This is a genomic window from Synechococcus sp. MIT S9504, from assembly GCF_047497135.1.
In the GTDB taxonomy this organism is placed as follows: domain Bacteria; phylum Cyanobacteriota; class Cyanobacteriia; order PCC-6307; family Cyanobiaceae; genus Synechococcus_C.
On record NZ_CP138942.1, the window covers coordinates 715,318 to 766,432 of the forward strand.

At 52.1% G+C, this 51,115-nt stretch carries 70 protein-coding genes (2 of these 70 running past the window's edge); 28 read left to right on the top strand and 42 right to left on the bottom strand.

The annotated features are described in order from the left end of the window. The 3 genes in view from SIB58_RS04110 to SIB58_RS04120 are tightly spaced (at most 6 nt apart) and all read right to left on the bottom strand, a layout consistent with a single transcriptional unit that may run on beyond the window. Positions 1-156, bottom strand: the start of a protein-coding gene (locus SIB58_RS04110) for a metal ABC transporter permease (RefSeq protein ID WP_066908022.1). It extends 714 nt beyond the left edge of the window; only the first 156 of its 870 coding nucleotides appear in the window; it begins with the start codon at positions 154-156; its stop codon lies beyond the left edge, outside the window. Further along, on the bottom strand, positions 149-919 hold the full coding sequence (locus SIB58_RS04115) for a metal ABC transporter ATP-binding protein (protein WP_066908019.1): 771 nt from the start codon (positions 917-919) through the stop codon (positions 149-151). The genes SIB58_RS04110 and SIB58_RS04115 overlap by 8 nt, the downstream gene beginning before the upstream one ends. Before the next feature lie 6 nt (positions 920-925). Continuing rightward, entirely contained in the window at positions 926-1,975 is a 1,050-nt protein-coding gene (locus SIB58_RS04120) for a metal ABC transporter solute-binding protein, Zn/Mn family (protein ID WP_066908016.1), read from the bottom strand. Between the two features lie 128 nt (positions 1,976-2,103). Between SIB58_RS04120 and SIB58_RS04125 the strand changes: the two genes are divergently transcribed. From SIB58_RS04125 to SIB58_RS04140, 4 genes are all read left to right on the top strand, one after another. After that, the gene (locus tag SIB58_RS04125; protein ID WP_066908012.1) at positions 2,104-3,441 is read left to right on the top strand and encodes a CobW family GTP-binding protein; all 1,338 of its coding nucleotides are present in this window, start codon (positions 2,104-2,106) and stop codon (positions 3,439-3,441) included. After that, on the top strand, positions 3,429-4,478 hold the full coding sequence (locus tag SIB58_RS04130) for a WD40 repeat domain-containing protein (RefSeq protein WP_066908007.1): 1,050 nt from the start codon (positions 3,429-3,431) through the stop codon (positions 4,476-4,478). Before SIB58_RS04125 ends, SIB58_RS04130 begins: the two co-directional genes overlap by 13 nt. 25 nt (positions 4,479-4,503) lie before the next feature. Continuing rightward, positions 4,504-5,313 (top strand): VanW family protein, encoded by an 810-nt coding sequence (locus tag SIB58_RS04135; RefSeq protein WP_066908004.1) that lies wholly within the window; start codon positions 4,504-4,506, stop codon positions 5,311-5,313. 148 nt (positions 5,314-5,461) lie between these two features. Then, positions 5,462-5,605, top strand: coding sequence for a hypothetical protein (locus SIB58_RS04140; RefSeq protein ID WP_231857084.1), 144 nt, complete (start codon positions 5,462-5,464; stop codon positions 5,603-5,605). A gap of 131 nt (positions 5,606-5,736) precedes the next feature. On the opposite strand, the gene SIB58_RS04145 is transcribed toward SIB58_RS04140, so the two are convergent. Next, positions 5,737-6,015 carry a hypothetical protein gene (locus tag SIB58_RS04145; RefSeq protein ID WP_066908000.1) on the bottom strand — a complete coding sequence of 93 codons (279 nt, stop codon included), beginning with the start codon at positions 6,013-6,015 and terminating at the stop codon, positions 5,737-5,739. Positions 6,016-6,260: 245 nt separating this feature from the next. On the opposite strand from SIB58_RS04145, the gene SIB58_RS04150 reads away from it, so the two are divergent. Continuing rightward, on the top strand, positions 6,261-6,716 hold the full coding sequence (locus tag SIB58_RS04150; protein WP_066907997.1) for a hypothetical protein: 456 nt from the start codon (positions 6,261-6,263) through the stop codon (positions 6,714-6,716). Positions 6,717-6,777: 61 nt separating this feature from the next. Here SIB58_RS04150 and SIB58_RS04155 read toward each other — a convergent pair whose 3' ends face one another. Next, entirely contained in the window at positions 6,778-6,921 is a 144-nt protein-coding gene (locus tag SIB58_RS04155) for a hypothetical protein (protein ID WP_414494701.1), read from the bottom strand. A gap of 400 nt (positions 6,922-7,321) precedes the next feature. On the opposite strand from SIB58_RS04155, the gene SIB58_RS04160 reads away from it, so the two are divergent. Both SIB58_RS04160 and SIB58_RS04165 read left to right on the top strand, forming a co-directional pair. Then, positions 7,322-7,459, top strand: coding sequence for a hypothetical protein (locus tag SIB58_RS04160; RefSeq protein ID WP_156487688.1), 138 nt, complete (start codon positions 7,322-7,324; stop codon positions 7,457-7,459). 65 nt (positions 7,460-7,524) lie between these two features. Then, positions 7,525-8,751 carry a glycosyltransferase gene (locus SIB58_RS04165; protein WP_369813430.1) on the top strand — a complete coding sequence of 409 codons (1,227 nt, stop codon included), beginning with the start codon at positions 7,525-7,527 and terminating at the stop codon, positions 8,749-8,751. A 47-nt stretch (positions 8,752-8,798) separates the two neighbouring features. Here the strand turns inward: SIB58_RS04165 and SIB58_RS04170 are convergent, their stop codons facing one another. Continuing rightward, positions 8,799-10,229, bottom strand: a complete 1,431-nt coding sequence (locus tag SIB58_RS04170; protein WP_067326239.1) for a radical SAM family RiPP maturation amino acid epimerase — start codon at positions 10,227-10,229, stop codon at positions 8,799-8,801. Between the two features lie 5 nt (positions 10,230-10,234). Continuing rightward, positions 10,235-10,777, bottom strand: coding sequence for a hypothetical protein (locus SIB58_RS04175; protein WP_066907984.1), 543 nt, complete (start codon positions 10,775-10,777; stop codon positions 10,235-10,237). A gap of 255 nt (positions 10,778-11,032) precedes the next feature. Here SIB58_RS04175 and SIB58_RS04180 point away from each other — a divergent pair, with 255 nt between their 5' ends. From SIB58_RS04180 to SIB58_RS04190, 3 genes are all read left to right on the top strand, one after another. Further along, positions 11,033-11,491: a hypothetical protein gene (locus tag SIB58_RS04180; RefSeq protein ID WP_156486626.1), complete on the top strand. Its 459-nt coding sequence runs from the start codon at positions 11,033-11,035 to the stop codon at positions 11,489-11,491. A gap of 706 nt (positions 11,492-12,197) precedes the next feature. Beyond that, positions 12,198-12,392 (top strand): hypothetical protein, encoded by a 195-nt coding sequence (locus tag SIB58_RS04185; RefSeq protein ID WP_369813429.1) that lies wholly within the window; start codon positions 12,198-12,200, stop codon positions 12,390-12,392. Beyond that, the gene (locus SIB58_RS04190) at positions 12,322-12,519 is read left to right on the top strand and encodes a hypothetical protein (RefSeq protein WP_067326230.1); all 198 of its coding nucleotides are present in this window, start codon (positions 12,322-12,324) and stop codon (positions 12,517-12,519) included. Before SIB58_RS04185 ends, SIB58_RS04190 begins: the two co-directional genes overlap by 71 nt. On the opposite strand, the gene SIB58_RS04195 is transcribed toward SIB58_RS04190, so the two are convergent. Continuing rightward, positions 12,520-13,284: a GAF domain-containing protein gene (locus SIB58_RS04195; protein ID WP_066907969.1), complete on the bottom strand. Its 765-nt coding sequence runs from the start codon at positions 13,282-13,284 to the stop codon at positions 12,520-12,522. Between the two features lie 490 nt (positions 13,285-13,774). Continuing rightward, positions 13,775-14,164 carry a putative quinol monooxygenase gene (locus SIB58_RS04200; RefSeq protein ID WP_066907966.1) on the bottom strand — a complete coding sequence of 130 codons (390 nt, stop codon included), beginning with the start codon at positions 14,162-14,164 and terminating at the stop codon, positions 13,775-13,777. A gap of 96 nt (positions 14,165-14,260) precedes the next feature. Between SIB58_RS04200 and SIB58_RS04205 the strand changes: the two genes are divergently transcribed. Beyond that, a complete protein-coding gene (locus SIB58_RS04205) occupies positions 14,261-14,779 on the top strand; it encodes a cupin domain-containing protein (RefSeq protein WP_067326228.1) in 519 nt (172 codons plus the stop codon). A gap of 51 nt (positions 14,780-14,830) precedes the next feature. On the opposite strand, the gene SIB58_RS04210 is transcribed toward SIB58_RS04205, so the two are convergent. The 3 genes from SIB58_RS04210 to SIB58_RS04220 are packed head-to-tail and all read right to left on the bottom strand — an operon-like array spanning position 14,831 to position 15,795. Then, positions 14,831-14,971: a hypothetical protein gene (locus tag SIB58_RS04210; protein WP_156486625.1), complete on the bottom strand. Its 141-nt coding sequence runs from the start codon at positions 14,969-14,971 to the stop codon at positions 14,831-14,833. 15 nt (positions 14,972-14,986) lie between these two features. After that, the gene (locus tag SIB58_RS04215) at positions 14,987-15,211 is read right to left on the bottom strand and encodes a hypothetical protein (protein WP_067326225.1); all 225 of its coding nucleotides are present in this window, start codon (positions 15,209-15,211) and stop codon (positions 14,987-14,989) included. A 50-nt stretch (positions 15,212-15,261) separates the two neighbouring features. Continuing rightward, complete coding sequence (locus SIB58_RS04220; RefSeq protein ID WP_067326222.1) at positions 15,262-15,795, bottom strand: cupin domain-containing protein; 534 nt, start codon at positions 15,793-15,795, stop codon at positions 15,262-15,264. Between the two features lie 12 nt (positions 15,796-15,807). On the opposite strand from SIB58_RS04220, the gene SIB58_RS04225 reads away from it, so the two are divergent. Beyond that, positions 15,808-16,230 (top strand): DoxX family protein, encoded by a 423-nt coding sequence (locus tag SIB58_RS04225; protein ID WP_066907957.1) that lies wholly within the window; start codon positions 15,808-15,810, stop codon positions 16,228-16,230. A gap of 70 nt (positions 16,231-16,300) precedes the next feature. Here SIB58_RS04225 and SIB58_RS04230 read toward each other — a convergent pair whose 3' ends face one another. Together SIB58_RS04230 and SIB58_RS04235 are read right to left on the bottom strand one after the other, a co-directional pair. Beyond that, positions 16,301-16,495: a hypothetical protein gene (locus SIB58_RS04230; RefSeq protein WP_066907954.1), complete on the bottom strand. Its 195-nt coding sequence runs from the start codon at positions 16,493-16,495 to the stop codon at positions 16,301-16,303. 94 nt (positions 16,496-16,589) lie between these two features. Further along, positions 16,590-16,727, bottom strand: coding sequence for a hypothetical protein (locus SIB58_RS04235; protein WP_197461538.1), 138 nt, complete (start codon positions 16,725-16,727; stop codon positions 16,590-16,592). 168 nt (positions 16,728-16,895) lie between these two features. Here SIB58_RS04235 and SIB58_RS04240 point away from each other — a divergent pair, with 168 nt between their 5' ends. The 3 genes from SIB58_RS04240 to SIB58_RS04250 are packed head-to-tail and all read left to right on the top strand — an operon-like array spanning position 16,896 to position 20,334. Continuing rightward, positions 16,896-17,696, top strand: coding sequence for an SdiA-regulated domain-containing protein (locus tag SIB58_RS04240; protein ID WP_067326350.1), 801 nt, complete (start codon positions 16,896-16,898; stop codon positions 17,694-17,696). Next, positions 17,689-18,654 carry an SDR family NAD(P)-dependent oxidoreductase gene (locus SIB58_RS04245; protein WP_067326220.1) on the top strand — a complete coding sequence of 322 codons (966 nt, stop codon included), beginning with the start codon at positions 17,689-17,691 and terminating at the stop codon, positions 18,652-18,654. The genes SIB58_RS04240 and SIB58_RS04245 overlap by 8 nt, the downstream gene beginning before the upstream one ends. A gap of 45 nt (positions 18,655-18,699) precedes the next feature. Beyond that, positions 18,700-20,334, top strand: coding sequence for an FAD-dependent oxidoreductase (locus SIB58_RS04250; RefSeq protein ID WP_067326347.1), 1,635 nt, complete (start codon positions 18,700-18,702; stop codon positions 20,332-20,334). A gap of 15 nt (positions 20,335-20,349) precedes the next feature. Here the strand turns inward: SIB58_RS04250 and SIB58_RS04255 are convergent, their stop codons facing one another. Continuing rightward, positions 20,350-22,110, bottom strand: a complete 1,761-nt coding sequence (locus SIB58_RS04255; RefSeq protein ID WP_414494702.1) for a gamma-glutamyltransferase family protein — start codon at positions 22,108-22,110, stop codon at positions 20,350-20,352. Positions 22,111-22,907: 797 nt separating this feature from the next. Here SIB58_RS04255 and SIB58_RS04260 point away from each other — a divergent pair. Continuing rightward, entirely contained in the window at positions 22,908-24,947 is a 2,040-nt protein-coding gene (locus SIB58_RS04260; RefSeq protein ID WP_197461217.1) for a tetratricopeptide repeat-containing sulfotransferase family protein, read from the top strand. A gap of 966 nt (positions 24,948-25,913) precedes the next feature. On the opposite strand, the gene SIB58_RS04265 is transcribed toward SIB58_RS04260, so the two are convergent. From SIB58_RS04265 to SIB58_RS04315, 11 genes are all read right to left on the bottom strand, one after another. Further along, positions 25,914-26,150 (bottom strand): Nif11-like leader peptide family natural product precursor, encoded by a 237-nt coding sequence (locus SIB58_RS04265; protein WP_067327542.1) that lies wholly within the window; start codon positions 26,148-26,150, stop codon positions 25,914-25,916. A gap of 252 nt (positions 26,151-26,402) precedes the next feature. Beyond that, complete coding sequence (locus SIB58_RS04270) at positions 26,403-27,899, bottom strand: hypothetical protein (protein ID WP_156486809.1); 1,497 nt, start codon at positions 27,897-27,899, stop codon at positions 26,403-26,405. A 327-nt stretch (positions 27,900-28,226) separates the two neighbouring features. Beyond that, complete coding sequence (locus SIB58_RS04275; RefSeq protein WP_067327549.1) at positions 28,227-29,207, bottom strand: C-terminal binding protein; 981 nt, start codon at positions 29,205-29,207, stop codon at positions 28,227-28,229. Then, positions 29,204-29,872, bottom strand: coding sequence for a cytidylyltransferase domain-containing protein (locus SIB58_RS04280; protein WP_255359979.1), 669 nt, complete (start codon positions 29,870-29,872; stop codon positions 29,204-29,206). Before SIB58_RS04280 ends, SIB58_RS04275 begins: the two co-directional genes overlap by 4 nt. A gap of 515 nt (positions 29,873-30,387) precedes the next feature. Beyond that, entirely contained in the window at positions 30,388-31,440 is a 1,053-nt protein-coding gene (locus SIB58_RS04285; RefSeq protein WP_074162617.1) for an LLM class flavin-dependent oxidoreductase, read from the bottom strand. Continuing rightward, positions 31,412-32,167 carry an SDR family NAD(P)-dependent oxidoreductase gene (locus SIB58_RS04290; protein ID WP_067327555.1) on the bottom strand — a complete coding sequence of 252 codons (756 nt, stop codon included), beginning with the start codon at positions 32,165-32,167 and terminating at the stop codon, positions 31,412-31,414. The genes SIB58_RS04285 and SIB58_RS04290 overlap by 29 nt, the downstream gene beginning before the upstream one ends. Positions 32,168-33,447: 1,280 nt before the next feature. Next, the gene (locus SIB58_RS04295; RefSeq protein WP_067327558.1) at positions 33,448-33,774 is read right to left on the bottom strand and encodes a hypothetical protein; all 327 of its coding nucleotides are present in this window, start codon (positions 33,772-33,774) and stop codon (positions 33,448-33,450) included. A gap of 709 nt (positions 33,775-34,483) precedes the next feature. Beyond that, entirely contained in the window at positions 34,484-35,023 is a 540-nt protein-coding gene (locus SIB58_RS04300; RefSeq protein ID WP_082823461.1) for a hypothetical protein, read from the bottom strand. Then, positions 35,020-35,265 carry a hypothetical protein gene (locus SIB58_RS04305; RefSeq protein WP_414494895.1) on the bottom strand — a complete coding sequence of 82 codons (246 nt, stop codon included), beginning with the start codon at positions 35,263-35,265 and terminating at the stop codon, positions 35,020-35,022. Before SIB58_RS04305 ends, SIB58_RS04300 begins: the two co-directional genes overlap by 4 nt. Further along, positions 35,168-35,785 (bottom strand): gamma-glutamyltransferase, encoded by a 618-nt coding sequence (locus tag SIB58_RS04310; RefSeq protein WP_414494703.1) that lies wholly within the window; start codon positions 35,783-35,785, stop codon positions 35,168-35,170. Before SIB58_RS04310 ends, SIB58_RS04305 begins: the two co-directional genes overlap by 98 nt. Next, the gene (locus SIB58_RS04315; protein ID WP_414494704.1) at positions 35,782-36,324 is read right to left on the bottom strand and encodes a DUF3828 domain-containing protein; all 543 of its coding nucleotides are present in this window, start codon (positions 36,322-36,324) and stop codon (positions 35,782-35,784) included. Before SIB58_RS04315 ends, SIB58_RS04310 begins: the two co-directional genes overlap by 4 nt. 284 nt (positions 36,325-36,608) lie before the next feature. On the opposite strand from SIB58_RS04315, the gene SIB58_RS04320 reads away from it, so the two are divergent. Beyond that, the gene (locus SIB58_RS04320; protein ID WP_414494705.1) at positions 36,609-36,746 is read left to right on the top strand and encodes a hypothetical protein; all 138 of its coding nucleotides are present in this window, start codon (positions 36,609-36,611) and stop codon (positions 36,744-36,746) included. Between the two features lie 201 nt (positions 36,747-36,947). On the opposite strand, the gene SIB58_RS04325 is transcribed toward SIB58_RS04320, so the two are convergent. Next, entirely contained in the window at positions 36,948-37,196 is a 249-nt protein-coding gene (locus tag SIB58_RS04325) for a hypothetical protein (protein WP_067327566.1), read from the bottom strand. 10 nt (positions 37,197-37,206) lie between these two features. On the opposite strand from SIB58_RS04325, the gene SIB58_RS04330 reads away from it, so the two are divergent. Then, positions 37,207-37,470 (top strand): hypothetical protein, encoded by a 264-nt coding sequence (locus SIB58_RS04330; RefSeq protein ID WP_067327569.1) that lies wholly within the window; start codon positions 37,207-37,209, stop codon positions 37,468-37,470. 149 nt (positions 37,471-37,619) lie between these two features. On the opposite strand, the gene SIB58_RS04335 is transcribed toward SIB58_RS04330, so the two are convergent. From SIB58_RS04335 to SIB58_RS04345, 3 genes are read right to left on the bottom strand one after another with little or no spacing between them, the layout of a single operon-like run. Beyond that, positions 37,620-38,264 (bottom strand): HD domain-containing protein, encoded by a 645-nt coding sequence (locus SIB58_RS04335; RefSeq protein ID WP_067327572.1) that lies wholly within the window; start codon positions 38,262-38,264, stop codon positions 37,620-37,622. Next, positions 38,261-38,638, bottom strand: a complete 378-nt coding sequence (locus SIB58_RS04340; RefSeq protein WP_067327575.1) for a Rho termination factor N-terminal domain-containing protein — start codon at positions 38,636-38,638, stop codon at positions 38,261-38,263. Before SIB58_RS04340 ends, SIB58_RS04335 begins: the two co-directional genes overlap by 4 nt. After that, positions 38,622-39,107: a hypothetical protein gene (locus tag SIB58_RS04345; RefSeq protein WP_067327578.1), complete on the bottom strand. Its 486-nt coding sequence runs from the start codon at positions 39,105-39,107 to the stop codon at positions 38,622-38,624. The genes SIB58_RS04340 and SIB58_RS04345 overlap by 17 nt, the downstream gene beginning before the upstream one ends. A 136-nt stretch (positions 39,108-39,243) precedes the next feature. Here SIB58_RS04345 and SIB58_RS04350 point away from each other — a divergent pair, with 136 nt between their 5' ends. After that, the gene (locus SIB58_RS04350; RefSeq protein WP_414494706.1) at positions 39,244-39,543 is read left to right on the top strand and encodes a hypothetical protein; all 300 of its coding nucleotides are present in this window, start codon (positions 39,244-39,246) and stop codon (positions 39,541-39,543) included. 202 nt (positions 39,544-39,745) lie between these two features. Here SIB58_RS04350 and SIB58_RS04355 read toward each other — a convergent pair whose 3' ends face one another. Further along, positions 39,746-40,627 (bottom strand): alpha/beta hydrolase, encoded by an 882-nt coding sequence (locus tag SIB58_RS04355; RefSeq protein ID WP_067327584.1) that lies wholly within the window; start codon positions 40,625-40,627, stop codon positions 39,746-39,748. 35 nt (positions 40,628-40,662) lie between these two features. Further along, entirely contained in the window at positions 40,663-40,833 is a 171-nt protein-coding gene (locus tag SIB58_RS04360; protein ID WP_156486810.1) for a hypothetical protein, read from the bottom strand. Between the two features lie 117 nt (positions 40,834-40,950). On the opposite strand from SIB58_RS04360, the gene SIB58_RS04365 reads away from it, so the two are divergent. After that, entirely contained in the window at positions 40,951-41,508 is a 558-nt protein-coding gene (locus SIB58_RS04365) for a hypothetical protein (protein WP_067327589.1), read from the top strand. A 41-nt stretch (positions 41,509-41,549) separates the two neighbouring features. Here SIB58_RS04365 and SIB58_RS04370 read toward each other — a convergent pair whose 3' ends face one another. Beyond that, positions 41,550-42,491, bottom strand: a complete 942-nt coding sequence (locus SIB58_RS04370) for a M28 family peptidase (protein WP_231884233.1) — start codon at positions 42,489-42,491, stop codon at positions 41,550-41,552. Positions 42,492-42,902: 411 nt separating this feature from the next. On the opposite strand from SIB58_RS04370, the gene SIB58_RS04375 reads away from it, so the two are divergent. The 3 genes from SIB58_RS04375 (at position 42,903) to SIB58_RS04385 (ending at position 44,018) form a co-directional block, all read left to right on the top strand. Next, positions 42,903-43,175: a DUF1651 domain-containing protein gene (locus SIB58_RS04375; RefSeq protein WP_066907897.1), complete on the top strand. Its 273-nt coding sequence runs from the start codon at positions 42,903-42,905 to the stop codon at positions 43,173-43,175. Between the two features lie 286 nt (positions 43,176-43,461). Further along, the gene (locus tag SIB58_RS04380; RefSeq protein ID WP_067327592.1) at positions 43,462-43,683 is read left to right on the top strand and encodes a hypothetical protein; all 222 of its coding nucleotides are present in this window, start codon (positions 43,462-43,464) and stop codon (positions 43,681-43,683) included. Between the two features lie 149 nt (positions 43,684-43,832). Then, a complete protein-coding gene (locus SIB58_RS04385) occupies positions 43,833-44,018 on the top strand; it encodes a hypothetical protein (protein WP_066907891.1) in 186 nt (61 codons plus the stop codon). Between the two features lie 29 nt (positions 44,019-44,047). Here the strand turns inward: SIB58_RS04385 and SIB58_RS04390 are convergent, their stop codons facing one another. Next, positions 44,048-44,293: a hypothetical protein gene (locus tag SIB58_RS04390; protein ID WP_156486811.1), complete on the bottom strand. Its 246-nt coding sequence runs from the start codon at positions 44,291-44,293 to the stop codon at positions 44,048-44,050. A 234-nt stretch (positions 44,294-44,527) separates the two neighbouring features. Here SIB58_RS04390 and SIB58_RS04395 point away from each other — a divergent pair, with 234 nt between their 5' ends. Further along, on the top strand, positions 44,528-44,896 hold the full coding sequence (locus SIB58_RS04395; RefSeq protein ID WP_414494963.1) for a hypothetical protein: 369 nt from the start codon (positions 44,528-44,530) through the stop codon (positions 44,894-44,896). Beyond that, the gene (locus tag SIB58_RS04400) at positions 44,842-45,138 is read left to right on the top strand and encodes a hypothetical protein (RefSeq protein ID WP_231884234.1); all 297 of its coding nucleotides are present in this window, start codon (positions 44,842-44,844) and stop codon (positions 45,136-45,138) included. The genes SIB58_RS04395 and SIB58_RS04400 overlap by 55 nt, the downstream gene beginning before the upstream one ends. Before the next feature lie 185 nt (positions 45,139-45,323). Here SIB58_RS04400 and SIB58_RS04405 read toward each other — a convergent pair whose 3' ends face one another. Further along, positions 45,324-45,647 (bottom strand): hypothetical protein, encoded by a 324-nt coding sequence (locus tag SIB58_RS04405; RefSeq protein ID WP_066907879.1) that lies wholly within the window; start codon positions 45,645-45,647, stop codon positions 45,324-45,326. Between SIB58_RS04405 and SIB58_RS04410 the strand changes: the two genes are divergently transcribed. Beyond that, the gene (locus SIB58_RS04410) at positions 45,646-45,831 is read left to right on the top strand and encodes a chlorophyll a/b-binding protein (protein WP_066907876.1); all 186 of its coding nucleotides are present in this window, start codon (positions 45,646-45,648) and stop codon (positions 45,829-45,831) included. The two genes, SIB58_RS04405 and SIB58_RS04410, sit on opposite strands and share 2 nt — an antisense overlap. A 112-nt stretch (positions 45,832-45,943) precedes the next feature. Here the strand turns inward: SIB58_RS04410 and SIB58_RS04415 are convergent, their stop codons facing one another. Together SIB58_RS04415 and SIB58_RS04420 are read right to left on the bottom strand one after the other, a co-directional pair. Then, positions 45,944-46,828, bottom strand: a complete 885-nt coding sequence (locus SIB58_RS04415; protein WP_067327626.1) for a GNAT family N-acetyltransferase — start codon at positions 46,826-46,828, stop codon at positions 45,944-45,946. A gap of 209 nt (positions 46,829-47,037) precedes the next feature. Continuing rightward, complete coding sequence (locus SIB58_RS04420) at positions 47,038-47,373, bottom strand: hypothetical protein (RefSeq protein WP_231857080.1); 336 nt, start codon at positions 47,371-47,373, stop codon at positions 47,038-47,040. A gap of 736 nt (positions 47,374-48,109) precedes the next feature. Between SIB58_RS04420 and SIB58_RS04425 the strand changes: the two genes are divergently transcribed. After that, entirely contained in the window at positions 48,110-48,328 is a 219-nt protein-coding gene (locus SIB58_RS04425) for a hypothetical protein (protein ID WP_067327599.1), read from the top strand. A gap of 13 nt (positions 48,329-48,341) precedes the next feature. Here SIB58_RS04425 and SIB58_RS04430 read toward each other — a convergent pair whose 3' ends face one another. Continuing rightward, positions 48,342-48,575 (bottom strand): Nif11-like leader peptide family natural product precursor, encoded by a 234-nt coding sequence (locus tag SIB58_RS04430; protein ID WP_066907868.1) that lies wholly within the window; start codon positions 48,573-48,575, stop codon positions 48,342-48,344. Positions 48,576-48,845: 270 nt separating this feature from the next. Between SIB58_RS04430 and SIB58_RS04435 the strand changes: the two genes are divergently transcribed. After that, entirely contained in the window at positions 48,846-49,916 is a 1,071-nt protein-coding gene (locus SIB58_RS04435; protein ID WP_067327604.1) for a J domain-containing protein, read from the top strand. Between the two features lie 28 nt (positions 49,917-49,944). On the opposite strand, the gene SIB58_RS04440 is transcribed toward SIB58_RS04435, so the two are convergent. The 4 genes from SIB58_RS04440 to SIB58_RS04455 all read right to left on the bottom strand — a co-directional run. Next, positions 49,945-50,370, bottom strand: a complete 426-nt coding sequence (locus SIB58_RS04440; protein ID WP_066907859.1) for a DUF3750 domain-containing protein — start codon at positions 50,368-50,370, stop codon at positions 49,945-49,947. 26 nt (positions 50,371-50,396) lie between these two features. Further along, positions 50,397-50,564, bottom strand: coding sequence for a hypothetical protein (locus tag SIB58_RS04445; protein ID WP_156486813.1), 168 nt, complete (start codon positions 50,562-50,564; stop codon positions 50,397-50,399). Positions 50,565-50,616: 52 nt separating this feature from the next. Further along, positions 50,617-50,853 (bottom strand): hypothetical protein, encoded by a 237-nt coding sequence (locus tag SIB58_RS04450; RefSeq protein WP_066907856.1) that lies wholly within the window; start codon positions 50,851-50,853, stop codon positions 50,617-50,619. A 114-nt stretch (positions 50,854-50,967) separates the two neighbouring features. Beyond that, positions 50,968-51,115 carry the final stretch of an AbrB family transcriptional regulator gene (locus tag SIB58_RS04455; RefSeq protein ID WP_066907853.1) on the bottom strand. It continues 221 nt past the right edge of the window, so only the last 148 of its 369 coding nucleotides appear in the window; its start codon lies beyond the right edge, outside the window — the gene reads right to left on this strand; its stop codon occupies positions 50,968-50,970.

A 51,115-nucleotide genomic window follows, 5' to 3' on the forward strand; every position in this document is an offset into this window, starting at 1 on the left:
GGAGTGCCCAAGAGCATCGCTGAAAAAGGACAGTTCCCTGAGCACGGCAACACTGCCCAGCAACCCCCCAAGCGCCCCGGTGAGCAGGCCGCCGATCAGCGCGCGCTGCATGAAGGGTTCGGCGAGGACAAGCGCCAGTGCCTGAGTGTCAACCATGACACTGGTGTCTGTAAGGCACCATGTTGGGCCCGTACAGATCAAGGAGTCGCTCAGGCGTCAGGGTGTGATCGGGTGACCCACTGCAGCAGAGGCGGCGATTGAGTCCGAGCACCAGGTCGCTGCTGCGACGCACCATGTCGAGATCGTGAGAGACGTGCAGAACGGTCCATCCCTCCTGACGTCGCAGCTCCAGCAGCAGTTGCTGAAAGCGTTCGTTGGACGGCACATCAAGGCCTGCCTGGGCTTCATCGAGCACCAGCAGCTGACGGGCCCGCACGACGCAGAAGGAAAGCATCACGCGTTTGATCTGTCCTCCGGACAGTTCACTGAGAAGACGGTTCCTCAGGTCGATGCAACCGGTGCGATCCAGTGCCCTCTCAACGGCGGCCTTGCGTTTGCGGTAGTGATGCCAGGGCCAGCGTGGTCCTGGAGGATCAAATCCGAAACCGACGAATTCGGCCACCGTCAGGGGAAAACGTCCCTGCAGGGCCAGACTCTGCGGAACGTAGGCAATCTGAGATCGGATGGCACCGGGGAGGTCGCCGTTGGCGGAAAGCTTTTCTCCCAGAATCTGAACCGTTCCTTGCTTTCTTGGCAGCAGCCCGAGCAAGGCGGCCACCAGAGTGCTCTTGCCGGCGCCGTTGGGTCCAACCACGGCGGTCTCGCTCTCACTCGGGAGTTCGAACGAGACCTGTTCAACGGCGAGGCGCCCTGACCGTTCAACCGACAGATCGCTCACCACCACCACCGGGTTGGGCATCAAACGTCAGTCCCCAATGGCTTGAGTCAGATTGTTGACGTTGGAGCGCATCACCTCAAAGTAAGTTCCAGGCTTCTTGGCGGACTCTGCTGAGCCGGTCTCGAGAGGGTTGAACTCAACGATATTCACTCCAAGATCTTTCGCCAAGGCATTGAAGGAACGGTTGCCTTCCTGAGGTTCAGTGAGCAGGGCTTTCAGACCTGATTCCTTGACCTGAGTGGCGACCCTTTGCAGATCGGCCGGGCTGGGATTCATCTCCGGCAGGTCAACCAGAAATTCCGCTTTAAGGGAATAACGGTTGGCGAAATAGGTGGCGAAGTCGTGGAAGGCCACGAAAGTCTTGCCGCTGTAAGGCTTGAGCTTGGCAGTGAACTCCGTGTTCAGCTCCTTGAGCTTGGCGGTGTATTGGTCGGCATTCTTCCTGTATCCCTCTGCGCAACTGGGATCGGCTTTGACCAGGCCGTCTCTGATGTTCTCAACCTGCTGGGCAGCGCGAACCGGGTCGAGCCAGATGTGGGGGTCATATTCACCATGGCTGTGTCCATGGCCGTGATTGTGGTCATCATCATCGTCATGGTGTTCACCCTCATGGTGTTCACCGTCGTGATGGTCATCGTCGTGGTGCTCACCGTCGTGATGATCATCACCGTGCTCGTCATGATCATCGTGGCCGCCACCGGCCGCTTTGATCGTTTCCACACCCTTGCTGGAATCGATCACAACCAGATCCTTGTTGTCAGCGGAGTCGATGAGGTCGTCGAGGAATTCCTCCATCTCCAGTCCATTTTTGACCAGAACATTCGCTCCGCTGAGATCCGTCAGGTCGGAGGGTGTGGCCTGAAAATCATGGGGCCCCAGATTGGGCGGGATCAATGATGTGACCTCCGCGCAGTCGCCGGCCACCGCTTCCGTGAACAGTGTGATCGGCAGGAAAGTGCTGACCACCTTCACTTCTTTGCCCTGGCTTGTCTCGTTGTTGGTTGCATTTGGTGTCCCGCAGGCCACCAGGCCGATCAGGAGAGGGATGGCGCTCAGGCGCGAAAAAACAGAAGCCATTCAGTTGTGAAAGCCGGAACGAGAGGGATGGTCCTGAGCTCGGTGAAACTCAGTCCCCAGGAATGATAATCATTATCGCAGCAGTTGATCAACTTCATTAGTGTGTGGATGCGCGCTGCTCAGTACTGATGTATCAAAAAGTACCCGTCACGATTTTGACCGGCTATCTGGGTTCTGGAAAGACAACATTGTTGAACAAAATATTAAGTGAAGAACATGGCAAACGTATTGCCGTGATTGAGAATGAGTACGGGGAGGTAGGCATTGATCAAGGGCTTGTGATCAATGCTGATGAAGAGGTTTTTGAGATGTCCAATGGGTGTATCTGTTGCACAGTTAGAGGGGATTTGATCCGGGTTCTGGGGAACCTGATGAAGCGACGCGACAAATTTGATTACGTCCTCGTTGAAACCACCGGACTTGCGGATCCTGGCCCGGTTGCCCAGACCTTTTTCATGGATGATGAAATCCGGGACGAATTCACCCTTGATGGAATTGTCACGCTCATTGATGCTGCCCATATTGACCAACAACTTAAGCGGAGCAATGAGAGCTCTGAACAAGTGGCATTTGCTGATGTGCTGATTCTCAACAAGTCTGATCTTGTGCCTGAAGAATCACTGGTGAAGCTGGAGTCCCGCCTCCGTGACATGAACACGATGGCCCGTGTGGTGCGCAGCACCCAGGCTGAAGTACCGATCGAGACTGTTCTGAACCTGAGTGCCTTTGACCTTGATCAGATCCTGGCGCGTCGTCCCACATTCCTGGAGCCGGAATACCCCTTTGAATGGACCGGTGTTTACCAACTTGAGCCAGGTCACTACGAGATGACTCTCGAAGAGGGCCCTGATCCTGAGATGTCTTTGGTTGCCATCCCAGGGCAGAAAGCTGATGAAGATGCCCTGAAGCAGAGTGCAGAGCAGTGCGTTCGCTTGTTCGCCCAGTCAGCTCAATCCCTCAGGCCAGGTGATTCGATTGCTCCCAATCAGCATCTCAGTCTTGAGCTGGATTCAAAAGGCACGAAATCTTTTCTGTTCGATGTCAAGAGCGAAGAAACGATTGGTTTCTATGCCCAGCACACGGCCGAGGAGTTTGACCTGCGGATCGTCAAGGCGGGGCAATCAGTGAGCCCGGTCAAAGAGCGCATCTGGGTTGCAGAGCATGAGCATGATGATGAGGTCGGCTCAATTGCCATTGAGCGTGAGGGCAATGTTGACCCTGAAAAGCTCAACCAGTGGATTGGAACACTGCTGGCGGAAAAAGGGGTGGACATTTTCAGAACCAAGGGCTTCATCAGCTATCAGAACGAATCACGGAGGGTTGTGTTTCAGGGCGTCCATATGCTGTTCACCGCCCAGCCTGGGGAGGAGTGGGGAGAAGCACCGCGCTGTAATCAGCTCGTGTTCATCGGCCGTAATCTTGATGAGGCTCAGATGCGCAAGGACTTTGACGAATGCCTGATCTGAAGGCGTTTGCCCCCCAGGGCATGCTTCATGAGGGTTGGACTGCCCAGGTTGATGACTATGCCCTGGCCTGTGGATGGACTGGCGATGGAGACAACCTCCTTGTCGGTGATGTTGCCGGTGGCCTGTCTCTGTTTGCAGGCAAGACAGGTGAACTGATCTGGAGCAAAAACAACATTCACCAGGGCGGTTTATTGGCTCTGGCGATACATCCGAAAGGAGACCTGTTCGCCACATCCGGTCAAGATGGATGCGTTCTGATCTGGGATAGTCAGCGAGGAGAAATCCTGCATTCGATCATGCCTGGGAAGGGCTGGGTCGAACATCTCGCCTGGTCAGTCAGCGGCGACATGCTCGCTGTTGCCGCATCAAAAAACGTTCACATCTATCACCCTGATGGAGTTGAAAGATGGCGTACTGAGGAACACCCCAGCACGGTCAGTGCGATCTCCTGGTCGAAGCCTGATGAGCTCGCCACAGCCTGCTACGGAAAGGTCAGCTTCTTTGACATCACCAGGCAACAAGTGGCTCAGGAGCTGAAATGGCAGGGATCGCTGGTCTCCATGGTGCTGAGTCCCGACGGAGACATCGTGGCCTGCGGCAGCCAGGACAATTCCGTGCATTTCTGGCGTCGTTCAACCGGGCTGGATGCTGAGATGACGGGATATCCGGGCAAGCCCAGTCAACTGGCGTTCGATCAGAGCGGTCAGTTTCTGGCCACCGGTGGCAGTGATCAGATCATTGTCTGGAATTTTCAGGGTGATGGACCTGAAGGATCATTGCCTGGGCAGCTTGTGCTCCATCCCGAGCCGATTTCGACGCTGGCTTTTGCGCATGATGGACTGATCTTGGCCTCAGGTGCGCGAGATGGTTCGGTGTTCGTCTGGCTGCTTGATCACAATGGTGATGGCAATCCACTGGGAGGTGCCTTCACCGCTGAGAAGATCAGTGCGGTGTGCTGGAAGCCGGACGACACCGCATTGGCGGCAATCGATTCCGATGGACGAGTCTCTGTGTGGCCGTTCAAAATTCGTGGCTGACCTCTGATCGAGCCCTCTGCTTGGAATGTTTGAACTGTCCCCAACCATTCAGCGCAACAGGATCCGGCAATTGCTGGGGCGTGAGTTCCATATCGCCAAAAGAAAGATCCACTGGTTCATCGGTGGCCAGTCCTGGGCTGCTCGCTCGGACTCCCTGGTGATCCGTCATCGGAAGTTCCACCATCAGTCGTTGATTCTCCGCCCTTTGCGTGGGGTTGCTCTGCAGCTTCAGCAGAACAAACGCAGGAATCTCGAGCTGGCCATTGCCCGATTGGACCGTGTTGTTTTGCGCCCTGGCGACACTTTTTCAGTGTGGAAGCTGGTTGGTCGTCCCTCCAGAAGCAAGGGTTATCTGGATGGATTGGTTTTAAAACAGGGCAAGATCGCTCAAGGTCCGGGAGGGGGACTTTGTCAGCTGGGTAATCTCCTGTTCTGGATTGCAGGGCACAGTCCTCTCACGCTCACCGAGCGTTGGCGGCATGGATTTGATGTTTTCCCTGATGTGAATCGATCGATTCCTTTCGGGGCAGGAGCAACACTGGCTTACAACTATGTTGACCTTCAGTTGACCAATCACACGCCCTATTGCTTTCGCTTGCATTTATGGCTGGATGAGACGCATCTGCACGGTGAGCTCTTCTGTGACACCAACTATTCCTCGACTTACGTCCTGGAAGAGCGTCATCACCAGATCAAGCAACAGGTCTGGGGTGGCTATTCCAGGCACAATCAGATCTTCCAGATTCAACAGAACATGGATGGCTCCAGCTCGGAAAAGTTGCTGGTGGAGAACCATGCTCTGATGCTGTATGAGCCTTTGTTGACAGCGGCTTAAGCCGTGGATGGTGGTTATGGCTATCGAGGTGGAGTGACGTGTGTCTCTGCCCATGGACTGGATGCTGCTGCTGTTGATTGCTGCTTCACATCTGGCCAGCGCCTTCCTGGCTGCAACGATTGCGCAGTAGAAGGCTCGTAACAGCCGGATGTGGTTTTGCGCGGGCCTGCTGTTCGGGCTGCTGGGACTGATCGCTGCTGCTGGTCTTCCCGATCGTCACCAGATTGTTTATCTGCGCCATCTGGCTGAAGCCCAGGGCTACAGAAACAAAAGGGGATCCGGGAAGAAATGAGGCTGTAAAACTCAGATGTCTAGGCGTGACAAAGCGAATGCAGTGGCCGAATGGTTGCCAAATGTCACCATGGCAAGCCCAGTGCGGAGGAGGATTGGAGCATCGGCTTCACCGGCTGTCGCTTTTGCTGATCAATGCGATTCGTCAGGTTCGGCGGTGAAGTTGCTGCTGATATCGGCGTGCCAGTCCCAGGCTGCAGCTTCGCCATGCTTGATCTCCAACTCTTGTGCCCGACTGGCTGCGAAAGCCAGTCGTTGTGAAAGGTATTGAATATTTCGCAACCAATGAGAATTTTCCCCTTGAAGTTTTCTTATCTCACGCTCAAGCAACTCAACATAATCCCTGACTGCAGGATGGGCTTCGCCGAGGTTGTCCATCGCAATCCTCAGGAAGTCTTTGTCAATGTTCATGAAACCTCATCCAGTTTGATCTCCCTTAGGATGAATCCACATGTGAACGATGGCCATAATCCGTTGATTGGATGCCTGGGGTGGGCAGTTCTTTGCGCATCTTGCATGCTTAACAGTTCCTGGAGCGTTGTCGGGACGACTCCTGAACGATACAAAGTGCGGTTTGTCTGGTCGCCCGCCATCAGTTTTGGCAATGCAGTGGGTTGCGCTCACTGCTAGAAAGTTGATGTGATTGACTTCTGAATATGGACGATTCGAACAAAAATAAGCAGCTTGAGGTCTTTGAAGCGCAACTGCTGGATCTCCTCCCTGAAGAGCAGCGCCAACACGTTCTGCAAGTGGAAGAGCTGATGGAGCTGGCCGGCAGTGCATCGACTGAGCGTGAGCTGGAGCGATATTTAGATGCTGAAGTCATCATCGAAAGCTTGGAAGAATCAAGCAGTGAACTTCATGGCTTTCTGCGTGGGATTGAAGCGGCGATACATGCCAGAAAAGATCAACTTGATGAGCCCTTTCGTGATGAATTTTTGATTCGACAGTTCATGAAACTACCTTTGACAGTCCAGCACTCAGTGGCTGACAGCTTTTGGCAGGTGGATGCAAGCATTGCTCAGATATTAAGTCGTGTTATGAGCCTTACGGAGCAGGAAAAAAGTGCCTTGACTATCTGGCTTGATAATGCTGAAAAATTGTCCGATTAACATTCGAGTGGTCTTGAATCACATGTTTGTAGGCTTGTGATCCATGGCATGTGCGACCATTTCAAGTGGTGGCGATGTTGTCTGCCAGTCGTGGTGTTGAGTGTTTCGGCAGGTTGAATCGCTGGCCAAGCGCTGCCGGCCTAAGTTCTCGTTGCACTTGCCACTCAACACTGGCCGCTGCTTTTGCCCCGAGATGTGCAGTCACTTTGATGGATGACCTGTTGGCCCAGTGAGTCTTCCGTTTGATTTCACTTCGTTGTCGTGACACCAGCTGCCAGATGTCGTGACGATGGCTGGTTCTGTTGAGTTGGCGTGGCCTGGCTTTGTAGAAGATCAGGTCAAAACGGGCGAAATCCTTTCACAGAAAAAATCATCAATCCCGTTCACGTTGTGCAGCCTTGACAGCTTGCTGAATCCACTGGCGGCCTGGACAACATCTGTGATTCGTGGCAGTTCATACCAGCGATTCACGGCCATTGGTTCTTCGTCTCTGATCTGTGATCGATCACACATCAGCTTGTGTTCAGTTGCGGTGTCATGCCACCACCTGCAGCCGATTCATGGGTTCAGTCCCCAGACCTCAAAGCTCCTCCTCCGGCTCATCCATGAACAGCGCTGCGGAGGAGTCGGTTTGCGTCCGGTTCTGGATGAATGGCTGCTCTCAGGTCGCCCATGTGAGTCGCTCCAGCCTCGGTCGCTACCGCCGTGATCTGCTGGCGACAGGTGCAGTGCTGTTGAACTGAATCATTGGATGGCGCTGCCTGTGGACTCGCGTCGGTCGTCCAGAAGCACAGGGTGATTTCCTGGAGTGACCGATCCGGATCTTGTCTTGGACCCTCTGCTGATCGCAGCTCTGTTGCTGGTGGCCATCGCTTTTGCTTCCTGCTCTGGTCTGTTGATTGCCCTGCTCGGATTGCAGCGGGTCTTTTCGATCGCCCCTTGCCTCGAGGCAGCTCCGGAGATTGATCCGCCGGACACTTCGCTGTGCGTGGTCATCCCCGCCTACAACGAAGCCGAGAACATCGCTCCTTGCTTGAGCAGTGTGCTCAACAGTGATCCTCCTTGCAATGAGTGGCAGGTGCTGGTGGTGGATGACGACTCCACGGATGTCACCGCTGAAAGCGCCATGCTCGAAGCGTCCGGTCGCAACGCTGACGATCCTTCGTTTGAGCTGCTCCGGGCCGGTCCGCGCCCTGTCGGTGAGCGCTGGGTCGGTAAGAACTGGGCCTGCAGTCAAGCCATGGAACAGGTGCGCAGCCACTGGGTGCTGTTCATCGATGCCGATGTACGTCTGCAGCCGCAAGCCTTGCGCCGAGCTCTCGCTCAGGCGATCCGGGAGGAGGCGGATCTGTTCAGCCTTGCGCCGCGGCTCGACTGCGGCTGCCTGGCGGAATGGATGGTGCAGCCGATCATGGCCAGCCTGCTGGGTCTGGGCTTTCCGATCGAGGCCACCAATGACCCTGATTCGGCGGTGGCTTTCGCGGCAGGGCCGTTCATGCTTTTCCGCCGCAGTGCCTACGAGGCCATCGGCGGACATCGCGCTCTCGCTTCCGAGGTGGTGGAGGATCTGGCCCTGGCCAGGGGCATCAAGGCCGGTGGCTTCCGCTTGCGTTACCTGCTTGGTCTGGATGCTGTTGATCTGCGTATGTATGCCGATCTGCCATCACTCTGGGAGGGGTGGACCAAAAACTGGTTGATCGGACTTGATCGCAATGTGGGCAAGGCTCTCGGTGCCGCAGGCGTGGTTGTGCTGATGTTCAGTGTTCCCTGGCTGCTGCTGCCCTCGGCGCTAGTGCTGCTCTGGGTGTTGCCGCAGTTGTCGGTCTGGTGGCTGCTGTTGCTGGGGTTGTCGTTGCTGGGGATCGGGCAGCAGCTGGCCCTGCGTTTCTGGCAGCGAAGGCGCTTTGATGTGCCGCTCACCTACTGGTGGCTGATGGGTGCCGGCGGCCTGCTGCTGGGAGCGATCGGACCGGTGTCGGTGTGGCGTACGCTCACCGGCCGCGGCTGGACCTGGAAAGGTCGTCAGCTGGCTTGATCAGTGCAGTCAGTCTCTTTTGTTAGGGTTTGTCGTTCAGCTTGGTTTTAAATAAATTGTGCATCATCAATAATTCCCGATCGAAATAGTACGTCAATAATATTAAACGTTTCAGCCATTGAAAGATCATTCTTGAGTTTGATAAGTGCTTCGGATACCGTCATAGACGAATCACGCAATAGTTCCACCAGCCTGATGAATGCCTCGGGATTCTTGATCCCGCCTAGTTTGCAGGTGAGTTTGTTGTGAGTAATAAAGAGGTCATCTTTTTCAACGTAAGGTGATGTTGATGGCTTCAATTGAATGGGATCATCAACTTTTAAATCCAGCTTCATTTTGCCCATTAAACGATCAATTGCTTTGACAAAATCATCAAATTGATCAAATGTTTCCTCGCCATAAATTCGATAGCCAAGAGGCCACTGGTCGCTTGCCGGGCAGGGACTGATCAGTTTGATTGAACCTGCTGGCATGTTGATCAAAAAACCGGAAACACATGCAATCGTTGAGCTTCCAACATCATCTTGATGTTCTTTCTCCATAGACGACATCTTGATACGGGCACGCCCAGCTGTCGCCTTGATCGAGAGACCTTCTGAATTTTGTGCAATCAATTCCACATGCAACAAGTCTTCAGGGCTGTAATTCTCAAACACCTTTTTCATAATATTCTTTGACAAAACAGAAAAACGATTGATGGTTTTCTCCTTGCCAGAGGAAGCTTTTAAAAATGCTTTGATCCTTTCAATATTGTTCAATGGTTGAGCCGTTGTCGTTTGAGGGTATCTGCCAAACTCATTTTTAAAATCAGACATGAACTTTTCATAGTCGGGGTTGTCGAACGGATCTGTTGCCCAATAGCAAAATCCACCTTTGGACCCTTCGCCAATTCTTTGATGAAGATGATGCAAAATCTGCCTCCAGAGTACAGCGTTGGAGGCATTATATTCAAATATTTTGGTTAATTTAGGCGCATCAACACCGCAGAACCAACATCCAACAGAGCAACCTTGATTCAGTTCAATTGCAAAAGGTGCATGAACAACTGCCGCTGATTGTGCTCTGCCAACCTGCCACATAAATCGATTCATCTGTCTTTGACGCCATTGCTTAAAGGCAGGATTGTCGGGGGTGCACTCCTGGTTGCGTAACCGCTCTTTGATTAACTCTTTTTCTCGAAGGAAGAGAATATAGCGTCGTACATCTTCGGTTAAATCACCTTCCTTGCTGTTGATATCCCAGAGTGGACGTAAAGCCTGTGGATCAATGTTCAGCTCCTGGCAGAATTGATTTTTATGGCCGGCAAGAATGCCTTCGCGAAAATCGCTATCTGATGAATAGGCTTCAAGGAAGCGTTTTGTGGTTGCAATTGATCTTAAGTATTCTGGGTTTAATTCACTGGACTCTGAATAAACGCACAGCTCTGGAGGGACAGATGCTGCGTTCGCACATGCTTTCAATTCGTTGATGGTTGTCATTGTGTTCAGCCCAGATCGATCTTTTTGTTGATTTCTTGACTGCGAAGACCGTGATCATTAAAGGGATAAAGAATAGCTACTAGACCTGCCATTACAATTGTTAAAATAGCGACAACATTGACCACACACGTCTCGTTGACCATTGTTAATTCACCGGCTGTTGCAGCTTCAAGCATCTGATCCTCTGTTAATGACAGATCGATTTGATCAGGTTGTTTAGGTATAATAATGTAATTTGTGGTATCAGTGTTTTGCAAGATTGTCAGGCTTTGACCATCTTGCAATGGATGCGACTTGATGTAGTCATCTAGCACTGGCAAGGCGCTTTCAATGTCTTTGCCCGGGAGGACAATGTTCTTGATCTTATCTGTGTCTTGTTTGGCGATAAACTTGACTCCTTCTGGCATAGAAAGCCCAGCTTCTCTGCATAAAGTCAGAGGATCTTCAAGAAATCGCGAGCAGTAATCTGAATCCTTCCAACAGCGTACAATGAGAGTTGATATGATCGCTAAATTCTTGTCTGAATCTTGAGAGGGCATTGAAACCATTCAAGAACTATATTGGATCTAGCCAGACAGATGAGCTCGGATCCAAAATCACAGAATCAATGCATAATCTTTACTTGTCTTGACCTGATCTAGATAGAAGTTGAGTCAAGGTTGGCACTTATCTCCCCGAGACATGCAGAGGTAACGGAAAAGATGAGCTCACTGGTCTTTCACCCGTCAACACTCTGCTGACTGTTGTTGCCAGATATATAGTGATAATGGATTCGTCTACTTGAAGATCGATGTGATTGTTTTTTGAATATGTACGATTCGAAAGAAAAGCATCTTGAGGGCTTTGAAGCGCGACTTTTGGAACTTCTCCCTGTCGAGCAGTGCCAGCATGTTCTTCAAGTGGAAGAGCTGATGGAGCTGGCAGGCAGTGCATCGACTGAGCGTGAGCTGGAGCGATATTTAGATTCAGAAGTCATCATGGAAGCCTTGGACGAATCAAACAGTGAACTTCATGGCTTCCTGCGTGGGATTGAAGCGGCGATGCATGGCCGAAAAGATCAACTTGATGAGCCCTTTCGTGATGGTTTTTTGATTCGACAGTCCATGAAACCACCTTTGACAGTTCAGCACTCACTGGCTGACAGCTTCTGGCAGGTGGATGCAAGCATTGCTGAGATATTAAGTGGTGTCGTGAGCCTTGCGGAGCAGGTCAAAAGTGCCTTGATGATCTGGTTAGATCATGCTGAGAAATTGTCCGATTAACATTCGAGTGCTTTTGAATCACGTGTATAGAGGCTTGTGATCCATGGCATGTGCGACAACTTCAAGCATTGACGACGTTGTCTGTCAGTCGTGGTGTTGAGTGTTCCTGCAGGGTGAATCGTTGCCCGAACGCTGCTGGCTCAGGGGCTCGTTTCACTTTGCCTGTCAATCCTGACCGCTGCTTCTGAGCCGATATGAGCAAGCACGTTGGTTGCTGACCCATTGGCACAATGGTTGTTGCGTTTGATTGCACTTTGATGTCGTGACACCAGCTGCCGGATGTCGTGACGATGGCTGGCTCTGTTGAGTTTGCTTCGCGTGCTCTCGGAGAAAACCAGGTCAAAACGGGCGATAACCTTTCAAGGAAAAAATCATCAACGCCGTTCACGTTGTGCAGCCTTTTTAGCTTATGGAATCCACTGATGGCCTCGACAACATCTGTGATTCGCTGCAGTTGATACCAGCGATTCACGGCCCTTGGTTCTTGGTCTCTGATCTGTGATCGATCACACATCCGCTTGGGTTCAGCTGCGGTGTCATGCGACCACCTGCGGCCAATTCAAGGGTGCTGTCCCCAGACCTCAAAGCTCCTCCACCGGTTCATCCATCAACAGCATTGCGGAGGAGTCGGTTTGCGTGCAGTTCTGGATGAATGGCTGCTCCCAGGTCGTGCATGTGAGTCGTTCCTGTCTCGGTCGCTACCGCCGTGATCCCCGCTTACAACGAGGCCGACAACATCGGTCCTTGCCTGAGCAGTGTGCTCACCAGTGATCCTGCTTCGGCGGTGGCCTTCGCGGCAGGGCCGTTCATGCTGTTCCGCCGCAGTGCTTATGAGGCCATCGGCGGACATCGCGCCCTCGCAGCAGCTGGCCCTGCGTCTCTGGCAGCGCCGGCGCTTTGATGAGCCGCTCACCTACGGGTGGCTGATGGGTGCCGGCGGCCTGCTGCTGGGAGCGATTGGACCGGTGTCGGTGTGGCGCACGCTCACCGGCCGCGGCTGGACCTGGAAAGGTCGTCAGCTGGCTTGATCAGACCTCATCACTGAGCACCTGCGCTGGTTTCTGAACCGGTTGTCCGGACTCGCGGCTCTCTGCCTGCCAGGCTTCCAGGACTTCAGGGAAGTGCTCTTCGATGCAGCTGTCGCAGATGCCATGGGAGAAGCTCAGGGTGCTGCGTTTGGCCAGATACTGATCGAGATGCACCCAGTCGCCCCGCTCGTCCTTGGCTTTGCGGCAGTAGCTGCACGTCGAGATGATTCCTGAAGGCTTGCTTTCCAGGCAGAACGAATCAAGCAGATTCATCGACCGTTTTCTCAGATCCAGGAACGCCACCACCTGGCGGGAGAGGGCTTCCATGATCTGCAGCTGATTGGCTGAAAGCTGGTTGGGCGTGCGGTCAATCACGCACAAGGTACCGATTCGGTGCTCTGTTTCGTTGTTGAGCGGAAAGCCGGCATAGAACCTGATCTTGGGATCACCACAGACGAGCGGGTTATCGACGAACCGCTCATCCTGAAGCGCATCGTTCACGATCAGGGGCTGGTTGGTGTGGATGGCATGGGCGCAGAACGACCAGTCTCTGGGGGTCTCCTCGGCCTCGATGCCCACCTTCGACTTGAACCACTGCCTGTCACTGTCCACCAGGCTCAGCAGTGCAATCGGTGTTTCACACACCAGTGAGGCGATGTGTGTGATGTCGTCGTACGACTGCTCAGGGCGCGTACCGAGAATCCTGTATTCACTCAGGGCTTTGAGGCGCTCCTGTTCGAATTCAGGGATGAGAGCGGTTTTCATCGCCTGGTCCAGTTGGCCCCCAAGGTATGTGTTGTTCCGAAATCGTGCTGATGCAGCAATGGAAGTTCACGCCTTTGCAATGCATCTGTGAAGTTTCAATATGAATGATTGATTGATGAGCTTTCTCGCCTAACTCCGAATTCCTGATGGCGAGAAAGCGTTGTATGGCGACGTTGAAATCGTTCGGGTTTTTGTGGATTGATTCAGCCTCTGTTCGGCAGCACCCGATGTTTTTCCAGCACTCAATCTTCAGAATTTCACTCAGCCTTCTGGCCTTTTGATGCGACGGTTAATCCGTTCTTGCTGCATCCCCTGATCAGTGTCAGGTTCTGAGGGTTGTTCGGTCGCAGTTTTCAATTGCATCTCTGAAAGCGGACGAAAACAATCCATCATGCACTCACTCATGGAGGTGTGAAAACATCTCGATTTCAGAGAATCTGCGACCTCAGCTCTGCAGCTGTTGAAGGTCTGAACGGTTTGAAGGTGGTGGTCAGAAACGGCTGTAGCCCAGTCGGCTTTCAAAGATCTTCAACGGCAGTCCGAACGACTCCATCAGGGTGCGGCATTCGTCTTCGACGGTGCCGTAGACCTCAACGCTGAAGCCATCCCCCAGTTCGGCATGTTTCTGCAGGTACTCCTGAACCGTTGGGTTGCTCACATGCGCTGCGAAGGCTGCATCGTTGGCATAGACCTCGGACCAGACGAAGGCCAGGGGATCATCTGGATCCTGATCAAAGGTGTGATGAAGCATGCCCGGCTCACTGGCCTGAACTGCCGCATCGGTGGCTTCGGCGAGCTTCAGATAGTCATCCACGCAGCCCGGTTTCACATGAATGCGCCCCAGCAACATGAACGGGGTGGATGCATCGAATTTTGCCATCGCTTTCCGGAGAGGAGGCTGATTCTGGCCTGAATCAAGACTTGCGGCTGAAGCAAGGTCACACTGACCGAGGTGTCTGATTTGGCTTCCGTATCCATGCGCAAGATTGTTTTCCCCGCCCTGGCGGCAGCCTCCGTTCTGATGGCGGGTGTTGTCGGTTGCACGAACCGCGACAGCGAAACCACCAAGGCCGCCGCACCTGCCTCCGCCGAGGCCGCTTCAACGGAAGTCAAGACAGAGAACAAGACGGAGGTCAAGGTTGAAGAGGTGTTCAGCGGTTCGAAGACCCTCAACGGCACCGCTCTGAGCTATCCGGAGGGCAATCCGGAACTGCGCCTCTACAGGGTAGAGATTCCCGTGGGCGGCAAGATCCCCATGCACACCCACCCCGCTCCGATGCTGGTGCATGTGCAGGACTTCGAGTCCGGGGATTTGCTCAACACCCGGGTTCAGGCGGATGGCACCGAGGTGAGCAGCGTGTTCAAGCCCGGTGAAAGCTTCATCGAGGGCTCTTCCGAGCCCCATTTCGTGCAGAACAACAGCGACAAGCCCACGATCGTGTGGGTGATGGTGGCCTCGGTGGAGGGCATGCCCACCACGGAGTGGGGTCAATGATGCGCTGACACCACTTGGTGTGTTCGCCACATGCTGTTCGCCACGTGGCGTTCAGGCCCGGGTGGCTTCGATCAGGCAGAACGGAGGTGTGGCCATGATGGCTGTCCAGCAGACGGTTCCCAGCGCCTCCACCCCTTCTGCAGCCAGAACCGGCTGCGGCCAGCGCACCTGTTGCAGGCCGCAGTCCTGCATCAGCTCGCGGCTGATTTAGCAGTCGGTGAGTTCGAAGACGCCGCCGTCCTCCAGCGCGAAGCGGTCATGGATCGCCGCTCGCTCCAGCAGAAGGCCATCGATGCTCTTGCTGTCTCCGTAGGGGCGACCTGCCTCGAAGTTCGAGGGGCGATCGTCCGGTTTGTTGTTGAAGGCCACCAACCAACCTCCCGGTCGCTTGGCTGTCTGACAGTCGGCGGCATGTCCCTGATCGTCGCTCACGCTGCCGAATCGGCGGGCTTACAGCCAATGAATGCTGTGATCAAGGGCATTCATGGTTGGGTTTGCGGCACCAGATCGATCACCACGGCGGTGGCGGGTTGATCCGAGTCGTTTCTCCAGCCATGCAGCACACCGCTGGATTCGAACACGGCATCTCCGGCCTCGCGCCGGAGAGCACGTGGCCCGGATCCGTCATCGCGAATCTCGATCAGGGAGCCGTTGATCAGGTAGGCGACACCGGGCCGTTGCTGATGCTGATGCCAGGCCACCGACCCACCGGGGGCAATGGTGATCCGTCGGGTGCGCAGCACTCGACCTTGCAGTGCTGCGAATTCCCTGGAGAGATCGAGGCTGCCCAGCGGTTCCACGCTCACCTTCTCTGTTCTGGACGGTGCATCACGGGGAGCGCTGCGCTGTTCGCTGGCGGGTGTCACGGTCTGGGGGCTGTGGCTCCCGTGCGCCAGAGCCGCTGCGCCCGGAAACAGCAGGTTGGCGAGAGTGATCAGCGACAGGACAGGAGCTCGCATGGCCGCACCGGAATTGGTCACTATTGTTCCAACCACTTCCAAAGCGGTGTCTGTCACCGCTTGATTGTTATGAGTACCCCCGTCAAGCCCTGCTGGGTTCTGGATTTTCTGGGCCGCGTTTGTCTTGCGGCCGTGTTTGTGAATGCAGCGCCGGGCAAGATCACCGATTTCGCCGGCAACGCCGCACGCATTGCCTCCAAAGGCATTCCCGAGCCGCTGGCGAACATCCTGCTGCTCGCTGCGATCCTGGTGCTGATCGCCGGCTCGATCCTGCTGGTGTTCGGTACTGACACGATTCTCGGGGCGTCGCTGCTTCTGGTGTTCCTGGTGCCCACCACCCTGATCTTCCACGCCTTCCCGTTTGAGACGATCCCGTTTCTGATGAATCTTGCGCTGATCGGCGCTCTGATCCTGGCGATCACCCGCTCAACGGCCAATGCCGCGCCCAACTTCCGCAGGGTGCGCGCCAGGGCCTTCGACAGCATCCGCTGAATTTGTTCTGAGCTCCAGGCCATAAAAAACCCCCACCCGAGGGTGGGGGTCGCCATGCGTGTTCAGATGCTCACTCGTCGAAGACTTTGCACATCGGTGAGCCGGGATGGGTGTCGCAGATCTCGTCGAGCACCTTGTCGCGGTGGCGGCTGTCGGGGTTGTTCACACCCGCATCCTTTTTGGGGTCGAACTCTTCGGATGAGTGCTTCTCGTTGGTGCCGTAAGGGAGCTCATACTCCTCGAACTTGTGCTTGCCATCAGACATCGCGCAATTCCTCCTGAAGAACGAATTCCTGATATCCAGACCTTAGAGAGCCTGGGGGAGGAACTGAGCAACTTTGGCAATTCTTCCGTTGAGCTCAGCTTCCGGATGAGCGCACCGGCCTGGGCTGGATGCGCAGGCGCTGAGGGATTTCGCTTGCACCTGGCAGTTGCAGCTGGGCCTCAGCCCAGTCCTGCATCAGTGCTTCCAGCAGGGATTGACGATCGCCGAACAACCGAAGCATTGTCCTTGCATCTGAGATTCAGTCTCAACAAAGCATGGCCGTTCTGCTTGGAGCAAGTGATTCTCATTAGCGTTCACATTGTGTTGCGCCCTGTGCTGCAACGCCCATGGCCGGCCTGCGCTGGATTCACAATCAGCTCAGTTGTTCACCCGGGCGCTGATGGGGGCATTTCGCCTCGAGTTGATCAACAGACACAACATCGCTGATCCAGGCATCGGTCTGAATGAGCCCTCGGGCCTCACCCTGAATGCTGATGGCACGGCCCTTTACACGGTCAGTGACGACACCAGGGCCATCTTCTGCATGGATCTCGAGGGTCGGGTGTTGACCAGCGAGTCGTTCTTCGTGAGCGTGCTGGACCTGGAAGGTCTCGCCTTGAGTGCTGATGGCCGCCGGCTGTTCGCGGTGCAGGAAGACGCCAACGCCGTGATCAGCGTTGATCTCGCCAGTCGCCGCGAGCTGCAGCATCGTCCCCTGGCTGAGATGTCCAACTACGCCAGTGTTGAAATGCACTTCCCGGCCGAGCCTGACAACAAGGGGCTGGAAGGGATCACAGTGAACACCCGCAACGGGCATGTGTTCGTGGTCAAGGAATGTCGACCGGGGCTGCTGATTGAACTCGATGCCGAGTGCCGAACGATCCTGTCGTCGAGATTGCTGACCCAGGCGAATGGTTTTTCCCATCCCAGGGTGGGGCCGCGCAGGCTGGATTTCTCCGGACTGAGTTACGACTGTCAGCGCGACACTCTCTGGATCGCCAGCGACCAGGGGCAGTGTCTGTTCCATTACGACCTGAAGGGTGATCTGGTGCTGCAGCGCCTGGATCTGCTGCTCAAGCCGGAGGGCAAATCCAAGCGCGTGCGCAAAGCCGAAGGCATCGCCGTGGATTCAGAACGTGGCAGGGTCTATGTGGTGAGCGATCGTGACGCCGAGCTCTACGTGTTCCAGCTCCATGGCTGATCCTGCATCCCAACGCGTGCTGCTCACAGGGGGAAGCTCCGGTGTGGGTTTTGAAGCGGCGAAAGTTCTCAGCGTCCAGGGGCATGAGCTCACCATCCTTTGCCGCAACCAGGCCACGGCTGATCAGACCCTCAGCCAGCTCACCGGATCGTCTCGCGCTCTGATCTGTGACCTTGCTGATCTCGATGCCGTCGATGCCGTCTGCGCCCAGCTGTTGGGGAGCGGCACGGCCCTGGATGCGCTGGTGCTCAATGCCGGTCTGCAATACGCCGGTGCCTCCGAAGCGCAGTTTTCGGCGCAGGGTATTGAACTCACCTTTGCGGTGAACCAGCTGGCTCATCAGCTGATGGCGATGCGACTGTTGCCGCTGCTGCGGAAGGCAGCCCGCCCGCGGGTGGTGATCACCGCCTCGGAGGTGCACAACCCCTCAAGCGGTGCCGGCAAGGTGGGCAAGTCTGCGGACCTGGGTGAGCTGGAGGGGCTGCGTGCCGGGGCCGGCTTCGCGATGCTGAATGGCAGCCCCGGCTTTGATGGCAACAAGGCTTACAAAGACAGCAAGCTCTGCAATGTGCTGATGGCGCGGGAGCTGGTTCGGCAGCTGGACGGCGTGATGCCCGTGATTGCCTGGAGCCCTGGCCTGGTGATCACCCGTAACAGTGGCGGTTTCTTCCGGTACAACAAGCGCGGCAATCCGCTGGGCATGGGTGTCTTCGCATTTGTGGCCCGCGATCTGCTGCGCATCACTGAATCACCTGAAAATGCAGGCCGGTTGCTGGCCCAGCTGGTGAATGATCCCGAGATCACGCCTGGATTCAGCTATTTCACCAACAAGGTGGTGAGCTTCGGTGGGCATCGGCTGGAGCCGACCGACACCAGTGTTGAGGGCGCCGACCTGCGCAAGGCCGAAGAGCTTTGGCAGCTGTCGGAGCAGTTGATCGGGCACAGCCTCAGCCGCTGAAGCATCTGCTGATCTCCCTAGCTTGTGCCCACGCACAGCAGCTTCATGGCCGAGAACGGTTTTTCAGCGGACAGGAAGTCCCACGTTGTGGTGGTGGGCGCCGGCTGGGCTGGCTGGGGCGCGACCAAGGCGCTCTGCGAAGCCGGGGTCCGCGTGACCCTGATCGACGGGATGGCCGATCCCAGCGGCAGTGAGCCGATCACCACCGAGAGCGGCAAGCCATTCGAGGCCGGCACCCGCGGCTTCTGGAAGGACTACCCCAACATCAATGCCCTCACCGATCAGCTCGGTCTGGGCTCGATCTACACCGACTTCACCACCAGTGCCTTCTGGTCGCCGGATGGCCTGGAGGCCACGGCACCCGTGTTTGGTGATGCTCCGCAGCTGCCCAGCCCGCTGGGGCAGGTGCTGGCCACGGTGAAGAACTTCAGGCGGCTGCCGCTGCCGGACCGGCTCAGCATCGCCGGGCTGCTCTACGCCATGCTTGATCTCAACCGCAGCGATGCGGTGTACCGGAGCTACGACGCGATTGATGCGCTGACGCTGTTCAGACAGCTCCGCATCAGTGATCGCATGATCGACGACTTCCTGCGGCCCACGCTGCTGGTGGGATTGTTCAAGCCGCCTGAAGAGCTCTCGGCGGCGGTGACGATGGAGCTGCTCTACTACTACGCCCTGGCCCATCAGGATTCCTTTGATGTGCGCTGGATCCGCAGCAAGAGTATCGCTGAACAGCTGATCGCACCGCTGAGTGCCCGGCTGCAGGCTCAGCATCAACTGGAGGTGCTGGGCGGCACGCTGGCCACCAGGCTGAACATGTCAGCCGACGGCCAGAGCATCCGCTCGCTGGAGACCCGCAATGTGATGACGGGGAGCAGCGCTGTGCTGGATGACGTGGATGCGCTGGTGCTGGCCGTGGGTGCCAAGGGCATGGGTGCCCTGATGGCGCAGTCGCCGCAGTGCGGCGTGCTGGCGCCTGAGCTGGTTCAGGCCGGCACGCTTGGAACGATCGACGTGGTGTCGGTGCGGCTGTGGCTGGATCGCTACGTGCCGGTTGCCGATCCCGTCAATGTGTTCTCTCGCTTCAGTGCACTGCAAGGCTCCGGTGCCACCTTCTTCATGCTTGATCAGCTGCAGAAAGAATCCGAGCCTGCGCTCTGGGGCGGTCAGACACCACAGGGGTCGGTGATTGCCAGCGACTTTTACAACGCGTCGGTGATCGCGGAGCTCAGTGATCAGCAGATCGTCGACTGCCTGATGCAGGACCTGCTCCCCATGGCGCAGCCTGCCTTCGGCGAGGCCCGGGTGCTGGATCAGGAGGTGCGGCGCTATCCGGGCTCGGTGTCGTTGTTCTCGCCGGGGAGTTTCAGCAAGCGACCCCCGCTGGAGACCTCCCTGGCGCCGGTGGTCTGCGCCGGCGACTGGGTGCGGATGGGCGAGAGGGAACATGGCGCCAAGGGGCTGTGCCAGGAACGTGCCTACGTGTGCGGTCTCGAGGCGGGTAACTCACTGCTGCGTCGTGGCATCGTGTTCGGTGAGGGCGTGCCCCGAACAAAACAGCATCCCGTGATCCCGATCCGCTCCGATGAGCCTCAGGTGTTGCTGGGCCGAGCGCTCAACAAGCTGGTGATGGAACCGCTGGAGACGCTGGGCATCGACTGGCCCTGGCTGGAGAAATAGCCAGCTTCTCGAGGTTCAGGGCAGAGCCAGGGCGGTGCCTTCCCGGCGTGGGTCGGCCGCCCCATGCCAGCGTCCGTTGATCCTTTGCACCAGAGCAGTGCCGCTGCCAACCCGCTGCTGGCGTGCGGGTTGATCGCTGGTTTGCAGCTGGTCCAGTGGCAGCGGCCAGGGGATCGGTGGATCCTGTTCCAGCACGAGCCGTTGGCCGCGGCTGGAGAGATGGGGCAGGCCAACGCTCTGCTGCGGCGATTCGTTCCAGATCAATGAGGCCAGCAGCACCCTGCTGAGCAGGTGGGGGATGCTGCGTCCACCCGGGCTGCCGAGTGCGAGCACCGGCCTGCCGTTGCTGAACACCAGCGTGGGCGCCATCGATGACATCGGCCGGCGACCGGGCAGACGGCGATTGGCGACCGGTCGTCCGCCAATCGTGGGCTCAAAGGCGAAGTCGGTGAGCTGATTGTTCATCACCATGCCGGCCACCAGGTGCCGACTGCCGAAGACCGTCTCCACCGAGGAGGTGCAGCTGGCGATGTTGCCGAACTCATCGACAATCGTGATGTGGGTTGTGCCCTGTTCGCGGCTGTGGTCCGGACGGCCGTAGGGGTAACGATCCATCCCCGGGGGAAGCCCCGGTGTTGGGGGTGTTGCAGGAGTGGTCCGCATGGTTCTTGCGCGGCTGCGGATGTAGGCCGGATCCAGCAGAGCCGCGGCTGGGACGGTTGAATCAAGCGGGTCATGCACCCAGTAGAGGCGGTCGGCATCGGCCCAGATCTGGGCTCTGGCCAGATGGCGCCAGGTCTGCGCGTCAGCGGCGCTGGCGAGCGACAGATCCGTGGCCTGGTTCAGCAGGGCCAGGGTCTGCAGCAGGGCCAGTCCGCCGCTGCTTGGTGGTGGCATCGTGCAGATCCGGTGCTTCAGTTGCAGGCTGCAGAGCGGTTGGCGGCGCAGCACGGCATAGGAGGCCAGATCGGTTTCGCTCCAGCCGCGGAATTCAGGTTCGCCGGTCTGCAGCGCGGCCATCTCCCGCAGGATCTGCCGGGCCAAAGCGCCTCGATAAAAATCAGGCCCCCCGTCTCGCGCCAGGGCCACCAGCGTGCGGGCCAGCGCAGGATTGCGGAAGAGCTGATCAGCCTGCGGTGGTTTGCCGCCGGGCAGATAGAGCGCCTGAAACGCTTTGCTGTGACTCACTCCGATGCGCCGGGCCAGGCTGATGGAGCGCAGCAGTCGCGGGCTGGGCCTGAAGCCATCGCTGGCCAGCCTGATCGCCGGTTGCAGCGTGCTGGCCCAGCTCAGGCGCCCGTACTGCTGATGCATGTCCCAGAGCAGCGCGACCGTTCCGGGGATGCCGATCGCATCGAGCCGTGCTGTGGCCTCGCGCCATGGCAGCGGTTCTCCGGATGGCGTCAGCAGGTCACCGGGCCGGCTGCGTTCGGGTGCGACTTCGCGGCCATCCAGCACCTCCAGGCTTTGTTGCTGCGCATCCCAGTAGAGAAGAAAGCCACCACCGGCGAGGCCGGAGCTCTGCGGTTCAACCACTGCCAGCACCGCCTGAGCTGTGACCAGAGCATCGGCTGCGGTACCACCCTCTTTGAGAACTCGTAGGGCTGCTGAACTGGCCAGCGGATTGGCGGTGACGACGACCGCAGAACCAGCGGCTGTGGAGATGGGCCTGCGGCCTGGGTCGGATGATTCCGGGTCGTCGCGGCTGACCGGTGCTGCCGAAGCGACGGCAGCCCAACTGCAGAGACCCAGGACCAGAAGCAGGGAACGGCGCATTCGCTGGAGGCAAGCAGGTTGGGCAAACGTGCTGCGGGGTTTGGACGGCTGGGTGGCTGCAGACCTCTCCCAAGCTTTTATCTGGTGCTCGCTGTTGTTGTTCATTCTTAGCTCTCGCCAAAAGCGCGCTTGGATTGAATCCGCAAAAAGTGATGAATTGATTGAGTTTCGATGGGACTTTGTGAATGCGTTAGATGTTGAATGCTGATGTTAAAATCAAACGACAATTCAGAACTTTCATCGTGGTGTTTTGATTCGGGTTTCTGAGATCCAATGTTTTGATTTCTGATTGCTTCTGCGTAGAATGAACTGAACTGATCGGCTGTTTGGTTCAGACCAGCGGTCTGTTCTGAAGGTTTCCGGAGTGAGGCAGGGCAAGTGGATTATCGCTTTCTGGCCGGACTTCTGTATGTTTTCCTGGCATCAGCTACTCCCCCGATCGTCAGCCCGCAGATTCAGGGGCATCAACCACTTGCTCGTCGCTAGGAGAGCTCGCTCCTTGGCATCCGCCTAGAGGATCAACTGTTTTATCAGGAACTGGTGCGGCGTGCTGACTCTTTCAACCAAAAATGCCAATATCCCTTGTAGACTCGTATGGAAACGATTCCACGGATTACAAAAGTCAGAGAAGTTTTGATGATGATTCAAGGGATGTTTGGAACTGGTAAGCCGCATCAATAGTGATGGTGAGCCCAAAGAGCTGATCTCTTTATTGCACTATTACTTCATGCCACTGGATCGATCGGAAGTGTTTTATCACCAGGACGCGAAAAATGTCTGAGAGATGTTCCGCCTCGTTGGATGACAGCTCAAAAAATCAGTACAATCCTGTTAATACGATGATTGACTTGATGACAAATTTGGTCACAATCCAAGAACTCTCAGCAGGAGGTTGTCATCAGGAATGTCTACAGGCTTGCCAAAATGCCTTGCAGGTCAATCCAGATGAGGCCTATGCCTATAAATACTCAGGCAAGTCCTTACTCGCGTTGGGGCAATTCGAAAAAGCACAGCAATGCTTAGTAAAAGCTCATCAACTCGATGGGAGCGATCCAGAAACCATTAAAGATATTGGCAATATTTTCAATGCTCTCCAAAACGACGCTGAAGCGATAAGGCTTTATAAGGCTGCTTTATCAATCGACCAAAATTACGCACCAGCAGTCAATAACCTCGGTCTGATCGCTCAGCGACAGGGGAACCTAGAAGAAGCAGAAAAATTAGTCAAAAAAGCTAGTAATTTAGATCAATCATGCTCCCTATATTATATCAATCTGGGCGTAATCTACAAGGATCTTGGTCAGCTCGATCAAGCCCTTGCAGTAATTCTGAAGTCTCTAGAGCTCAAGCCTGATAACCCCTATGCCCACATGAGCCTGGGCGTGATCTACAAAGATCTTGGTCAGCTCGATCAAGCCCTTGCAGCAATCCTGAAGTCTCTCGAGCTCAAGCCTGATAACCCCGATGCCCACGTGAGCCTGGGCATGATCTATAAAGATCTTGGTCAGCTCAATCAATCCCTTGCAGCAACGCTGAAGTCCCTTGAGCTCAATCCTGATAACCCCGATGCACACTTGAACATGAGTGGGATCTTTAAAGAACTTGGTAACTTTAAAGAGGCTAATAAAGCAATTAAGAGAAGCTTTGACTCCAAAAAGCTAACATTGCCCATTGCAATTCAAGGTTTTGAGTATTACGATTCAACCAATCAGAAAGAAGAGCTTAATCAAGCTATAGAAAGCGTCAACAAATTGCTTGGGAGTGATAATTCTGCATCTTCTATTTATAATGCAAGATCATTGTTTCATGAAAAAGAATACAGATCTAGTTTGGAGGCTCTTGAAGCGATCGACGTAAAAAGCCTTTTTAACACTTTTTCATCAATCAAATATTATTTCTTTAGAGGCTTGGCGGAAGAAAAGCTTGGTTTATATGAACAAGCTTTCAATCATTTTATGCTTGCACAAAAAGTCGAAAGCTACAGGAATATAACTCCTGCAAGTTCCTGGGTCAGCATTAAGTCCTACACAACCTTGGCAGAAAAAATAAAACCCATTACGGCAGTTGGCCCTGATCCGATCCATAGCCCAGTGTTTTTAGTGGGCTTTCCTCGATCAGGAACTACGCTTTTGGATACAGTGTTGAGGAGTCACCCCTTAGTAGAGGTTGTAGAAGAGAAAGTTCAACTTGACGTTGCCGAACAGATGGCAATAAAAAAGTTCGGAAAAAAAATAGAAGACTTTGCTGATCTACAGAAGATGCATCTAGACAGACTTAGGCTGGAATACTTTAAAAGATTATATTCCCACGTCAGAGACCCAGGAAAAATAATCATCGATAAACTTCCTCTAAATATCGTGAAGATTCCTTTGATTAATGTTCTATTCCCCAATGCAAAGGTGATTCTTGCAATTAGGCATCCTTGCGACTCAGTATTGTCTTGCTTTCAACAAACATTTAAGCCTAATTCTTCAATGGCAAATTTCACTTCTCTAGCAGGATCAATTACTTTCTACAGCAAAGTTATGACCGCATGGAACAAGTATTGTGAAAGCTTCCCTTTTGATCACTGCACAACAAAGTACGAGGATTTGATAATAGATTTCGATGGGTCGATGGCTAAGATATTAAGTTTCCTAGGCATTGAGTGGAATGAATCAATAAAAAACTATAGAAAAACAGCACTGAAAAGAGGAGCCATTAATACGCCGTCAGCAACACAAGTTTCACAGCCGCTCTATAAGACATCAATAGGAAAGTGGAGAAATTACGAAAGACATTTTGAAGAGCATCTCCCATTGCTTAATCCATGGATTAAGCAATGGGGATATAGCTAAAGTGGCATGGAATTCATCTCACGAAGCTTTTTATATTCTGATTTTTGATTGTTTATGCAGAAGTCACGCCATAACTTTTTAAATACGAGTTATTAGCGATTTTGCTTTGATTGGCGAGTTTGCCGATTACGCGGTGGCTGTGGCTGCGACAACGGCCAGAGGCGTTTGTCTTGGGAGGCCGGCAAGGAGCGGCTTAGAAAACTTCGGACTACAATCAGAAGCCAATGGCTGAGGTCCTGTATGGAGACCTTGAGCCAATCGTTTGTTCAGGCTTGGAGTTACTGAGCCATGGTTGATGCGTCTGCAGATGTTGGCAAGTTCAGCTGTACGGAAAGTCCTCTCTCCGATGGTCAGATTGATCGGATGCTCCGGAGTTTCGGGCTAATCGGAAAGCCTCTGGGCAGTGGCCAGGATTGGCCCGCGCCTTGATGGAGCAACAAGGACGTGTCCGAAGAGTTTGCGTTCAGATTTGCCATAAAGCGATTCCCAGTGCTCTGCGCCAAATTGGCATCTCTTTGTTGAGAATGCTTTACAGGGCCCTCCAGGCCCCATGAGTCATTTGGGTGATAAGGCTGACTAACCTCTTACCCATAAAGGGTCAGGTAGCAACAGGGGCAGCGTGACGGAAGAAACGAACGATGTTGTTCGCAGTTATGGGTTTCTTTTCACTGAGCAGGATTCAGTCACCCTTCTCATGCCCCCCTTCGAAATCGTTGCAGTCCGGAGAACGGGGAATGAAGCTGATTGAAATCGAACCGCTGTCCGAAACATTGGTTTGAATCACCAAGTCCGATCAAGATCGGACCTTGTCATATTGACAGCAGTGATGGCGTGAGGCACTGTTCGTATATAGGCATCACTGACACAGATAATTTAATGAGCATAATAATACAGTAAAAAACCCAGCGTAGCTGGGTTGAATGTATCTATCCAGAAACGAATAGCTTATTGTGCATAATGTTGTTATCAAAGAGGCTTATTCAAATCATGACCGTAAGAGGCAAATGAGCCACCCGAAATGCTTGCTAGTTCATCTTCCGAAAGTGATGAAAGCTGCTTTAAATCATCCAAGCTGAGTGAATAACCAGCTTTCTTAGCAATTTCAATGACGGCATCAGGAGTTGATGCTGATGAAACCTGACTCTGCAAGCTACTATCAGCTTTCATCGCAGATGCAAAGGCATTCAATTGTTCCTGAGACATTGATAAAAAACGCTGTTCTTTGATATCTTAGCCACGGAGAACAGACGGCATGTATTATTTGTAATGATTTAAGAACTAATTTGCAGGCAATGTTTGCAATTACATACCGGTTTTTATTCATTTGCAAGCTTGAATGAAATGCAAACAGGATTTACAAATCTCTTATAATCAAAATTAATCAATATGATTGTTTTGACGACCGAAAAATTAATAAGTGAATCCATCTCTCACAAATTCGTATAATTGGAAATCTTACTTAGGGACTCTAGGGTTTGCGAAACTTTTTTTTATGGCTTCATTTAATATATCAAAAACTATATGCTCATAATGATCAACCTTATAATTAAATTTATTATGGTTGTCGGCATTGAAAAATGACGGAACAGGGTGATTTTTAAATTCACTACTTGCATAAGATGTTAAGCAGATGCTCGAATCGGCCATGTATTGACAGTTACTTGGCTTTGAATATACACTCAACAGCTCCAACGGCGAGGGACCTGTGCTGAAACCTTTAACATCACAAACCTTACTCAAAAACACTGAAAATGTACCGAACTGCCCAATGAAAAAATCTGCGCACTGTGAATAGATTGAGTATTTGTCAATTAAATTCAGCGGTATGACAGGTATGATGATGAGTGAAAAACCTTCGATGAAACTTTTGCACTTGGACTGAATCTCTTTGATAAAGTTAAAATACTCCTCAAAGAATATCGAAGAGTAATTATCACAATTTTCATACATTGACGTATATCCATCAACATAAATAATTAATTTTGAGTTTGTCATTAATTGATCTTCTAGTAATTTCTTGATCGCTAATATAATCTTGTTCTGTTCAATATTTTTTCTGCTCTCAAATGCATAATCCAAAGCAAGATGGAAACATCTTTCACTCTCATTATCGAATGGTTTGTTGGTTGAATTTTGAATATACCTAGTTAAGAAATCTAAGATTTTACCTGATTGCTCTTCACCAAGAAGCTTGTTCATCAGTGATTCACATTTATTGAGGGCTAGGTTGTATTCGTAAGTAATTTCATTGGATCTGATCGATTGATATAATTTCTGGAATGAAATAAATTCGTCGTACTTATTTATATTTGGTTTTGGTTTCGGGGAATGGTGCGTAAATAATTCTAGAAGTAAGCCAGGAGATATGAACAAACGATCATCTAGCTTGACGTTACTGTAAGGACCTTTGGACAAGATATCATTACCGATAAACGCAATTATTGAAATGTCAATTTCTAATTTAAACTCAAAAGCAAGCTTAAGCATAGAAATGCTATCGTATGGTCGACTACTTGACCCGATCAGTAATTTTTTTCCTTGATATCTTGCAAACCTCTCTCGATTCGATGAAATTACACTTATCAGGTTGATACATTGCTCTGCCGATTTAAGAATATTTTGTGAAAAACAGCTGAAGTTTGCATTGCATTGATTATTGCTTAGCTTGCAAATAGTTTTATTTGATACATTAATAATATATATTTCGTTTCGATTACACATGCAAGCATAAATCGCCCCCGAGAGTTCAAACACTAAAGCGAATAAGCTTCGTGTAGATAGTGGCTTTTCAATATCATTGCTGACTTGATCCAGATTTCCAACTATAATTGATCCTTTAAAGCATTCGAGTAATTCGCCACTATACAATCGAGCAATTTTATTTAGACACAAATATGCATTTTTTTCGTCATTTTTTGTAAGTGGCCTAATAATATCACTAGATGAGCCCAAGGAGGATATAAAAACTAAATTATACTATTAGACAGCTGTAATATTCTCTTGATTTCCATTTTTCTTCCAAATACAATTCAGATCACTTTCATTCATTTTATCCTAAATTCAAATTAATAATAAGCTCATCGAATACGATTACACTAATTTTGCAAGATTGCATTTTAGATTATCTTCTAATTATTTTTTAAACCATACTTGATAATTGCAAGAATTAACAATCATTTTCAATAAAACTATTGCAAAAACACTTGATGGAGTGATAATTTCTGAAAATTTTATGACTGGTGTTTTTTTCTTATTGAGTAAATGATCTTGCTTCTTAGCTTAATTAACACAGTTTAGTAAAACGCCTTGGTGAATAAATAGACTCGCTGTTTTGGTTGAGGTTGTTCGTAGCTCTTCAACTGACTGCTTTGAATAGTAAGCAACATGCGGCGTGATTAATAGCTTGGACTTTACTTCTATATCTTCACTATGAAGAATTTCTATGAGCGGGTTTTCTCGTGAAAGTGGTTCAGTTGACAAAACATCTAAACCAACACCCGAAAATAGATTTTGCTTTAATCCAATCGCTAGCATTTGTTCGTTCACAATTCCACCTCTTGCAGTATTTATGATGATAGATCCTTTCTTAAATTCTGATAGATGATCTTTGTTGATTAAATTTTTCGTGGTTGGTGATAAAGGTGTGTGGATCGAAATCACATCAGAAATGTTAATCAAATCTACTAATGAATTTACTTGCTCACATGATGTTATTTTACTTACCCGACTGTCAACATATGGATCGTAAAAAATGACTTTGCAACCCATTGAGCGCATTCGTATCGCAAAGGCTGATCCAATTTTTCCACAACCTACAACACCAAATGTTTTGCCTCTAATACGATTGATATTCAAAGCAGTTCTTAGCCAATTTCCTTCTGATACTGTCTTATGAAAATACATCAATCTTCTTGATAATGCGAATGCCATTGCCATTGCATGTTCTGTGACCTCGTCAATTCCATATGATGGCGTATTACAGATTTTTATGTTTAAATGTTTCGCGTATTCTAGATCAAAATTATCGACCCCAGCTCCGATACGCACGATAATCTTGCAATTTTTTAGTTGGTCAAGTATCTCTTTGTTATAGATATATTTGTCCCATGCAAGTATTGCATCAGCAGTATTTAGTACTTCATTTGAGATTTCTTCAAAGTCACACTTCGAGCTATACGCTACAATTTTATCTCCATCTTCAACATTCTCATATTCAATTTTGCAGTCTGGATAGAGATGATCAGGTATTAATATTTTCATAGTGATTCAATTGACTTGGCAAAATTAAAATCATCTTGTGTATCAATATCGATCGACTGACATTTTGTGACTTGAAATAAATACGGTTTAGTTCCATACCAGTAATTCCATTTGATCATATCTGACATCTTTGCGATAAAACATGCACCACAAATTTCATACTTTGGTTTTAATTGTTGTGAATAGGGATGCCAATGGCCTGGTGAGAAATTTTCAGGAGAGCCATATTCATTAAGGAAAAAAGTCTGATGTTTGTATACTGCTACAAGACTATCGTGTGTTTGATTGGTATAACAAGAATGAAATTTATGAAGACATGCTTTATAGTCTTTAAAAAATGGTGATGTTGGTAAAGCCCAGGTTACGGTCGAATCTTTTGATATTGAGAGGTCGCTCAATATATTAATGATGACAGATGGCCAGGATGTTACTGAATTTGAGTAATGAATACTTCTCTCATGAAAACATACGCCATACCTTTTCGCAGCTTCTTTGGCTAACTTTGAATCACTACTTACAATAATTGAGTTGCTATCAAAACATGCTTTTGCATGTTTTATCTTCGTATCAAGCAAGGAGCAACCGTTTTTAGAAAACTTCCTGAAATTCTTATCTTTCACGCGTTGAGAACCAGCTCTTGCTGGGATAATGCAAATATCACTCATTAAATAATACAAAGTCAAATTATATTCTAGTTGGTCTTCGAGGCTTATCAGATATTCACATGTGTTCTTTATACTCCTCCGAAGCTTAGCAATCCACGTCGTTTGATTATATGATTGCCACTCTATGAAAATATTTTATTGTTGGGTATGCTTGGAGTCCGCACACACAAAATTTTTGTTTCTGTTATCACATTGAGAATATTTTCATCTGTACACGGTCTCAGAAAGTAATATTCATCGGACATCAATTTTATACATTCTCCATTGATAATATATTCTATGCAACCGCTAATAATGTAGATAAATTCAAATGAGCAAAGATGATAATGAGTCTTCTCCGCAAAGCCTGGCTTGATAACTTTAATGCAAATTTCTATATCATTTCTGTGTCTAGAATCAGTTAAATCGTAGAAATGTCCACAAATCCATCCACGCATGGGACCATTCATCAATTCATCACTAACCTTTCCTTTCAGAAATCCCTTTTCGTAAAACAAATGATTAGGTTGATCCATTTAATTTAAAAAATAGGATTTGAATAATTCAAGACTATTAAACTTCGGAGCATCAAGGGGCCAAAGCATTATATGATTAATTCCAATTTTTTTAAATTGCTTAATTCTTTCATCCACAAACTTCGGTGTCCCAATTAAATAGTTGCGTTGAAGTTCTTCGTATGTTGGCAGATCTTTATAGGATTTATCAACTTTTTTAAGCTGCTTGATAATGTCTTTGTCGTTTGCTTTATTGTATTTTTCGAGTGATATTAAACGGTCGATTTCCACTTTGCATTCTTCATCTGTTTCTCGTATTAAAAGTTGAGTTTCTAGACTGATATTATGCAAAAGTTTTGAATTATTTTTTTTCTCCGCATATCTAGCTATCGAGGTAACCTTTTGTTTGAGCGTTGATACCGAACAAGGCATTGAATTAAACCCGTTGCCATATGTTGCAATAGCCTCCAGCATTTTAGGCTCGTCAGCCTCACCAAGCCATATATCCGAAGATGATCGTGGGCTATGAAAGCCTAAATCAGGGAACCTTTGTTTTTGATTGGTAGTAATTTTGGTAATTCTTGGGTTATTAAAATAAGTCCCAACGCACTCTAGGACCCTCACCATCTGTTCAATCCGTTTGTCTATACTATTAAACTCATATCCAAATTGATTGAATTCTAGTTCTCTCCATCCATAATCAAAAAATAAACCAAGCCTTCCATTTGAAATCGCATCAATTGTTAGTAGTTTTTTAACCAGGTGTAATTTATTGCCAAAACCGGTACAAAGATGAATTGGATAGATTTTAATAGTCTTAGTTGCTTGTGCAATTGCTGCCATCGTTGTCAGACAATCATATATCTCATTGTGTTTGCCGAGCATCAGATGGTCAGCAATATATACAGATGAAAAATTATTTTCATCTGCAAATAACGAATAATTAGTTATAGTTTCCCATGAAATACTAAGTAAGCCCGGCGTCCTAAATTGAATTTTACCTGGATTTGCAAAAATAGGCAGACATATTCCATATTCCATATTTCTATTGTATTCCCGCCATAAAACCGCCATCGACTCTTAAAGTTATTCCTGTTATTCCAGATGATTGCCCACTGATTAAGTAATGCACAGCATTCGCAACATCTTCGCCAGTTGCTAATTTTCTCATTGGTGTACGTGCAATAAAATCTTCCAGCTTTTGTGGATGTGTTTGAAAATCTGCGAAATTGATATCGGTCAGTACAGTTCCAGGCTGTACGGAATTACTACGGATACCATATTTACCCATGCTGTAGGCGATGCATCTCATTAATTGATCAAGTGCTCCTTTGGTCGCACAATAGTGCGACTGATATTCACCTGCTGTGTCTGCACTTATTGATGAAATAAAGCAAAGACTTCCAGGCATTTTATGTTTAATTAAAGTGCTGCAGACTGCCTGAGAAATTAAGAATGGTGCTTTAAAATTAATGTTAAATGTTTTGTCCAAGGATTTATCTGAAATTTCCAGGTAATTTTCGAATTCGCAGATTCCAGCATTGTTGACAAATTCTGTGAAGGGTGATTCTCTTTGCTTAATATTTTCAATCAATTTATTCACATCATCGGGCTCTAAGAAGTTGATATCCAAGGCTTCTACGTTGTCTGGCAATTCTCTCAAATCGGCGGCTAGATCGTCTAAGTAATACGCATCTATTTCCGTGCAATATGTTGTTACAATTTCTTTGTCTTCTGCGATTAATCTTTCTAGTATTGATTTTCCAATCCCTCTCATGCCTCCAGTTAGTAAAACCGACATTGCGTTAAACCATATCCTCCACCCTAATGACTTTTTTTCCTGGATCGAGGATGTTGAAAGTTTGTGACTAGAAATTTCTTTGCGAATCAATGACTGATCCTAAAAATCTGCCTTCTCATCCAAATCTCTTATTTTGTTAGCTAGTCAAGCTTAACCCTGGTTTTGAATTGAATTTCTTATTTGCGTCACTTTCGAATTTACAATTTGCACGTCTGGCGATTTGATCAACCAGTAGTGTCATCCGATATCCTCGACGAGCTTTGTCTCTGTTTTTAGTCACTTCAATCATGGCCATAGCTGTTGATGCAGAGTCTACTTTTCGGACTTTCCTTTACTTGATCTTAGCGTTGGTCTATTCGTGTTGTTCAAATATTGTGTAAATTATTCATCACCAACCATTCAATACTTACCGATGGTTTCATGAATAATGGTTTTTTGGATTGCGCATAATTGAGTTTCTGCGTAGGTTGGATAATTCGCCTAACGATACATAATCACCGGCTTTTTCTTTCTGATCTTGTGTGTCCAGTGTTACCGCAGCCAGTTTTGCTCTTAGGACAATCATCCCTCATTATCCATTTTGTCAAAGTCTTCAAATCATTATTGCTGAAAATTAGCGCCAAATTTTCTCCACTTATTTGCTAATGCAGATCGCGTCTATAGCTTCCGCAATTTCTTGCGATGCAATTCACGGTCTTGGTCATGGTGGATGGAATTTCGCATTGCCTTCATGAGCATTACTTGCTCTGCCTTTTTATTGGATATTTCCCTTTGCCAGTTCAGTCAACAGAATTTTGGGTTACTTTCAACCATTGCTTTGAGAAATATGCCTACGGCTGTATATTTAGCCTTGCTTTTTCTCCTTGAAAAAGCTTGCATCGAGTATGCTTTTTTCTTACGACTATGCGCCCACTCCGATGCGCTATCTCAGGATTAACTGATAATTTTACTGTAGCCGATCTGTTAGTAATTACCTTCTGCAATTACTGTGATAGTGTTTCTTGTCGTTATGCAATCAGTCTTCGTTTGACTACAAGTTCTATTGCATTGCACTTGTCTTGAGGCTGTTTTCTGGCACTTCAACTCTTGCGGAGGACTTTCGTAAGTAAACTGATGCGGCTTTTCCCGTATTGCACCTTACAGTCACCCTATCAGTTGTTGCTATTTTCCTCGTTTCATGAAAAGATTACTGATATTTGTTTGTTCAATTTTTGACAATTAATCTGGTTTTCATTTATATTTAATCGGATTAGGTAATGCAGTTTGTCTTGTTTTTTCAATCAGGATGTCAGGTCAATTGCTTTGATCGAAAGTTCATTGATTTCACTGCTTTCAGTCTTGATAGCTGGATTTGCTGGTATTTGATTTTGCATATTACGTCCGTCGCTATCTTTGTTCCGGGTATTGTTCTGACGCGTTTTCCCTGTATATATATGATTCCTTGACGTTTTCTGATTCGCTAAATTTATTGAAGACTCTGTGTTGATTCCTATCATGTTCAATGTTCGCGATTGCTTTCTGCTTTTGCTTTGTCGTTCGTGAGTGTCTTTATTTATGTCTGGTAAATTTTTAATGATTCGTGTTATGTGTTTGATTTTGTTGTCCATCCTGCTGGATGACCGCATGAGCTCGTTTTAGCGCTTATTAAGTTCATCACGAGCAAGGCTCGCATGTTGTTTATACGGGCTTGGATCAGATATCTCATCAGGTAACGCTTGTTGACACAGCTTGAGAGAAGCTTCGATTTTACTGTCACGAGATATGAATACAGTCAGCTGTGACGATGTAGAAGGCCAGTTTATCGTTTTTCCTTTCTTTAAGCGCAGAACAGCTTGAGCAGAATTTGTCATGAATGTGGGTTTTCATTGTTTGTTTGCAGATTTTTCAACCCTTTGATCTTGTCTGTTGTGGTTTTGTTCCTTTTCAAATGTTTGTTTGTTGGTATTGTCGATTAATTTGCTGACTAGATGATGAACGGTTTCTGGTTAAAGAAGTTTCTCTCCACGGTTTATCTCTTTTCTTTTTAATCCCTTGCTGGATCAATGTTTTGAGAGTGATTGCATTGAGGATCAGGCCTTAGGGCATGCTCGCAGATGACAGAATCATATCCATCACGAAAATTGTAAATTTCGATGGGATTATTGTAGCTTCCCTGAAATATCGGTATTAAGTTTTCAGGAGCAGTACATCTTCTCTCGCTCTGGTTCGTTTCATCTCGGCGAATGTTATCGACTTTGTTTTGCTAATGGTTGTGATGCAGCCATTGAAGTTGATCTAGTGCTGCTTTGATGTGTGATTTTTAACGTGTGATTACTCTCAGGCAAGAGTGAACTCTCCCAGGGTGGTGAAGGCTGCGATGTCTTCCGCAGTACGGACTGTCAAGGGATGCACCACAGCGCGCACCCGGTTGAACAGAGCAGGTGCAGGTAGCGTCAACATTTCCGCCATGTTTTGCCTGGAGTGTGCAGCTTCCGTGCTGTAAAGAAGGCTGAGGTGTGGATTCAGCCTGTAGCCGAGCTGTTGCGGGGACAGCTCATACAACTGTTTGAACAATGAGTTCAGCTCTCCGCTGGCCTCGAAGCGCACGATGAGGCTTGTGGTGAAAAGTGGACCCGCCTCGATGGCGCTGGGATAAAGAAGGATTGGTTTTCTGCTCTCGGCGACCTGTCCGAGACGATCCTTCGATGACTCCTCATCATCGAGATGATCGCTGTATAGCGTGATGTGAGTGTCCAGAGTGCAACCATGCAGGCTGCTCAGGGCCCGGCGGGTTAGGTCTTCAAAACGTTGTTGCCCCTGCGGGCATGGCATCAACCAGTAGGAGACTGCCTGATCCCTTGAGTTGTATGGTTTCATCCTTTCAGGCGATCCGCCTGATCCTGGAGGACCTGGCTTGTAGCCGCAACCAGGCCTGGCTCAAGCGCCTCGATAAAAATCTGGCCCCCGTCTCGCGCCAGGGCCACCAGCGTGCGGGCCAGCGCAGGATTGCGGAAGGGCTGATCAGCCTGCGGTGGTTTGCCGCCGGGCAGATAGAGCGCCTGAAACGCTTTGCTGTGACTCACTCCGATGCGCTGGGCCAGGTTGATGGAGCGCAGCAGCCGCGGGCTGGGCCTGAAGCCATCGCTGGCCAGGCGGATCGCCGATCGCATCGAGCCGTGCTGTGGCTTCTCTCCAGGGCATGGGGGTTCCGGACGGCGTCAGCAGGTCACCGGGCCGGCTGCGTTCGAGTGCGACTTCGCGGCCATCCAGCACCTCCAGGCTTTGTTGCTGCGCATCCCAGTAGAGAAGGAAGCCGCCACCGGCGAGGCCGGAGCTCTGCGGTTCAACCACTGCTAGCACCGCCTGAGCTGTGACCAGAGCATCGGCTGCGGTACCACCCTCTTTGAGAACTCGTAGGGCTGCTGAACTGGCCAGCGGATTGGCGGTGACGACGACCGCAGAACCAGCGGCTGTGGAGATGGGCCTGCGGCCTGGGTCGGATGATTCCGGGTCGTCGCGGCTGACCGGTGCTGCTGAAGCGACGGCAGCCCAACCGCAGAGACCCAGGACCAGAAGCAGGGAACGGCGCATTCGCTGGAGGCAAAGAGGTTGGGCAAACGTGCTGCGGGTCGCGATCATGGCGTTGGCTGCAACAGCTCCTGCAGAAACGGCCTCAGCTGAAAGACCTTGCCATCGAGGTAGGTGATGTTGTTGATCCTCCAGTTGCCCTTGCCATCGCGATTCAGTTCATACAGCAGCCGGCGGGGAGTTCCGCTGGGTCTGCCGGTGAGACCGACCGTCACATCCACCCTTGCCTCGATGCTGTTTCCTTTCTCTGCACTGCAGCCGCTGACCTTGGCTCCGAAGGTGGCAACCTGGGTGTTGCTGAACACATCGAAATCGAGGAAGCGACCATCGCGTGAGGGTGTGAGCTGTCTGGCCTCCATCAGCAACCTGAACAGTGATGGTGTGAAACGCTGGCGCTGGCTGGAGAGCGCTTTGACCCGGTCTTCGTTGCTGTCCATACGCTGCACCTGCCAGCGGTAGAGCCCATCAAGCTGTTCGATCACTTCCTGAGGGCAGGTGCCCGTGGTTACCGGAACCGCCATGGCGATCAGGCTGGTGGCCAGCTGAGTCAGCATCGTTGCGGCGCGGTTGGGATCAGTCTGGCTGAACAATCAACCATGACTGGGTTCTGAGCGGCTGATCGAGGCCGCTCTTCGATGCTGAAACAGCTGTGGATGTTGTTGAGTGGGCCAAGGTGTGAGTTCAACGAGGTTTTGCCGCTGGAGATCAATCACACAAAAGTGATCGCCGATTCGTTGCATTTGTCTCCAATCACACCGCATTGCTGATTGGGAGACGGCATGATTTCCAGACGTGGATGGTCATGCCGACCAGGACGCGGAATCCAAATAAACGGACAAGTTCAATGAGTCGAAGAGGAATTCATCCCCTGCTGATGGGGCTGGACAGGCCCAAGCGCAAAGTGATCGAGAAGAAACAGGTTGAACTGAGCGGCTACGAGTCGGCTCAGCGCAAACGTTTCCTGCGCTCCGAAGCAGAAGCCGAAGAGTCTGAGCAGAGCAAGGCTGCCTGAAGCTGGAACGCTTCAGCTGATTGCATCAAGAGGGGGGCGGCAGTGGCCGCCTCCTTCCTCATGACGTGGGCGCCCCACCAAGAGCGCTTCCCACGCTCCATTGATGGCAACGGAACGGAGAACAGGCAACTGCTCCTGCGCGTTCTTCTCTGTGGATGGTTTGCTGCTCCAGGCAGAGCCTGGTGTCTGCGCTTTCTCAGTTCAGTTTCTGGGCGCAATCAGCTCATAGAGCTCATGCTCGATGGTCATGCCGGCGTGTTCCACATAAACGACTCCGTTGCCGAGCAGGAAAGGCTCCGGTTCCGATGGCTTTTGCTGAGGCTGCAACGGTTCTGAGTCTTTGCCGGGGAGGGTGAGCACGATGAAGACCGCGACAATGATCTGCAGCAGCAGGATCGGATCAGGTGCGATGGCAATAGACATGAGATCAGTGGAATCACGGATGCCCATTCATCGTTGATTGATCAGGCGGCGATTTCTTCCCCCATCCGAGGGGGATTTCGGCGCGCTGCCGATCCGCGATGCTCATCATCAGATCGTCCGCTCACCGGAGCAAGGCATGGCTGCGCGTGAAATCTCCAATCATGAGCTGAAGCTTGAGCGCATTCCCGCGGTTGATTGCGATCGCCAGGCCTTGATTCGCTTTGCACACACCTTCAACGGCTACACGTTTCTGGATGGTGCTGATCCATCAGACGGTTTGATGCTGATCACTCCGCTCTGACGCTCAGTGAGCTGCGTTGTCTGCTCTTTTTACAGATCCGCAGTGACCGTTGGAGCGGAGGACTCTCCACTGACTGGAAGTTGATTCGGGAGCTCGTAGGTGCCATTCGCGTGAAAGTTCAAGCAGTTGATCTGGATTGATCAACAGTGTTAACCCATGTGGCGATCCGGGTAGTGCTGCGTCCAGGCTTTTGTGGTCTGCCTGTCGGGGATGAGTGCCTGATAAGTCGGGCTCTCGAGAATGCTGTTCACCGCTTCGCCGAGCTTCAGCACCGATCGGCTCCGGGGGAGACGATCACTCAACTCTTCATGCATGCGCAGCATGTACCAGGCGCTGCCCGCCAGCCCTGTATTGAATTTGCTCCACATCCCTGGATCACGCTGGGCATCCAGTACCATGTCGCCGGCGTTGTGTGCTTTGTCGGCCGCCGTCACCAGCAGAGAGGCCTCCGGTTTATTGGCGAGTGACTCGAGATAGCGGGTCTTGCGCAGCAGCCAGGGTTCCTTCTCTCCTGTTGCCAGTTCAGCAGGGGTGTCCGTGCAGTCGCGCACAATGTCGGCCACGGGTGCTCCGAACCGCTCGGCAATGGAGCCATGGCTCTGGCCGGCGTCTTCGATGGCGTCATGCAGCAGGGCTGCAATCGCCTGATCTTCATTGCCGCCGTCTTCCCAGACCAGGGAGCTGACGGCGATCAGATGGGCGATGTAGGGAACGGCTTTGCCTTTGCGCCGTTGCTCACGGTGCAGTGCATCGGTCCATTGCAGCGCGTCTCCATAGCGGGGCGTGATGCTCATGTCAGACCCTCCCCCAGCAGTGTTCTGAGCATGGAGACCAGCTCCTTTTTGCTGAAACTTTCCAGCGGTCTTGGCGGTGGGCTGACGCCCTCCGCCTCCAGGCGCGCCACCAGCTCGGCCTTGCGCAGCCTTGAAACTCCCTTGATGCCGTGCTCTTTGCACAGGCGCTTCAGGGTGCTCACAGTCTGCGAGCTGAAGCTGCCCCTGCCCAGCAGAGCCTTGATGTTGGCCTGGCCTGGTAACGCAGCTGGCAGTGAGGCTCCGCCCTGAAGCGACGCCGTCCTCAGTTCGCGGTCCAGATCGCGCAGCGCCCGGGCATCGGATTCGGCAACGGCTTTGAGATTCGCCCGCAGGGCTTCAGCGATCTGTCCCATCGGTGCCCTCCTGCAGCGCTGCCTGCATGGTCTGCTGTTTCTCCACCATCACCTCCAGTTGCTGCTTGGTCGAGGTCCAGCGATTGATGAATCGGATCACAGACTTGATCAACCGACCGATGAAGCCTGCTCCCTGCATCGAGCGGCGACCCATCTGATAGGCCCCGAATTCGTTCACAAGGTTGTCTCCGGCATCCTCCAGCTCGCCGATCACATGGGTGACGATCTCGAGCATTTCGTAGGCCTCCCGGCGAACGGAGGCTTCACGTGCGGCGATCTCTCTCAGCCTGGTTTCCAGCTGCTGCATGGCTGCTTGACTGCGTTCGGCTCTGCCGCGGAACTGGCCCCGGCTCACCATCAGGCCGCGATAGCTCCTGCGCAGCTCGAGGTAAACGGCATCGAGCTCTTCCCTCTCGAGTTGGCTTGGCTCTGCAGGAAATTTGCCTGTAGGCGGCAACGAGGTTGTCATCGGTCTCCCAGAGGTTCTCTGATTGACGATGGATCAGTGCAATGTCTTGTGGATCCCCCCATCGGGGGATTTGCGATCGCCGCAAAACTAAGAATCTGATGAGCACGTCAGCTGATCTCTGCTGCAGGCCATGGCCATGAGTTGCATCCCCAACAACGAACTCACCCTTGAGGAAATCCCCTCACCGAAGGGTGATCTGCGCGGCTGGAGTCGCTTCGCGCACACCATCAACGGTTATGAACAGATGGGTGGCTTTGATGCCTGCGCGGATCTGGCCAACTCAGGGGGTGCGGCAACGCTCACACAGTTGCGCTGTGCGCTGTTCTTTGAGGCACGCCGTGATCGCCACAGCGGTGGCTGTTCATTGGATGAGGACGTGATTCGCCGCCTGCTGAAAGAGATTCGTCTGAAAGTGGAGGCCGGCGAGTTCGATTGAGACTGGATCCAGATCAGGTATGACGACTTGCCCGGCCGTCTGGCTGTTGCCTCCGGGCCCGTCGTCGTGCGATCACCCCTCACAGATCAACCGCGACGTGATCCTGAGCCTCCATCCGGATCTCTTTGGTGTTACTGCTGACCTGATTGCCGCTCTGGTGTCGTTTGCATGGGGCTGCGCGCCTTTTGATCAGGTTCGAGCATCATTGCAATGCACTTTTGATGAAGCCTGCCGCCTGCTCGATTGCGGACTGTCCGGGCGGATAGTCGCGAGCAAACATCTGGCCACAGTGAATCATTTGTGGAACAACGTTCAGATGCACATCATGACCCTGTGATCTCAAGGATTCATGCATCTCAATGGCGTCGCTCAACAGTATTTCCTGATCACCAACCTGAAATAATGTTTTCGGATAGTGGTTGTAATTTTGATTGATGCAAAGCACATCATCAGATTCGAATGATGATTGATCAGGGAAATAGAATTCAACGATCGACTCCAGTCTGTTCAGGGAGACAAGGTCCAGGCAGGAATTGAAAGCCATTGATGGGCGATCAAAGCGAAAATCATTCAGGCCCGACATCACCATGGCCAGTGCAGGGCATCCCAGAGACTTCTTTGCGCAACGATGCACCAGCTGAGTGACCAGGGCGGCGCCCGCTGAAATGCCTGCCAGACCAATGCGGGATGCTGGTAACCCTTGCTCAAGCAGCCAGCGGTAGGAGGCTTCAGCATCGTCAAGAGGAGCGGGAAAAGTGACTGCAGGGAAAAGCCGGTAATCAACCGCTAAAAATGTCTTTCCAGACCGTTCAACGAGAGATGCAATCAGCTGCATGTGATCTTTCGAGCTTCCCATGGTGTATCCACCACCATGAAAAAACAAAATCACATGTGAGCTGCGACCCTCCAGGGGATCAACCCATATGTATGGCCGATCGATCGCATCAGTGCAGCAAACTCTATGGACGATATCGGTTTGAAATTCTCCATACAATTGCGCAAATAATTGCGCCATAGCCACTAAATCAGCACTGCTCAGGCTGACACGTTTGGAAAAATACTCCTTCAGTTCAGCGGAATCCACAAAACACGATTTCGGCGTTCATGATGATCTATAGCTCATGCCGACACCTCCACTCCATCCATCACTGAGGCCGGGCAGGCTGGAACCAGACTGCCGATCGTGTCGCCCCTCCAGTGGTCGTGCGGAGTTCGCATGAAGGAGATGTCTTTCACCATCAGGGCTTTGTGGTCCAGAGCGGGCAGACGCAGGGGCCATCGTCGGTTCACATTTGATCGGCCACGCAATGGAGCGAAACCGTTCTTGATGCCGCTGGATAAGAGAAGTTAAGGGGTCGTGATCGAGGTGGTGGATCCCTAGATTTTTGATCACAGGTTGATTGACACATGATTCGCAGAATCGCAGCGTTATCGCTCTTCGCCGCTTTGAGCGGAGGCTTCATTCCTGTCTCAGCGGAGCCGGTCAAACAGCTGCTCAAAAGCCTTCCTCCCAGCCTGGGATCCAATGCCGAGATGATGTTCAGTGCCAACCCGCTGGGGCAATTGGCGCTGAATAGCCGTCATCAAAACACCACCCTTGAAGCACTGCTGGCCAGGATTCGCGCCGATCTCACCAAAGCCGGTTACTGCGAAGAACCGATTCGCACCAATGTCACCCGTGGAACGTTTTCAGCCACCTGGGCACCTCCAAAAGGAACCGTTGTTGATGGCACTCAGCCGGGCAACTATGCAGTGCTGTCGACTCAGGCCGTGATGTTGAACCCTTCAGTGATCAATCTGAATGTGAGCTTCAGTGATGTGCGAGCAGGAAATCAGGCTGTGATCACTGAGTGTTATGGAGGGTCCTCGGGCAGCTCGAACGATTCCGATCAGAACAGCAATCCATCTGAAACCGAAACAAAGTCAAAGCCGTCGGCACCGTTCATCAAGATCAAGCTGTTCTGAGCTGAAGACCGGATTTCGGGACGTTGGCTCAGATCCATCGTTTAAAGCCTGGCCAGCGCCGCATCCAGTCCATCAATCACTGAGGCCAGGAAGGGCAGATCGAGCGTGTCGATCGTGTCGCTCATCCGGTGGTAGTGCGGGTTCCGCATGAACGAGGTGTCCGTCACCATCAGGGCGTTGTACCCCCGATCCCAGAACGGGCTGTGATCGCTGCGGCGGACTGCGGGCACATCGATCCCAGCGCGCGGCACCGGCAGCGCTTTGCTTCTCACGTGTTGCCCCATGGCATGGGTGAGCCGAGAGAGCATCAGGCCAGCACGGGCATTCGCCACCAGGGCAATGAAGTCGCCGCGGTTGCCATAGAGCCTGCCCATGGCGGGGTGGGGGTAGCTCTGCGTGTTGCTGGTGTAGGCGAGCATTTCCAGACTCACCATCAGCTTGAGTCGTTGCCGATCTGCCTTGAGCCGGTCGGCCAGTGCTGAACTGCCGAGCAGACCCCATTCCTCCTGATCGAAGGCCACCAGCCACACGGGTCGCCGCGGGGGTGCCGTGCTCCAGCGTCTGCCCAGCTCCAGCAGAGCAGCCATTGCACTGGCGTTGTCATCAGCTCCGACCGACTGGATGGGCCCGTCGTAATGGGCGCCCACCAGCAGCGGCCGGCGCCCGGGGTTGCGGCCGGGAAGTTTCAGGATCAGATTCACCCCCTGATGGCTGCTGCGCCTGAACGGCTGTTCCTCCACCTTCCCCAGAGCAGCCAGCTGCTCGCGCACATAACTGCGCACGGCCATCAGACCCACCGGATCCCAGCTGGCATGGCGGGGAATGGCGATGGCTTCCAGATCCTTGCGGCAGGCGAGTGACAGCAGTGCCATTGCTTCAGTCTGATTCGCCGGGTTGGCAGACATCCAGGCAGGAAAAGCCTCCTGTCTCAGGGGAGGCTCTTGATCAACGGCGGGGATCCGTGCCGTTGGTTGTCGCGTCACCCGACGCCAGTTCAATCTCGAGCAACGCTGTCAGCACTTCCAGGGGGACAACCGCCTGCTCCTGGTGCGGGGATCTGCACCGCAGTCTTCCAGGCGTCCGGCTTGTGAATCACTCAGATACCTGGCAACCAAGCAAATACGACCTGCGCACCATCAGGTCATCACCTGATGTGAGGGCAGAACCTTTTATTTTTCCGGGAGTTAATGACACAGGGAACTGATGTCCGATCCGACTCAGCCATCGGTCTGGCCGGCCATGCTGCCCACTGTCCTGTTCTTCGGGGGACTGGGATCCGCAGCTCTGCTGACCCAGCTGATTGGCTAGCAGCCCAGCCTCTGCAGAGACCCCTCTGGAGTGAGGTTCTGTGAACTCTGGCCCGCGTTGATGTGGATCACGGCGAAACTCCCCCCATGCCGAACTGGGACCACACCACCCAAGAACAACCGCTGCAGGCCGGCAGGGACGGCTGGTTGGTGAATGGTGATGAGCAGCTGTTGGTGAGGTTCAGCAATGGCCAATCAACCGCCCATGGCCGCTGGGTGGTCCTCAGCACCTATCGCTGGGTGAGACCCCATCCTCCCGAGCCTCAGAGCCAGAGACGGATGCTCGAGCACAACGCCATCGAGGCCTGGCAGAACATGCAGAAGGTCGGCTGGCGGCGCTGTCGTCCACCGGTGCGCTGATCCTGTTGGACCCGGGTGATGGCCAGCACTGGCGACAACACCATTGCTGATCCTGATACACGCTCCGGGAGCTGGCCAACTCCTCGCAAGCTTTGTGGAGAGGAATGAACGTGAATGAATCCTGTTCAGGCAGCGCTCGATACACACACTCCATTCGGATGGGGCTTTCACGCTGATGCCACAAGTTTTGCCGTCCAGTCCTGAAAATTGCTCTTACGGCTTTTTCCGCTGGATCAAAAGTGGTTGTCTTTGGCCTCTGTCGATCAAAAGGGCTTGAAGTGAGCCAATGGATTTCTCTTTGTCTTTGCTGGCCAAAGTTGGTGAGGCAAAATTCACGATCATTCACGTCAACCCTGCGTTTCAATCGGGGTATCTCTTTGTTGATGGAGACTGGATCAAGCAAGCCTTTTCGATTCTCACGGGGGCCGATCTCTTCAGTGCAGATGCTGATGAACTGATCAGCCTGCCGGCTGGCACCCGGACGTACCCCCTGAAGGATGAGCATTGAATGCCGCATCTGAACCATTGGCTATGCATCTGCGCGGCGATGAATGAGGACATGCGGAAGCCAGGCAGTACGGATTGATGGGGTTTGCTGATCTGCGGATTGCCATGCAAAAGCGAGCCGGTTAGATCCTGGTCAACAGGGCTTTGCCCATGGACCGCGCTCAGAATCTCGCCGGACTCGCCGCGATCGCAGTCGCCCGCCAGTCCATGGGCGAAGCCAGATGGCAGACCATGGACAAGCTGCGCCGGGCCGCCTACATCCACCGGATCGTCGACTGCATGCTCACCGCTCAGGTTTCAGATCTGCCCGATACGCATCGGATCAATCCGGTTTGATGCGGCCAACAGTGCTCAGGCTTCAGGGATCATCCAATCGGTGGGAGCAGCCGCCATGACCACTGGATCAACCAGGCAATGGCCAGCGAGTGCAGCACGTAAGTGAACTGGTCACTGAGCCTGGGGAACGCTGCTCCGGCTTGACCCTCACGGGTGTCTTCAGCAGGGCTCTGGCGCAAGGCGAGGTGTGCGCCCCAGTTCAGCACCAACCAGGCAGAGAGCCATTCGAAGAGCAGGGATTGATCGAGCCCGAACATCTGCACTGCGTCCTCCATGATGCAGGGGAACTCTCGCAAAGCTGACACAACTGGAATTCACCGGCCTGGGCTGAGATCGTGCCACGAGCCAGGTTGTGAATGCTTGGGTGTGATTGGACCAATGATTGGTTTGAAGAGATTGCTGGCTTCCGATTGGCAATCAAGGAATTCCGCGCCATAGCCCTTGACGCAGCTGTGGGTTTTTTACAAACGGCCAAAGATCCCGACCACACCGCAAATCATCTTTTTCGGATGTTGAAGCACATCGACTCCAGTGAGTTGAGTCAGCGTGGATTTATGGATTTAGCCCGCGAATCAGATCATCAACTGATCCTGAAAGATCGCTATGACCCGAAGTGGCCATCACCAGCTGAGCGGCGCAGTGCGCCGCCGGCAAGTCTCGCGGTATCTCTGCAACGGCGACTGGATGCAGAACATCTGGAGGAACTGCCCCCATCCGTTTCTGAAACCAATCAAGACTGGGAATATCTCGCCAATCGCCTGCGACGAACCCATATTTTCATCATCTGGTTTTCGGTTTGCCTGACACCGTCGCCGGTGAGGCGGTGGCTTCGGCCTATTACGCCCGTCGTTACAGGTCGCCTGGGGCTCTCGCTGTGATGACAACCTGGATTGCGCACGGCTTGATTCAGCCTGCTGAAAATCAACTGATCTGGCGATGTGTTGAGTTTGGAATTCAACTGGCTCATGAGTTGCAGATTTCCCTGTTGTCTGTTCGCTGGGAAGAGCAATGGGATCAATCCCTGATTGCCTGGCGTGAACAACTGGGGGTCTCCAGGCTTCTGGAACGATCTCCTCTTGCTGAACATCAATCTCAGTGGATGCCGGCTCAGTCGGCATAGGCAACCTGCTTCGGTCATCGCCTGCGCAGGCTTGGCTGCATCCGGCCTAGCCCGGCGCTGAGTCGTTCAGCACCGGTCCCACCTAGGCGACCAATCGACCATCAGATTGGACTCACAACCTGGCAACAGCTGCCCGAAAAGCCTTGCATCAGCTGAATCACCAGCGCAGGTGAAATGCATCCCATTCACTGAATCATTTGCGGATGCCATAACGTCCTGGCGCTGTCCCACCAGCGCCCGAACGACCAATCAGCCACCTCTGACTCATTGGACTTCAAAGCTGCCACCTCAGCTGGGCCAGTTGATGTGTCGCCGACATCATTCAACGAACGAATAATGGCCGCCAACACCGTTCCATCCCGCTCTGCAGCGGGTCGGAAGTGGCGAATATGCTCCCGATCAATCCTGCGCCATAGGTCCTGAAACCGAACCTGCATGGTCGGCTGTCCCTGCTTCCGAGCCAGCTCCGGTGGGCATAGACCTGTCTGGTCCCACACGGAGACACCCATGACAACTGCAACCCTTCTGGCTGATGAGCGCTACTGGCAGGACCTTGCCGCAGCTCAGATGCGCCGTGAGCGACTGGCGAAAGCTGAACGCCTGAACGGACGTCTGGCGATGCTGGGCTTCATTGCGCTGATCGGCACCGAAGCTTTGCTTCACCAGGGACTGCTGATGGCGCTGGGTCTCTGATCCGTTGCCATCAGACCATTGGTGACGCTCACTTCCGATCATCAAGTTCAACCCCATTCGGGGATCTGTTCTGCCCTTGATCACCGGTCTGGCTTGCCGGTTTTCTCAGGCCTCAGCCAAGCTCAAGGCAGGCAAGCCCGTACACCTCATCCAGTTTCCGGGAGGGCATCACCCCCCGGTACATCCGCAGTGTGCGTCCGGACGCTGTGAAACCAAGTTTCCGCAGCATCGGTGCGGCCAATGCATTGCCCCCCGGCGAATCAATGATCACCAATCCCTGTCTTGCACTGAGAAGATCCCTGATCAACAGCTGCGCCAGTTCAGGCGAATCAGCCAACAAGGGGCCGATGCGCCAGCCGGCTTCATTGCTGAGCAGGCATGGACGGATTCGGGCAAATCCATGGCAGTCATCCCTGCTGTCGAGCAGTGCCGTCACAGCGCCGGCTGGGTGCTTCAGCCAGTCCGACAGAAAGTGTGGTCTGGGATTGAGTTCACGATCGGCGTCGTAGCTCTGGATTTTGGGTTCAGGGATATCATCTCCGTGAATCAATCTGAGCTCTTCCGGTCCTTCCGTTGATCTGAGCTGGTGGGGAAGTGAGTCAACCCCAAGCTGCCAACGTGTCGTTGTTGAAGCAGGTTGAAAACCCCAGTTTGAGTAATCATCAATCCTGTTTTCTGCTGCTTCAAGCCCAATGCAGCTCACGTCGTGGAGGTGATCGAGAGCTACTTTCCAGAGTTTCACTCCATAGCCTCGACCTCTCTGATCCGGGCGCACGATGTAGAGCCCGATGAAACCGTAGGCATGGTTGTACCGAATGCCTGCAATGCATCCGATCGGTTCTTCACCCAGGCAGCCCGTCCAGATTCCCTGGCGGTCGGTCTGGCGATAGATTCCAACATCTCCTGTTCCGGGGGCAAATCCTTCACTGCGAGCCCAGTTGTTGATCAGTGGAATGTCAACTGGTTCAACGGGGCGAATCGTGAATTCAGAGTTCATGCCCTCAGCCTGAATGAACATCCTGGCGTCGCAAGAAGATTTCACGGCTGGTTCAGATTGTCGTGAAGTAATACCAATCAATGATTTATTTCCTGCTCAGACAGGCCTGTTACCAGTGAATTAATTGGTCTCTTTTTGTAATAATAAAAAAATCACACTGTAAGCCTCCGGACACACCTGGAAAGGGTTCATCTCATTGTTGCTGCGGATCACCATCTCAGCTTGACCTCGCCTCCATTTGGTCCTTCAAAGGTGACGCTGCCTGACTTGTTTCGTGGCTCGTAATAAGGCCCCCAGTTCACTGGTCTGCGGCCCGTCCACCAGGGACCATTACGAACACAACGTCCTTGTCCTGCGTAGTGATAGCCGATGGCACAAACGAAATGGTCCCTGCGGTGCTTGGGCTTGCAATAGCCGGAACCAAGCATGGGCCCTGTCTGAACCCAGTGAGCGCCTGGTCCACAGTCCTGAGCGGCCTGGCCTGGCAACGCGCCAACGGTGAAGGCCTGCGCGACGGCAAACAAGGCGATGGCAGGTGATCTCATGGAAAGCATTTGGATGACCCTGGTCCTTACACGTTGAACATGACACCAGTGTTTGTCAGCTGTTCTGCTGGATGTTCCGGGTCAACATCAATTCTGGGAAATCATGCGGGAATCCTGCAGTGATCGATCAACCCCGATGGGGTGATCGACCAGCGCGGATCAGCTTTGCTTCGCCTGCGCGGAGGTCGGGCCAATATGGCCTGGTTGCTCTAAGCGCCGCTGCAACCGTGTTGTCACAGGGATTGCTGCTCCAGCACTGATGATCAGGTCAAGCCACACATCGACAACAGATGGCTGGAAAATAATGCAAATGCAAAAAATAGATTGATCGGCGTTGAGTATCAATGTACGTGCTTGCTTTTTTGGGTTTTGACTAAAATCATCAAAACGTTGACTTCAATGCTAAGTATTCTGCCTTCCTATTATCTTGTTTTTCTTGGCCTGGGCCTTGCCGCGGTGGTTGTTGTTTTATTCACAGCCTTCAGTGAAACATCGAAGCATGAAATGAGCCGTCGGCGCCGCTAGGGGCTGGGACCCCACTGTTCGTCTTCATGGCGATTCGTTTGCCCCCTGAAGGCCTGAAAAGTTCGCTGAAGACCTCGGTCCGTGCCGTCTTCTGGATGAACAGGCGTGTTTGTTGTTGTTTGTGAAGAGCTTGACAGGAAGCGACGAGAAAAATTGTCGAAAGCTACTGGCTCGGAATTGAATTGCCGCTCAATGCCACGTTAAAAGTGTCGTGGGTATCGGGCAATACTTTAATCCTGAGTCATGGCATAGCATGTGCTTAGTTGTTAACAGTCTTGTGCAAAATCAAATTGAAAGCAATGCAATCAAGGAGTTGCCAGAGCAGTCTGTCGATGTGGTGAATCCCACCACTTTGATTCTGTTGGGATTAATCGCTATTGCTGGTCTGTGGAGTTTTTCGTTGCTTCTGGAATACCTGATACCTGACTGATGTCGATGGGTTCTCAGTTGCCGCCCTCACCAAAATTGTACGAAGGTGTAGTGTCTTGTCTCTTGATCTTTACACCTTCAATATTCTGATTGGAAATTGATTTCAATTCGGTTTCAGTGAATTCAAATCCCAGGTTGGTGGCGATCGAAACGATCTCGTTCGCAGTCGCAAAACTTGAAACCTTTTCATATAGCGTCTTGTCGGCTCGCATGGCAACTAAAAATCTTTTCAATGCCTCCATCGACATGTGTTTCGTGCAGCTGGGTTAAATTAACCCTGGTTTTTAGGTTTTTAATGACCAGATGATTGCCAGGAAAACCATCTATGGCACATCTGTTGGAAGGCTTGGCATTGATGCCCTCTGCATTCTCTTGCTGAGTGCATCAAAGCCAACCGCAGCTCAGACCAGCTCAGCCTGGATGGCGGCAGCCCTCAGTCCTCCCTTTGAGTTGACAACCAGGTTCGATCCGCAGTCGTCCGATCGGTTGAATTGATCCGAGAGATCACGATGAATACCATGCCCTCAAAACGCAGTGCTGGTGCTCGTTTCGGACCATCAGACAGTCCTGGGGCGAGGCGTCTTGAGGTCTGGCTCCAGCCCCGGACCATCGAGCTGCTCGACACTCTTGCCCAGCAATGGGGCGTGGCCCGCGGCAAGGTGATCGATCAGCTGCTGACTGGCTGTTCGGCTTCTCCAGCACAACCGCCCCGGGCTGAGCGGCACGCTGCAAAGCAGGACCGTCTTGACCGCTCGGAGTTCTATGACCGGGATGCAGCCCGTCTTCAGGCCAGGCGATGGGAGATCTGCAGAAAAGACGCCAGTGACTTGCCGGGTGTCACTGCCAAGCAGATCAATATTTTTAAAATCGAGCAGAAGATGAACCGTGACCAACCCTTGTCTGATGCAGGCAAGCAGGCGCTGCTTGATCTGATTGAACACCACAGACGTCAGGTTCAGGAAGAAGCTGCTCTGCTGGCTGAACATATTCAGCGAATGAAGCAGCGGGCCACACCGGATCGACTCAGGGCGATCGACGGCGCTGTTGAATCTGCTCCGCAGATGACGACTCGCGATGCAGCAGCGCGTTTCCTGCTGACTGCTTTGGCAACTGTTGGTCTCAACGGTCAAGACAGGATCGATGAGCGGATCTGGTCTGAACTTGAAGATCTGATCCCCTACGCCAAGGTCTTTGACTTCACCTCCGGTGGCTCTCCCGAAGACAACGTCATCCGACGCTGTTTGTTCTGGGGGGTCGCCCTGCGTCTGGCAACACTTGAAGGAGACCCTCCACAGGACACCGCTGAGTGTCTGGCATGGTGCGGTTTCGCCGTTCACCAGTCGGAGCAGGCTCGAAATACCGCTCAATGGTGGTCTGAGCTCACGGACAGGATGGCTGGCAGACCTGGCAGTGAGGCGGATCGCCGATTGCTGGGCCTGCCAGCCGAAGGCAATCTCACTGTGCAGACCATCAAGGCTGCCTACAAGCTCACTGCCAGAAAGGCTCATCCGGATCTGGGTGGCACTGCTGAGCAGATGACTCAGATTATTCAGGCGAAAGATCGGTTGATTCAGGCACTCGAGCAGTGATGCCTTCAGGACCTGGCTGCCATCGTCATCAGATGGTGTCTGGAACAGGGAAACTTTTGCCGACCGCTCGTTTGCCGAGATTCATTTTTTCGCGAACGATCCATTGCGCAAACGTGTTGCTGTTCGGGCCTGGCCAGTATCTGTAGCTTTCTTTGAAGGGGTAGTTGCTGGGGGAGGATTCAATCTTCGCCGCCATGCTCAAAGCGTCATCACCCATCCATTGCTCGATTAAATGTGATGGACCACTGCCAACACCCTGGCAGGGAGCCAGAAGGTTCTTGTGAAGATGCCCCCAGCAGGACTGATTCTGGCGTGCGAATTGCCAGATTTCCCAGCGATCACAAGTCTGTAGATCGCTGGCTTCAGCACCACGAATCACGAGCAGCCAATAGTGGTCTGCAACCAGGCCTGGCAATCCTGGAATTCTGGCTGCACGAAGCTCAACCTTCAGCATTGGGTGGTCGAACAAGAAATCATGGCTTAAAGATCTTTGGCTTGCTGCCGTTGCTTCCTGAGCTGAGCTTTCTTCAGCTTCTCCTGCATTTCGTAGTTGGTTGTTCGAGTGAAGGAATAAAAGAGGACCACAACAATTGCTGCCAGCCCCAGGCCCAGTGCCGCCAGATAAATAGGGGGAATCAGGCTCAGCAAGGTCTACTCAACTGTGATTGAAACTCTGGGCCGGTCGATCGACTTCAATCGCTCAGGCCTTGTGCTCAACCGGAGTTGATCCGTCTGGTTGCTCCTTTGCCGGAGACACTGAAATTTCAATGGAACACTCATCGTTGAGCACATGCAAGGTTCCGTCCTGCCTGATGTACTCATAATCTTCCGGTTCACCTGTGACCTCTTCCGATTTCAGAACATGCTCCAGCTCTTGAAGAGATAAGTCTTTCCAATGGAGTCGTTCTGTACTCACCGAAGATCTGCTCGGGGACATCACTTTAGTTGATTGGCCATGGGGCCCTTCCCTCTGGTTGAAACACTAAAAAGCAGGGCTGACCAGCAACCCTGCCTTCGAACAACTGAGTGGTGATCGGATCTTTTGGCCTGATCACTCCTCGCCTTCTTCCTCGCCTCCGACAGGAATCAGGCGGATCGCCTTCTTGCCCAGCTTGATTTCGAATTCATCGCCAGGAGCAAGATCCAGCATGGCTGTGTAAGCCTTGCCAACCAGGAGATTGCCGTTGCCTTGCACTTTT

What these genes read in the sequence shown, in the direction of transcription:
- SIB58_RS04115 (WP_066908019.1), bottom strand. Translation starts at nt 919, where the DNA reads ATGCCCAACCCGGTGGTGGTGGTGAGCGATCTGTCGGTTGAACGGTCA.
- SIB58_RS04120 (WP_066908016.1), bottom strand. Translation starts at nt 1,975, where the DNA reads ATGGCTTCTGTTTTTTCGCGCCTGAGCGCCATCCCTCTCCTGATCGGC.
- SIB58_RS04125 (WP_066908012.1), top strand. Translation starts at nt 2,104, where the DNA reads ATGTATCAAAAAGTACCCGTCACGATTTTGACCGGCTATCTGGGTTCT.
- SIB58_RS04130 (WP_066908007.1), top strand. Translation starts at nt 3,429, where the DNA reads ATGCCTGATCTGAAGGCGTTTGCCCCCCAGGGCATGCTTCATGAGGGT.
- SIB58_RS04135 (WP_066908004.1), top strand. Translation starts at nt 4,504, where the DNA reads ATGTTTGAACTGTCCCCAACCATTCAGCGCAACAGGATCCGGCAATTG.
- SIB58_RS04140 (WP_231857084.1), top strand. Translation starts at nt 5,462, where the DNA reads ATGTGGTTTTGCGCGGGCCTGCTGTTCGGGCTGCTGGGACTGATCGCT.
- SIB58_RS04145 (WP_066908000.1), bottom strand. Translation starts at nt 6,015, where the DNA reads ATGAACATTGACAAAGACTTCCTGAGGATTGCGATGGACAACCTCGGC.
- SIB58_RS04150 (WP_066907997.1), top strand. Translation starts at nt 6,261, where the DNA reads ATGGACGATTCGAACAAAAATAAGCAGCTTGAGGTCTTTGAAGCGCAA.
- SIB58_RS04160 (WP_156487688.1), top strand. Translation starts at nt 7,322, where the DNA reads ATGAACAGCGCTGCGGAGGAGTCGGTTTGCGTCCGGTTCTGGATGAAT.
- SIB58_RS04170 (WP_067326239.1), bottom strand. Translation starts at nt 10,229, where the DNA reads ATGACAACCATCAACGAATTGAAAGCATGTGCGAACGCAGCATCTGTC.
- SIB58_RS04175 (WP_066907984.1), bottom strand. Translation starts at nt 10,777, where the DNA reads ATGGTTTCAATGCCCTCTCAAGATTCAGACAAGAATTTAGCGATCATA.
- SIB58_RS04190 (WP_067326230.1), top strand. Translation starts at nt 12,322, where the DNA reads ATGAGGCCATCGGCGGACATCGCGCCCTCGCAGCAGCTGGCCCTGCGT.
- SIB58_RS04195 (WP_066907969.1), bottom strand. Translation starts at nt 13,284, where the DNA reads ATGAAAACCGCTCTCATCCCTGAATTCGAACAGGAGCGCCTCAAAGCC.
- SIB58_RS04200 (WP_066907966.1), bottom strand. Translation starts at nt 14,164, where the DNA reads ATGGCAAAATTCGATGCATCCACCCCGTTCATGTTGCTGGGGCGCATT.
- SIB58_RS04205 (WP_067326228.1), top strand. Translation starts at nt 14,261, where the DNA reads ATGCGCAAGATTGTTTTCCCCGCCCTGGCGGCAGCCTCCGTTCTGATG.
- SIB58_RS04210 (WP_156486625.1), bottom strand. Translation starts at nt 14,971, where the DNA reads ATGCAGGACTGCGGCCTGCAACAGGTGCGCTGGCCGCAGCCGGTTCTG.
- SIB58_RS04225 (WP_066907957.1), top strand. Translation starts at nt 15,808, where the DNA reads ATGAGTACCCCCGTCAAGCCCTGCTGGGTTCTGGATTTTCTGGGCCGC.
- SIB58_RS04230 (WP_066907954.1), bottom strand. Translation starts at nt 16,495, where the DNA reads ATGTCTGATGGCAAGCACAAGTTCGAGGAGTATGAGCTCCCTTACGGC.
- SIB58_RS04240 (WP_067326350.1), top strand. Translation starts at nt 16,896, where the DNA reads ATGGGGGCATTTCGCCTCGAGTTGATCAACAGACACAACATCGCTGAT.
- SIB58_RS04245 (WP_067326220.1), top strand. Translation starts at nt 17,689, where the DNA reads ATGGCTGATCCTGCATCCCAACGCGTGCTGCTCACAGGGGGAAGCTCC.
- SIB58_RS04250 (WP_067326347.1), top strand. Translation starts at nt 18,700, where the DNA reads ATGGCCGAGAACGGTTTTTCAGCGGACAGGAAGTCCCACGTTGTGGTG.
- SIB58_RS04255 (WP_414494702.1), bottom strand. Translation starts at nt 22,110, where the DNA reads ATGCGCCGTTCCCTGCTTCTGGTCCTGGGTCTCTGCAGTTGGGCTGCC.
- SIB58_RS04265 (WP_067327542.1), bottom strand. Translation starts at nt 26,150, where the DNA reads ATGTCTCAGGAACAATTGAATGCCTTTGCATCTGCGATGAAAGCTGAT.
- SIB58_RS04275 (WP_067327549.1), bottom strand. Translation starts at nt 29,207, where the DNA reads ATGAAAATATTAATACCTGATCATCTCTATCCAGACTGCAAAATTGAA.
- SIB58_RS04280 (WP_255359979.1), bottom strand. Translation starts at nt 29,872, where the DNA reads ATGAGTGATATTTGCATTATCCCAGCAAGAGCTGGTTCTCAACGCGTG.
- SIB58_RS04285 (WP_074162617.1), bottom strand. Translation starts at nt 31,440, where the DNA reads ATGGCGGTTTTATGGCGGGAATACAATAGAAATATGGAATATGGAATA.
- SIB58_RS04290 (WP_067327555.1), bottom strand. Translation starts at nt 32,167, where the DNA reads ATGTCGGTTTTACTAACTGGAGGCATGAGAGGGATTGGAAAATCAATA.
- SIB58_RS04295 (WP_067327558.1), bottom strand. Translation starts at nt 33,774, where the DNA reads ATGGACAACAAAATCAAACACATAACACGAATCATTAAAAATTTACCA.
- SIB58_RS04300 (WP_082823461.1), bottom strand. Translation starts at nt 35,023, where the DNA reads ATGAAACCATACAACTCAAGGGATCAGGCAGTCTCCTACTGGTTGATG.
- SIB58_RS04310 (WP_414494703.1), bottom strand. Translation starts at nt 35,785, where the DNA reads ATGATCGCGACCCGCAGCACGTTTGCCCAACCTCTTTGCCTCCAGCGA.
- SIB58_RS04320 (WP_414494705.1), top strand. Translation starts at nt 36,609, where the DNA reads ATGGGGCTGGACAGGCCCAAGCGCAAAGTGATCGAGAAGAAACAGGTT.
- SIB58_RS04325 (WP_067327566.1), bottom strand. Translation starts at nt 37,196, where the DNA reads ATGGGCATCCGTGATTCCACTGATCTCATGTCTATTGCCATCGCACCT.
- SIB58_RS04335 (WP_067327572.1), bottom strand. Translation starts at nt 38,264, where the DNA reads ATGAGCATCACGCCCCGCTATGGAGACGCGCTGCAATGGACCGATGCA.
- SIB58_RS04340 (WP_067327575.1), bottom strand. Translation starts at nt 38,638, where the DNA reads ATGGGACAGATCGCTGAAGCCCTGCGGGCGAATCTCAAAGCCGTTGCC.
- SIB58_RS04345 (WP_067327578.1), bottom strand. Translation starts at nt 39,107, where the DNA reads ATGACAACCTCGTTGCCGCCTACAGGCAAATTTCCTGCAGAGCCAAGC.
- SIB58_RS04350 (WP_414494706.1), top strand. Translation starts at nt 39,244, where the DNA reads ATGAGTTGCATCCCCAACAACGAACTCACCCTTGAGGAAATCCCCTCA.
- SIB58_RS04365 (WP_067327589.1), top strand. Translation starts at nt 40,951, where the DNA reads ATGATTCGCAGAATCGCAGCGTTATCGCTCTTCGCCGCTTTGAGCGGA.
- SIB58_RS04375 (WP_066907897.1), top strand. Translation starts at nt 42,903, where the DNA reads ATGCCGAACTGGGACCACACCACCCAAGAACAACCGCTGCAGGCCGGC.
- SIB58_RS04380 (WP_067327592.1), top strand. Translation starts at nt 43,462, where the DNA reads ATGGATTTCTCTTTGTCTTTGCTGGCCAAAGTTGGTGAGGCAAAATTC.
- SIB58_RS04385 (WP_066907891.1), top strand. Translation starts at nt 43,833, where the DNA reads ATGGACCGCGCTCAGAATCTCGCCGGACTCGCCGCGATCGCAGTCGCC.
- SIB58_RS04390 (WP_156486811.1), bottom strand. Translation starts at nt 44,293, where the DNA reads ATGGAGGACGCAGTGCAGATGTTCGGGCTCGATCAATCCCTGCTCTTC.
- SIB58_RS04395 (WP_414494963.1), top strand. Translation starts at nt 44,528, where the DNA reads ATGTTGAAGCACATCGACTCCAGTGAGTTGAGTCAGCGTGGATTTATG.
- SIB58_RS04410 (WP_066907876.1), top strand. Translation starts at nt 45,646, where the DNA reads ATGACAACTGCAACCCTTCTGGCTGATGAGCGCTACTGGCAGGACCTT.
- SIB58_RS04405 (WP_066907879.1), bottom strand. Translation starts at nt 45,647, where the DNA reads ATGGGTGTCTCCGTGTGGGACCAGACAGGTCTATGCCCACCGGAGCTG.
- SIB58_RS04415 (WP_067327626.1), bottom strand. Translation starts at nt 46,828, where the DNA reads ATGAACTCTGAATTCACGATTCGCCCCGTTGAACCAGTTGACATTCCA.
- SIB58_RS04420 (WP_231857080.1), bottom strand. Translation starts at nt 47,373, where the DNA reads ATGAGATCACCTGCCATCGCCTTGTTTGCCGTCGCGCAGGCCTTCACC.
- SIB58_RS04430 (WP_066907868.1), bottom strand. Translation starts at nt 48,575, where the DNA reads ATGTCGATGGAGGCATTGAAAAGATTTTTAGTTGCCATGCGAGCCGAC.
- SIB58_RS04435 (WP_067327604.1), top strand. Translation starts at nt 48,846, where the DNA reads ATGCCCTCAAAACGCAGTGCTGGTGCTCGTTTCGGACCATCAGACAGT.
- SIB58_RS04440 (WP_066907859.1), bottom strand. Translation starts at nt 50,370, where the DNA reads ATGCTGAAGGTTGAGCTTCGTGCAGCCAGAATTCCAGGATTGCCAGGC.
- SIB58_RS04450 (WP_066907856.1), bottom strand. Translation starts at nt 50,853, where the DNA reads ATGTCCCCGAGCAGATCTTCGGTGAGTACAGAACGACTCCATTGGAAA.